Below are 54,743 nucleotides of genomic sequence, written 5' to 3' on the forward strand. Positions count from 1 at the left end.
TGAACTTTTTTGAGATGCCTCAGAATAGTCTGCCGACTGCATCCGTAAGTTTTGGCAAGCTGTGCGGCGGTCTGTTTGCCTTCGCTGTATGCCTGCCATATTTCCTGCGGATTAAGCCGTCTGCCGCAAGCATGGCATTTGTAGCGTTGTTTGCCGTTTCGGCAGCCGTTCCTTTTGACTTGTTTTGAGTCGCGAAAAGGGCATTTTTGTATTCAAAGCCTTTGACCTCTTTTAAAGCCTTATAGGATAAGGCTTGCGGGGATTTTTAGCCTCCATTTTGTTACTTACGTCTTAAAAGTTGGCAGAGGTCGTCTGAAAATTGCTTGATCCGTTTCAGACGACCTTTTTGTATCAATGATCTTCGCGCGCGTGGTTGATGGTGTATTTGGGGATTTCGACCACCAAATCTTCGTCGGCGACCACTGCCTGACAGCTCAGGCGCGAGTCGGCTTCCAAGCCCCATGCCTGGTCGAGCAGGTCTTCTTCCAGATCGCTCGGCTCTTCCAAACTGTCGAAGCCTTTGCGGATGATGACGTGGCAGGTGGTGCAGGCGCAGGATTTTTCACAGGCGTGATCGACTTCGATGTCGTGGTCGAGCAGTACGTCAAGGACGGTTTTGCCTTCGGGTGCGTCTTCAATGACTGCGCCTTCGGGACATAATACGGCGTGTGGGAGTACGGTGATTTTGGGCATTTTTATTGTCTCTTGTAATGGGTGGATAGGGTTTGTCAGTCGTTTTCAGACGACCTTTTGTAATGAAGGAGTCGTCTGAAACCGTTTATAACATGATACCTTTGCTTTTTAAATTTTCCAGACATTCGTCTAGATACGCATCATCGTGTTCGGGGTAAATCGGTGAATCGGCGGCTTCGATATCGTGTGCGGGATAAGGGGCAACCGCTTTGCCGCGGTACAGCGGGTCTTTCCACAACGGGTCGGGTTTGTAACCGCGTTTTTCCATTTCTTCCATAATCAGCGCGTGATACAGATAGAGCTTGTCAGGCGAATGGGTGAAGACGTAATTCACCGTCGCGTGCGGCCTGCCCCAGCCTGCTCCGCGCAGGGCGGCGCATTCGCGGTGTTGCCCCAAAAGCTGGGCGCGGGGGAGTAGCGGGATGAGGGTTTGGTGCCAGAGTCGCATAGAAGTAATCAGGTCGTTTGGGATATTAGATTTTCAGACGGCCTTTTTATCAAAGGCCGTCTGAAACCATTTGCCGTCAAATATTATCAACGCTTTGCCCTGTCAGCGCACGTTGGATGTTGCGGTTCATGCGTTTGGCGGCGAAGTTGTCGGTGCTGCGGCTGAGTTTGGCGACGGCGGCGCGGATGTCTTCGGCGTTGCCGTCTTTCAGACGGCCTTGCAAATCGGCGATGTCTTGCTGAATCTGTTGCAATTCTTCGGCATCCAGCAAATCGCTATCCAACTCAAGGGCGGCGTTGACTGCGTCGGTCAGGCTTTCGGCTTCGACCACGGCTTCGGCGCGGGCGCGTGCCGCCATGTCTTCGGCGGCGTTGCTCATGCTGTCTTTGAGCATTTGGGTGATGGTGTCGTCGTCCAAGCCGTAGGAAGGTTTGACTTCGATTTGCGCCTGTACGCCGGTGCTTTGTTCTTGGGCGGAAACGGACAGCAAGCCGTCGGCGTCAACTTGGAAGGTAACGCGGATGCGCGCCGCGCCTGCGGTCATGGGCGGAATGCCGCGCAGGGTGAATTTGGCAAGGCTGCGGCAGTCGGAAACGAGTTCGCGCTCGCCTTGTACGACGTGTATCGTCATGGCGGTTTGACCGTCTTTGAAGGTGGTGAAATCCTGCGCGCGCGCGGTGGGGATGGTGGAATTGCGCGGGATAATCTTTTCGGCGAGGCCGCCGTAGGTTTCCAAACCGAGCGACAAGGGGGTAACGTCCAGCAGCAGCCATTCGCCGTCGGTTTTGTTGCCGGCAAGGACGTTCGCCTGTATGGCGGCGCCGAGCGCGACGACTTCGTCGGGGTTGAGGTTGTTCAGCGGGGTTTGTCCGAAGAAGGTGGCGACTGCTTGTTGAACGTGCAGCATACGGGTAGAACCGCCAACCATAATCACGCCCTTGATGTCGGCTTTAGTCACGCCAGCGTCTTTCAGTGCCTGTTTAACCGGCTCTATGGTTTTTTGCACCAGATTTTGCGTCAGGTGGTGAAACTCTTGGCGGGTAATGACGGTATGGATTTTGCGGCCGTCTGAAAGCGTGGCTTCGACGACGGCTTCGGTTTGGCCGGTCAGTTGTTCTTTGGCGGCGCGGACAAGGGAAAGCAGAAGCTGGCTGTCGCGCTCGTTGAGTTTGGAAAGGTCGTTTTGTTCGAGCAGGTGGCAGAACAGGCGGTGGTCGAAATCGTCGCCGCCCAATGCGCTGTTGCCGCCGGTGGCTTTGACTTCAAACAGCCCTTTGGTCAGTTGCAATACGGATACGTCGAACGTACCGCCGCCCAAGTCGTAAACGACAAACGTACCTTCGGAGGCGTTGTCCAGTCCGTAGGCAATCGCGGCGGCGGTCGGCTCGTTGAGCAGGCGCAAGACGTTCAAGCCCGCTAAACGCGCGGCGTCTTTGGTGGCTTGGCGTTGGGCGTCGTCGAAATAGGCGGGAACGGTAATGACGGCGCCGACCAAATCGCCGCCTAAAGTTTCTTCGGCACGCGATTTGAGGGCTTTGAGGATTTCAGACGACACTTCGATAGGCGTTTTGGCACCTTGGCGGGTGTTCAGCTCGACCACGCGCTCGTTGGGCGTGAAACGGTAGGGCAGGTATTGCGCGTCCTGCGCGAGGTCGGCAAGCGTGCGGCCGATGAGGCGTTTGGCGGAGCTGATGGTGTTCAGCGGGTCGGTTTTTTGGGCGGCAAGGGCGGCTTTGCCGACTTCGACGGCATCGCCTTCGCCGTAGCGGACGACGGAGGGCAGGGTGGTACGCCCGTCCATATCGGTCAGACAAACCGGGCTGCCGCTGCGGACGGTGGCAACCAGGCTGTTGGTCGTACCCAAGTCGATGCCGACGGCGAGGCGGTGTTGATGCGGAGCGGCGGACATGCCGGGTTCGGAAATCTGCAAAAGAGCCATGATTGTGTGCCTTTTGATGCTGTATTTATTAGGATAGGTCGGTATTTTAACAGATTTCGGGCGGATAGTTGAGTGGTTTGGTAGGGAATTGCGATAATCGGATTCCGTTTATTTATAAAGGTCGTCTGAAATTTCCCTACTGCCCCAAATCCGATAAAATCCGATTTTACTATTATGATAATTTTTAGGACACGCCGTGCAAGGACTTGATTATTGCCGTCAGAAGGCAGAAGAAAGCCGCTCCAGTTTTTTGTCGGGCTTCCGTTTCCTGTCGCAGGAAAAGCGGGATGCGATAACGGTTTTGTATGCTTTTTGCCGCGAATTGGACGATGTGGTCGATGACTGTTCCGATCCGAATGTGGCGCAGGCAACGTTGAACTGGTGGCGCGGCGATTTGGACAAGGTATTCGGCGGCGTGATGCCGGAGCATCCGGTCAATCAGGCTTTGCGGCAGGTTAAGGAAACTTTCAAGCTGCCGAAATATGAATTGGAAGCCTTAATCGACGGGATGCAGATGGATTTGGTTCAGGCGCGTTACGGCAGTTTTGAAGAGTTGAAACTGTATTGCCACCGCGTCGCGGGCGTCGTCGGCTGCCTGATTGCGCGGATTTTGGGTTTTTCAGACGACCGAACGCTGGAATACGCCGATAAGATGGGCCTTGCGCTGCAACTGACAAACATTATCCGCGATGTCGGCGAGGATGCGCGCAACGGTCGGATTTACCTGCCGATGGAGGAAATGCAGCAGTTTAACGTACCTGCAAGCGTGATTATGCAGTGTAAGCCGACGGATAATTTTGCCGAACTGATGCGCTTTCAAGTTTCACGCGCCCGCGAAACTTATCGCGAGGCGATGTCGCTGTTGCCTGCTGCCGATAAAAAATCCCAAAAAGTCGGGTTGGTGATGGCGGCGATTTATTACGCGCTGCTGAACGAAATCGACCGCGACGGCGCGCAAAACGTCCTGACTTATAAAATTGCCATTCCTTCGCCGCGCAAAAAGCGTATTGCCCTGAAAACCTGGTTATTCGGATTTAAGCCATGAATACTCCGCATCTTCGCCCGAAAATTGCCGTCGTCGGCGCAGGCTGGGCAGGTTTGTCTGCTGCAGTGTCGTTGGCGCGCCGTGTTGATGTTACTGTGTTTGAAGCCGGTCGGCAGGCGGGCGGACGGGCGCGTACTTTGGCTGGAAACGCTGACGGATTCAGTTTTTTGGACAATGGGCAGCATATCTTGCTCGGCGCTTATCACGGCGTATTGACGCTGATGGAGCACATCGGCGCCGACCCTGAAGCCGCTTTTTGCCGTTTGCCGCTGCAATGGCATATGTATGAGGGTTTGCAGTTTCAAAGTACCAACTTTCCTTCGCCGCTTCATATTTTGACCGGCATATTGCGTGCTAAAAAAGTTTCGTTTTCTCTGAAAATCAGGCTGTTATCCGATATGGCTGCGTTGCAGCGTTACGCACGCGGCAAGCGCGCTGATTTGGTCGTTGCCCAATGGCTGCGGCAGCGCAATGTCCCGCGCAGGCTGGTTACAGAGTTTTGGCAGCCGCTGGTGTGGGGTGCGCTCAATACGCCGTTGGAACACGCGAGCCTGCGCATACTATGCAATGTGCTGTCCGATGGCGTGTGGGCAGACAAATCAGGCAGCGATTACCTTTTGCCCAAGCGCGATTTAGGCGCAATCATTGCCGAGCCTGCGTTGGCAAAACTCAAGCAGTTTGGTGCGGACATCCGTCTTGAAACCCGAGTAGGTCGTCTGAAAAACCTTCCTGACGGGCGAGTTGTTGTGAATGATGAGGCTTTTGATGCCGTTATTGTTGCGACTGCGCCGTATCATGCCGTCCATCTTTTCCCTGAAGATACTCCCGACTATATTCAGACGACCTATCAAAATCTCCAATACCACTCGATTACCACCGTCTATCTGCGCTATGCCGTTCCCGTCCATTTGCCTCAGCCGCTGACCGGACTTGCCGACGGTACGGCGCAATGGCTGGTGTATCGCGGCGCACTCGGTTTGCCGACAAACGAAGTCGCCGCCGTCATCAGCGTTTCCGATCACGTCGGAGCGTTCAAAAGCCAAGAATGGGCAGAGAAAGTCCATGCAGACGTGAAACGCATCTGCCCTTATTTAGACGAACCCGAAGCCGTCCGCGTTATCACCGAAAAACGGGCGACCACAGCCTGCACGCCTAATTCCGTCACTCCCGATTTTGCTTGGCTGCACCAGCGGAATATCTATCCCGCAGGCGACTACTTGCATCCGCGCTATCCGGCTACCTTGGAAGCGGCGGTACAGTCGGGTTTGACGGCGGCGGAAAGGTGTTTGGCTGATTTCGGATTAATATAAAGGTCGTCTGAAACTCGAATCCGAGTTTCAGACGACCTATTCCGATTGCCTTTACAAGACACTGCAAACCGTTAAAATACCGTAAATCCCTCAAACTTCACAATTAAGGAAGAATTATGCCGACATTGCAAAATAAAACGATTCTGGTAACAGGAGCATCGCAAGGCTTGGGCGAACAGGTGGCCAAAGCCTATGCCGAAGCGGGGGCGACCGTGATTTTGGTTGCACGCCATCAAAAAAAGCTGGAAAAAGTTTATGATGCGATTGTCGAAGCAGGCTGTCCCGAGCCGTTTGCCATTTGTTTCGATTTAATCGGCGCGGAAGAAAAAGAATTCGAACAATTTGCCGCAACCATCGGCGAAGCGATTCAGGGGAAACTCGACGGTATCGTCCATTGCGCCAGCTATTTTTACGCGCTCTCGCCTTTAGATTTCCAAACCGTCGCCGAATGGGTCAACCAATACCGTATCAACACCGTTGCACCGATGGGACTGACCCGTGCGCTGCTTCCGCTGCTGAAGCAGTCGCCCGATGCGTCCGTCATCTTCGTCGGCGAAAGCCACGGCGAAACCCCGAAAGCTTACTGGGGCGGTTTCGGTGCATCCAAAGCCGCATTGAATTATTTGTGTAAAGTGGCTGCCGACGAATGGGAACGCTTTGAAAACCTGCGTGCCAATGTTCTGGTTCCCGGTCCGATTAATTCGCCGCAACGCATCAAATCCCATCCCGGCGAATCGAAGAGCGAACGTAAAAACTACGAAGACGTATTGCCCCAGTTTGTTTGGTGGGCAAGTGAAGAGAGCAGAGGACGAAGCGGCGAAATCGTTTATCTTTGATTAGCTTCTATCGTAATTTGAAAGGTCGTCTGAAAAGGTTTCAGACGACCTTTTTATTGCTTCTTTATTCGCTCATGAAGCCTTTCATCAACCTGCCTTAAGGTTTTATGCGGACTACGGCCTGCTTGCTGCACAAACCAATACGGAGCAAAGATTGCAGTTGCAACGTGTGGTAGAGTAGGGAAAAAATCGAAATATTACAGTCAAAATTACGGAGATCGAATAAATGACTTTCAATCAAGAACAAGATTATTGGGCTGGCTATAAGGCAAATGAAAGAGCCTTGATTATTCAAACATGGTCAGGATTTGGGCGATATGCTCCAGACCACCCATATCCCCCCCATATCCTGCCATTGGATACCGACAATGAAACTTTAGGCACGACGGTCTTGCAAGCGTTGGCGAACAGCAGGACTTTCGTTTATGACAGTCCGGAAGACCAAGATTTTTTTGATGCCGAAAAATTTCGGCAACGCTATGAGGATTGGGTTGCCAACCTATGCGGGAACTTGGGCTATAAAACCAGACGCGCCCTATTTAAAAACATGATGAGCGGGGATATTTGGCTGCACAACGGCTGCCTGAAAATCAGCCCGAGCCGCCATGTCAAGCTGGAAGCGTGGGATGCCATTGATGAAGACGATGTAATTTTATCATTGGATAACAGCCCTGAAGAAATCGGAGCAGGTTTAAGGTTGGCATTGAGCCGCTGCCGATAATATTTGACAAAAGGTCGTCTGAAAACCGGAAAAATGTTCCAGACGACCCTTTTTATTAAATTCAAGCTCGCTGCGTGCGTATCGCGCACACTCTGCCTGCAGATTTCATGCGGGCTACGGCTTGCTTGAAGATAAAGTTATTAAGGAATTTGGCAAATATGGAAAAGATTGAGAAATTTAAATCTGAATTATTGGATAACATCTTTGAGTACATCCAGTGTATATCCATTTTTGTCTATAAGAGAAATATGTATTATTTGATTGATTATAAAGAAAATTTCATATTAAATATGAAGTTGGATTTAGATTTTGATTTTAAAAACGGGAATATTACGTTAGAACAATATCAGGATGAAATGAATAGTTGTTATTACCGAAATGGCATCTGGCAATTAACTAAGGACAATTTCGAAAACTATCTTCAATCAGATTCGGTCGTCGTACTGGAAAAAGACGAATTGAAGGCACTGATGTTACAGGGATTTACTTCTGATGAAACGGTAAGGTTATATTCCGTTGTCGAAAATAAGTTGTCGTACAATGAACCTATCTCGGATTCTGGTCAACAAAGTGATTTCTTAAAAATCAATCAGATTTCTTCGAGGCTGCCGTTGTTCTATATTAATTTTGATACGGAAGTTTACCTTCATATGGATTGGGACAGATGCCATGAAGATTATGTCTATGATGGTTGGTTTTCTAAGGCAATGGACTTTGGGTATTTGATACCGGACGAATTTTGTTATTGGAAAATTGAAGGACGGGATTATTGGAAATTTCGGCAATTATAAAAATAAACAAACGATACAAGTCATAGTCTGCACAAAACTGAAGGTGGGGGCTGAGGCACGCACGAGGTTAAACAAGTGGTATTTTGCATCATTTGATAAAAGGTCGTCTGAAAATTTTTCAGACGACCTCTTTTCACTAGCCTCTACTTTGCTACCACTCTTTCTTTCAAAGTCTTCAACACACTTTTCACCGTCTTAATCCGCGTTTCCACATCCTCCATCTGAGCCGTAAACTTCAACTTATCCGCCCCAGCCAGCCGGTATTTTTTATCTGTCTGAATCAGCAGGATGATTTCTGTCGGGTCGATTTGGTGGTGTTTGCCGAAGGTAATGGTTACGGCTTCGCTTGTGGCGTCGATGGCGTCTATACCCAATTCTTTGGCGGCGAGCCGCAGGTGGTGGCTTTCGATGAGGGTTTTGACGGGTTGTTCGGGTAGGCCGAAGCGGTCGACGAGTTCTTCGTGTATGGCGTTGATTTGCTGCACGGTTTCGCAGACGGCGAGGCGTTTGTAGAGGACGAGCCGTTCGTGGATGTCGGGGCAGTAGCTTTCGGGCAGCAGGGCGGGGCTGTGCAGTTTGATTTCGGTGGTGATGCCCAACGGTGCGTCGAGGTCGGGCTGGCGGCCTTTTTTGAGGTCGCGCACGGCTTGTTTGAGCATTTCGGTGTAGAGCGTGAAGCCGACCTGTATCATTTCTCCGGATTGTCCTTCGCCGAGAATTTCGCCTGCGCCGCGGATTTCCAAATCCTGCATGGCGAGGGTGAAACCTGCGCCGAGTTCGTCTGCCGCCGCGATGGCGTCGAGGCGTTTTTCTGCGTCTTTGGTGATGTATTCGGGCGTGAGCAGGTAGGCGTAGGCTTGGTGGTGGCTGCGGCCGACGCGACCGCGAAGCTGGTGCAGTTGCGCCAGCCCGAATTTGTCGGCGCGGTTGATGATGATGGTGTTGGCGTTGGGGATGTCGATGCCGGTTTCGATGATGGTGGAACAGAGCAACACGTTGAATCTTTGCTGCAAAAAGTCGCGCATGACTTGTTCCAGCTCGCGCTCGCGCAGTTGTCCGTGCGCCACGCCGATGCGGGCTTCGGGCAGCAGGGTTTCCAGCCGCTCGCGCATGTTTTCGATGGTATCCACTTCATTGTGCAGGAAAAACACTTGCCCGCCGCGTTTGAGTTCGCGCAACACGGCTTCGCGCACGCTGCCTTCACTGAACGGTTTGACAAAGGTTTTCACGGCGAGGCGGCGGCTGGGTGCGGTGGTAATCAGCGAGAAGTCGCGCAGGCCTTCGAGTGCCATGCTGAGGGTGCGCGGAATCGGCGTGGCGGTCATGGTAAGGATGTCGACATTGGCGCGCAGGCGTTTGAGCTGCTCTTTTTGGCGCACGCCGAAGCGGTGTTCTTCATCGATGATGACGAGCCCTAAGTTTTTGAATTTTATATCGTCTTGCACCAATTTGTGCGTTCCGATAACGATATCGACCGTGCCATCCGCCATGCCTTCCAGCGCGGCTTTGGTGGCTTTGCTGTTGTTGAAACGCGAAAGGCTGGCGACTTTCACGGGGAAATCGGCGAAACGGTCGGCGAAATTTTGCGCGTGCTGCTCCACCAGAAGCGTGGTCGGGGCGAGTACGGCGACCTGTTTTCCGCCCATCACCGCCACAAACGCGGCACGCAGGGCGACTTCGGTTTTGCCGAAGCCGACATCGCCGCACACAAGGCGGTCCATCGGCTTCGCCTGCGTCAAATCTTTAATCACGGCGGCGATGGCGGCGGCTTGGTCTTCGGTTTCTTCGTAGCCGAAGCCGTCGGCAAACGCCTGATAGTCCAACTCGTTGATTTCAAACTTGTGCCCCGATTGGGCGGCGCGTTGGGCGTAGAGGTTGAGCAACTCGGCGGCGGTGTCGCGCGCTTTTTCGGCAGCCTTGCGCTTCGCCTTGTTCCACGCGCCGCTGCCGAGCTTGTGCAGGGCGACGTTTTCGTGTGCTTGGCCAGAGTAGCGGCTGATTAAATGCAGTTGCGAAACAGGTACATAAAGCTGCGCTTCTCCCGCGTATTCGAGCAACATCATTTCGTTGGTTTCGCCGCCCAAATCCATCGTTACCAAGCCCATATACCGCCCGATGCCGTGTTCTTCGTGCACGACAGGGTCGCCGATATTGATTTCGGCAAGGTCGCGTAACAGGCCGTCTGAAACGGCGGCATGTTTCTTGCGGCGGTTGTGGGCGCGCGAACGGGCGACGTATTGGTAGAGTTCGGATTCGGTGATCACGGCGATGGAACTTTGAGCGGCAACCGCTTTGCCCTCTCCCCAACCCTCCCCCACGGGGGAGGGGGCAGGTTGCTGTCGGGTTTGCCCGTGCAGACTACTTTCGACGGAGTGAAGGCTGTTTTCGGTTTTCAGGTCGTCTGAAACGGCAGCTGTATTCCGTTTCCTCTCCTGTGGGAGAGAGCTAGGGAGAGGATTTGTTGCGACTGCGGAAAATTTGGTTTGGTCAGCAACCGCTTTGCCCTCTCCCCAACCCTCCCCCACGGGGGAGGGGGCAGGTTGCTGTCGGATTTGCCCGTGCAGACTGCTTTCGACGGGGTGCAGGCTGCTTTTGGTTTTCAGGTCGTCTGAAATGGCAGCGGCACTTTGTTCCCTCTCCTGCGGGAGAGGGCTAGGGAGAGGGTTTGTTGCGGCTGCGGAAAATTCGGTTTGGTCGGTAACCGTTTTGCCTTCTCCCTCGGAGGCGGGAGTAGGTTGCTGTTGGCTCGGAGAGTTCAGCCCGCCTAGTTTGAACCCGTATGCCAACGGAGCGACCGTTATCATCAGCGGCTCGTGCGCCGATAAAAAGCCCTGCCAGTCGGACACAGGTTTGGCCTTCAAGCCGTTTTGTTGCAAGAAGCCGAGCATGGTTTCGCGCCGTCCCAGACTTTCGGCGCACAGCAAAATCCGTCCTTCAAAGGTCGTCTGAAAATCCTTCAATGCCTGCAACGGCTCGTCGGATTGGCGGTTGACGGCAAGATCGGGCAGGGTGTGTTCTTTGCCGGAAACATCGGGCAGCACCTGTCCGTAGTTTTTCAGACGACCTGCGAATACATCGGCAGAGAGATACAAATGCTGTGGAAGCAAAGGCGGATAGGTTTCGTCGCCCTGCGCCATGGCGTAACGCGATTTAACGTCGCTCCAAAAGCGGTTTGCTTCGGCGTGAACATCGCCCAAAGAGACAAACAACGCATCTTCGCCGATATAGTCAAACAGCGTTTCCAGCTCGTTTTCAAAAAACAGCGGCAGGTAGTATTCCACGCCTGCGCCGAAGTGGCCGTTGCTGACGGCTTTGTATACGGCGGCATCGTTCGGATTGCCATCGACTTCCTCGCGGAAGCGGCTGCGGAAGATTTTTTGCGCCTCGCTGTCGGTGGGGAATTCGTGCGCCGGCAGCAGGCGGATTTCGGAAACAGGGGAGATGGTGCGCTGCGTCTCGGTATCAAAGGTTTTGATGCTGTCGATTTCATCGTCAAACAAATCGATGCGGTACGGCATTTCGCTGCCCATCGGAAACAAATCGACAATGCCGCCGCGCACGGCAAACTCGCCCGCCGCGACAACATGGGAAACATGGTTGTAACCCGCATCCACCAAATCGGTTTTCAGACGACCTATATCCAAAGTCTGCCTCGCTTTCAGCCAAAAAGTGCGCCCCGCCAGAAACGGCACAGGCGGCAGCTTCTGCATCGCCGTGGCAACCGGCACAAACAACACGTCCGCCGCGCCGCTCTTAATCTGCCACAACGCCGACAAGCGCTCCGACACCAAATCCTGATGCGGCGAAAAACGCTCGTAAGGCAGCGTTTCCCAGTCCGGCAGGAACACCGCCGTATCGTGCGGACGGAAAAACAGCCAGGCCGTCTGAAGGCGTAGCGCCTGTTCCGCATCTTGGGTCAAGACAACCTTGAGCTGCTTATGCGGCAGATAACGCGCCAAGGCCAAGGGCAGCGAGCCTTGAGACAGATTGAGCCAACGGGATTTTTCACGGGGTTTGGGGATAGGGTAGGTCATGGCGTAGGGACAATGGGTTGCGGCAGCCGGAAAATTTTTCGGGCCGCCGTGGTGGGTTGTAAAAGCGGGATTTTAGCAGATTAAAAGCGGGTGTAAGGGATAGGATGGTTTGGGTGATTTTCAGACGACCTTTTTGATTTTCTCAACCCTGTTTCCGCCTCGTCTGAAAAAACGCCTGTAAAACGGCTTTGCACTCGTCTTCCAAAATGCCGCCTTTGATTGCCGTGTGTTTGTTCAGCAGCGGGTTGGCAAACAGATTGACAACGCTGCCTGCCGCGCCGGTTTTGGGTTCTGCCGCGCCGTAGATGACGCGGCGGACGCGGGCTTGAATGATGGCGGAGGCGCACATGGCGCAGGGTTCGAGCGTGATGTAGAGATCGCACTCGTCGAGGCGGTAGTTTTGAAGGGCGGCACCCGCGGTGGCAAGGGCGCGGATTTCGGCGTGGCGGCTGATGTCGTGATCGCTGACGCAGGTGTTGTGTGCGGCGGCGATGATTTGATTGTTGGAGACGACGACCGCACCGACAGGGATTTCGCCGATGCGGGCGGATTGTTCTGCCTGCACTGAGGCAGCGCGCATGAAGGTTTCCATTTCAAACGACGTGGGGAAAACGGCGACGGGCGGATGGTTTTTGACGGCTTGCTCCAAAGCGGTTTTCTGCGTTTGCGGCAGCTCTTGCGGTTTGATACCGAGCAACAGGGCTTCGAGTTGCCAAAGCGTGCTGCGGGTAACGGTCAGTCCGGCAGCCTTGAGCAGCAGGAAGGCTTGGACGGAACCGGCGTCGCGCAGCTCCTCTACGCTGCGGATGCCGAGGGCTTGCAGGGCGGATAAGGTTTGCGGGGCGACGGGCGGCATGGTCAACAGGGTCGGCATGGCTTTTAGATTTGGAAATGGCGGCGGACGAGTGCTAAGGTCGTCTGAACGTGGTCGCCGTCGGTGTAAGGGTCGATGCTGTGCGCCAATGGGATTTTGCGCAGCCAAGTGAGTTGGCGTTTGGCAAGCTGGCGGGTGGCGGCGATGCCTTTTTCGACAAAGGTGTCGTAATCGGTCAAGCCTTCGAGGTAATCCCATGCTTGCCGATAGCCGACGCAGCGCATGGAGGGCATATCGGCGGTCAGCTCGGGATATTTTTGACGCAGGGCGCGCATTTCGTCGATGAAGCCTTGCTCCAGCATTTGCGTGAAACGGCGGGCGATGTTTTCGTGCAGCAAGGCGCGGTTTTCGGGAATCAGGGCGGTGGTGCAGAGGTCGAGCGGCGGGGTGTAGTCGGCTTTTTCGGCAAAATGCGCGCTCAGGGGCTTGCCGGTCAGGCGGTACACTTCCAAAGCGCGTTCGATACGTTGGCTGTCGTTCGGTTTCAGACGACCTGCGGTTTCAGGGTCTATGGTTTGAAGGCTTTGATACAGATGCGCCAAGCCGTATCGTTGTTTTTCTTCCTGCAACTGGGCGCGCACGGCGGCATCGGCTTCGGGCAGGTCGTTCAAGCCTTCGGTCAGCGCGTGGAAATACATCATCGTGCCGCCGACAATCAAAGGCAGCCTGCCGCGCGCGCGGATTTCCTCCGCCAGCCGCACGCAGTCGCCGACAAACTCCGCCGCGCTGTAAGACTCCGTCGGCGGGATAATGTCGATAAGGTGGTGCGGCACGGCATCACGCTCGGCAGCCGTCGGCTTTGCCGTGCCGATATCCATATCGCGGTACACCAGCGCGGAATCGAGGCTGATGATTTCGACCGGCAGGGCTTCGGCGATTTTCAAGGCAAGAGCGGTTTTCCCGCCGGCGGTCGGACCGAGGATGGCAAAGGCTTTTGGGGTGTTCATATCAAAAGGAGCGTGGGGAAACGGACGGATTATAGCAAAAGGTCGTCTGAAAACGGTTCGGCAGTTGGATTGCGGAACGATATTTTCAGACGACCTTATATATTGCCATCCCAAAGGGACGGCTAACAATATTTAACGCCCTTTTTGTTTGGGTAAACGTCTTCCCGCTTTAAACCGCGTTGGTCAGCGATGAGAACACTTCAAAATAAGTCGGGAAGGTTTTATGGGTGCATTTTGGGTCGTTGATGACGACGGGTACGCCCAACAGGGAAACCAGCGAGAAACACATCGCCATGCGGTGGTCGTCGTAAGTGTCGATGACGGCATCGGGCGTCAGAGTTTCAGGCGGGGTGATGTGAATCGCTTCGGCTTCTTCGACAACTTTTGCACCAAGTTTGCGCAACTCGTTTGCCATCGCGGCGATGCGGTCGGTTTCTTTGACGCGCCATGAGCCGATGTTGCGCAGCGTGCAGGTTTGTCCTGTGGCAAGCGCAACGATGGCGAGGGTCATGGCGGCATCGGGGATATGGTTTGCATCCAAATCAAAGGCTTGGACGGCGCGTTCTTTTGGGCGCGAGACTTCGACGAAGTTTTCGCCCCAAATCACGTCCGCACCGATTTTTTCCAGCTCGCGGGCAAAGGCAACATCGCCCTGTATGCTGTTTGCGCCGATACCGGTAACGCGGACGGGCGTGGCGGCAATCAAACCGGCTGCGAGGAAGTAGGATGCGCTGGAGGCATCGCCTTCGACGTGCAGATGTTCGGGCGCGTGGTAGCGGGCATCCGCGGGGATTTTGAAGACGCGGTAGTCTTCGTTGGCAACCTGTACGCCGAATTGCGCCATCAGTTTCAATGTGATGTCGATATAGGGCTTGGAAATCAACTCGCCGACCATACGGATTTCAAATGCCTGCCCGGTCAGCGGCAGCGCCATCAAGAGGGCAGTCAAAAACTGGCTGGACACATTGCCTTTAATCGGAATCACGCGCTCGACGCGGTCTTGGCGTTCGCCGATATGAAGCGGCGGATAGTGTTCGTTGCCGAGATATTCGACATCGGCGCCGGCAATCCGCAGCGCATCGACCAAATCGCCGATAGGGCGTTCGTGCATACGAGGCACGCCATGCAGATGATAATCACCGCCCAAAACGGCCAGCGCGGCAGTCAGCGGACGAAACGCCGTTCCTGCGTTGCCTAAAAACAAATCGGCAGTCCGATTGGGGAAACGCCCGCCTGTGCCGTGCACTTTCAGACGACCTTCGGCAAGATATTCGATTTCAACGCCGAGTTTATCAAGCGCTTCCAACATACGGTCGGTATCGTCGGATTTCAGCAGGGAATGGATTTCGCAAGTGTTGTCGGATAAAGCAGCGAGCAGCAGGGTGCGGTTGCTGATGCTTTTGGAGCCGGGTAGAGCGACGGTGGCGGGTTTGAGCGAGGCGGTGGGGAGGCGTATGGATTCGGTCATGATGGTCGTTTGGGAAGCGGAAACAGAAAACGGCATTATACGGCAGGGAGGGGGCGTCTGAAAAACCAAAACTGTCAACAATCCGCATAAAATGTTATACTTTTCCGCAATTTTGCGACGATGGCGAGGGCTTGTTTTTTCTGCCCGCCAAGCACGTCGTTCCAAGCTTTTTCAAAGACTTTTACACGTTCGCAAGGTCGTCTGAAAACACCCGCACAACGGAACCGAAATGATCAGTAAACAAGAATACCAAGCCCAAGCCGCCCAAGGCTACAACCGCATCCCGCTCGTGCAAGAACTCCTTGCCGACTTGGATACGCCGCTTTCCCTCTATCTCAAACTCGCCAACCGCCCCTATACCTATCTGCTCGAATCCGTTGTCGGCGGCGAACGTTTCGGCCGCTATTCCTTTATCGGACTGCCTTGCAGCCACTATCTCAAAGCCAGCGGCAAACATGTCGATGTTTATCAAAACGGCGAAATCGTCGAGCAACACGACGGCAATCCGCTGCCCTTTATCGAAGCCTTCCACAACCGCTTCAAAACGCCCGAAATCCCAAGCCTGCCGCGCTTTACCGGCGGATTGGTCGGCTACTTCGGTTACGAAACCATCTACAATTTCGAACACTTCGCCCACCGCCTGAAAAACACCGCCAAAGCCGACCCGCTCGGTACGCCCGACATCTTGCTGATGCTGTCGCAAGAGTTGGCGGTTATCGACAATTTGAGCGGCAAAATCCACCTCATCGTTTACGCTGATCCCTCACAGCCCGACGGTTACGAACGCGCCCGCGAACGCCTCGAAGACATCCGCACCCAGTTGCGCCAAAGCTGCGCCATCCCGCTTTCGCTCGGCAGCAAACACACTGAAGCCGTCAGCGAGTTCGGCGAAGAACCGTTCAAAGCCTGCGTCAACGAAATCAAAGACTACATCTTCGCAGGCGACTGCATGCAGGTCGTCCCCAGCCAGCGCATGAGTATGGAATTCACCGACAGCCCGCTCGCCCTCTACCGCGCCCTGCGCACGCTCAACCCTTCGCCTTACCTCTTTTACTACGATTTCGGCGATTTCCACATCGTCGGTTCCTCGCCCGAAATCCTCGTCCGCCGCGAACGCGACGACGTCATCGTCCGCCCCATCGCCGGCACGCGCCTGCGCGGCAAAACCCCCGCAGAAGACCTTGCCAACGAGCAGGACTTATTAAGTGACGCCAAAGAAATCGCCGAACACGTCATGCTTATCGATTTAGGGCGCAACGACGTCGGCCGCATCAGCAAAACAGGCGAAGTCAAAGTAACCGACAAAATGGTGATTGAAAAATACTCCCATGTGATGCACATCGTTTCCAACGTCGAAGGTCGTCTGAAAGAGGGAGTCACCAATATGGACATCCTCGCCGCCACGTTCCCCGCTGGCACACTTTCCGGCGCACCCAAAGTCCGCGCCATGGAAATCATCGAAGAAGTCGAACCGAGCAAACGCGGTATCTACGGCGGCGCCGTCGGCGTATGGGGCTTCAACAACGACATGGACTTGGCAATCGCCATCCGCACCGCCGTAGTGAAAAACAACACGCTATACGTCCAAAGTGGCGCAGGCATCGTCGCCGACTCCGATCCGACCTCCGAATGGCAGGAAACGCAGAACAAAGCCCGAGCAGTGGTTAGGGCGGCGCAGATGGTGCAGGAAGGGTTGGATAAATAAATTTCAGACGACCTTTGTAGAGAGAAGGTCGTCTGAAAATCACAAAGCAACATCAGAGAAACTTACGCAAAAGATCACAATGCAATTCACATCATTAGAAATTTGTGCAGGGGCAGGAGGACAAGCCTTGGGTTTAGAAAGAGCAGGCTTTTCCCATGCTGCACTGATCGAGATCGAATCTCCAGCTTGTCAGACACTACGTTTAAATCGCCCTAATTGGAATATTATTGAAGGAGATGTCCGTCTAGTTCGGGGAAATAAATATAAAGGTATTGATTTATTAGCCGGTGGAGTTCCTTGCCCACCTTTTTCCAAAGCAGGTAAACAATTAGGAAAAGATGATGAACGCGATTTATTCCCTGAGGCTATTCGTCTAGCTAAGGAAACTGACCCTAAAGCCATCATGTTAGAAAATGTGCGGGGGTTACTTGACCCAAAATTTGAAGATTATCGCAACCATATTACAGAACAATTTGCCAAGTTGGGTTACATAGGTCAATGGAAGTTGCTCTATGCCGCTGACTATGGGGTATCGCAACTTAGACCCAGAGTTTTGTTTGTTGCATTAAAAAACGAATATGCAGATTTTTTCAAGTGGCCTGAACCGACCGTAAAACAACCGCAAACTGTTGGTGAATTACTGTTTGACTTAATGTCAGAGAATAACTGGCAAGGTGTGCATGATTGGCGTTTGAAGGCAGACCAAATCGCTCCAACTTTAGTTGGAGGTTCAAAAAAACACGGCGGTGCTGACTTGGGGCCTACACGGTCCAAACGCGCATGGGCGGAGTTGGGTGTGGATGGTTCAGGTTTGTGGAATAGTGCGCCGCCTGAAGACTTTTCGGGGATGCCTAGATTGACTGCCCGAATGACAGCGCGTATCCAAGGATTTCCTGATGACTGGCAATTTTTTGGTAAAAAAACGCCTATGTACCGCCAAATCGGCAACGCTTTTCCCCCGCCGGTAGCCGAAGCGGTGGGCAGGCAGATTATCAAAGCCTTAAAAAAGGAAAATTAAATGAATCCGCTTTTTACCCAAGAACGCAGGATTTTCCATAAGAAATTATTGGATGGCAATGTTCTTGCAACCAACAATAGAGGCGTAGTCAGCAATGCGGATGGGAGCAATACCCGAAGTTGCAATATAGCCAAGGGGATTGCCGACTTACTGCATTCGGAAACGGTTTCGGAAAGATTACCCGGTCAGACATCGGGAAATGCTTTTGAAGCAATATGCAGTGAGTTTGTCCAATCTGCTTTTGAGAAATTGCAGCATATCAGACCCGGCGACTGGAATGTTAAGCAGGTCGGTTCTCGCAACCGTCTGGAAATCGCACGTTATCAGCAATACGCACATCTGACAGCCTTAGCCAAGGCTGCCGAAGAAAACCCCGAATTGGCTGCCGCCTTGGGCAGTGATTACACCATTACTCCCGATATTATCGTTACCAGAAATTTGATTTCAGATGCAGAAATCAACCGTAATGAATTTTTAGTTGATGAAAATATTGCCACATATGCCAGTTTGCGTGCGGGTAATGGCAATATGCCGCTGCTCCACGCCAGTATCTCTTGTAAATGGACGATTCGCAGCGACAGGGCTCAAAATGCCCGTTCTGAAGGATTGAATTTGGTTAGAAATAGAAAAGGCAGACTGCCGCACATTGTTGTCGTAACGGCAGAACCGACGCCAAGCCGCATTTCATCCATTGCCTTGGGTACAGGGGAAATAGATTGCGTTTGCCATTTTGCCTTATATGAGCTGGAACAAACTTTACAATCATTGAATTATGAAGACGCTTTGGATTTGTTTTACATCATGGTCAATGGTAAACGATTAAAAGATATTTCCGACCTTCCCTTAGATTTGGCAGTTTAAACAGAATTATTCCACTATGAACAAATCCCCCATCCTCCCGCCAGCCATGCTCGGCATCCTCGGTGGCGGCCAATTAGGCAAAATGTTTACCGTTGCCGCCAAAACCATGGGCTACAAAGTAACCGTTCTCGACCCCGATCCCAACGCGCCTGCGGCGGAATTTGCCGACCGCCATTTGTGCGCGCCGTTTGACGACCAAGCCGCTTTGGACGAGTTGGCAAAATGCGCGGCAGTTACCACTGAATTTGAAAACGTCAATGCCGACGCAATGCGCTTTTTGGCAAAACATACCAACGTTTCCCCCAGCGGCGACTGCGTCGCCATCGCGCAAAACCGTATTCAGGAAAAAGCGTGGATACGCAAAGCAGGATTGCAAACCGCGCCGTACCAAGTGGTTTGCCGTTCAGACGACATCAGCGAAGCAAGCGCACAATTCCTGCCCGGCATCCTGAAAACGGCCACTTTGGGCTACGACGGCAAAGGTCAAATCCGCGTCAAAACGGTGGACGAACTCAAGGCCGCGTTTGCCGAACACGGCGGCGTAGATTGTGTTTTAGAAAAAATGGTGGATTTGCGCGGCGAAATTTCCGTTATCGTATGCCGTCTGAACAATGAAAACGTGCAAACCTTCGATCCTGCCGAAAATATCCACGAAAACGGCATCCTCGCCTATTCCATCGTCCCCGCGCGGTTGAGTGCCGATGTGCAGCAACAGGCACGGCAGATGGCGCAACGCTTGGCGGACGAATTGGATTATGTCGGCGTGTTGGCGGTGGAAATGTTCGTCGTTGGCGACACGCATGAATTGGTCGTCAACGAAATCGCCCCGCGCCCGCACAATTCCGGCCACCATACGATAGATGCCTGCGCCGCAGACCAGTTCCAGCAGCAGGTACGCATTATGTGCAATCTGCCGCCCGCCGACACCAAGTTGCTTTCTTCATGCTGCATGGCGAATATTTTGGGCGACGTCTGGCAGGAAGACGGCGGCGAACCGAATTGGCTGCCGTTGCAAAGCCATCCGAATGCACACCTGCACCTATACGGCAAAAAAGTCGCGCGGAAAGGGCGCAAAATGGGGCATTTTACCGTTTTGTCCGCCGATGCCGACACTGCTTTTGAAGTGGCGGCGAAGCTGCATCAAAGTTTATAATTTGCTGATTTTTAGAATGTTCAGACGACCTCAGAATCAATCAAGGTCGTCTGAAAGCCAGATATAACGTACCGAATCATGAGCCTGTTGACCATACTCCGTCCCGCCACAGTACAAGATTGCCAAGCCATCCATAATGCCCATCTTCATGCCGCCCAATTTGCCTGCATTCGAAGCTACGACGAGAACGTGCTTCAGGCATGGGAAGCGCTGTTGGACACTGAAAGCTACCGCCATACCATCGACGATCCGGATAAGGCTTTGTGGGTGGTGGAATACAAAGGGGCCATCCGTGGATTTTTCCAAGTCGATTTTAAGGAAGCGCAATTAGACGCGCTTTATGTGCATCCGATTTTCCACAATCAAGGTTTGGGTACGGCATTGCTGAGGCGTGCCGAAGAGTTGGCGCATCATGCCGGATTGAGTTTTTTAAAACTTTATGCTTCGCTCAATTCCGTTCCGTTTTACCGCATCAACCGTTATGAATCTTTGGGTTCTGCGGTATTGCAGTTGAATCGGGAAGTTAAAGTCGAATGCGAATTAATGCGGAAATATCTTTAGTTAGATAGAACCGTAAATTATTTTCCCATTTTCAGACGACCTTGTTTGTAAAAGAGGTCGTCTGAAAATCGTTTAGCGTTTCAGGTATCCATTTATGAAAACAGATTTCCAATCTACCCTTCAGGCCTTAGGTAAACAGGCGAAAAAAGAAGCGGAAGAAAAGGCTGCAGCAGAAGCGGCAGCTAAAAAGCAGGAAGCCGAGAATGCCGATTTTGCAAGCATGGTCGGGACGGTAACCCCGTTGAAACAAACTTCGCAATATTATTCTGCTCCACGCGATAAATCACCGATAAAGCCGCGTCCGAAAGAAGCATCTTCATTAAATGAGGAAGATTATTTTTATATCGGCAACGGCGGTTGGGATGAGCCGCCTGCTTCGTTCAGTAAGAACGGGCAAGGTAAAAACGACCTGCAACGCCTGCGTAACGGCCATTATCCCGTCGTTGCCGATGTTGATTTGCACGGCTATACGCAAGAGGAAGCACAACAGGTATTAAATGAATTTATCGTGTTTATCCAAAAGCGCGGCGTTTGTGCCGAAATTGTCCACGGTAGCGGCTTGGGTTCGGCAGGTTATAAACCTGTTTTAAAAAATATGACGCGCCGTTGGCTGATGCAGCATCCAGATGTTCTTGCCTATATCGAACCTCGCGAGGGTAATGACGGCGCTGTCCGCATCCTTATCAAACGCCGGCATTCGGAGGAGCAGTAAAAAGGTCGTCTGAAATATAGTAGCAAAGCTATTTCAAAAACGGTTAAAAGGTTATTTCGGTTTTTTTCATTTTATTTTCGTTTTTGTGTTAAAAAAGAAAATTAAATGGGAAAAGTTTGATTGTTTTTGAATATATTAAATTGAAATTTGCTAGTTATACCGTTTGCTGATACGATTCGAAGCGAAGCAGATTCAAATAAATTCACCAGTGCGTCTTTTGTTTTTAATCCAGTTTTTAACTGATTGAAAAGATTTAGATTATCTAATTTTATTTGATTTGATTTTAGAAATTTTTCGTTTTTGTATATCAATTTTCGCAAACGAAAACATTAGGGGTATAACCCTCCGTCATTAAATAACACTCAACATAAGGATAGATACTATGTCCACCCAATTACACGATGTTGACCCGATTGAAACCCAAGAGTGGTTGGACGCGTTAAGCTCAGTTCTAGAATACGAAGGCAGCGAACGCGCACAATACTTGTTGGAGCATCTGGTTAAATACAGCCGCGACAAAGGCGTCCGTATGCCTCACGGCACAACCACCCCGTATTTGAATACCGTTTCGGTTGAAGACGAAAAAGGCATTCCGGGCGATCAAAACATCGAACACCGCATCCGTGCATTTGTGCGCTGGAACGCCGCCGCCATCGTATTGCGTGCCGGTAAAAAAGATTTGGAGCTGGGTGGTCATATCGCATCTTTCCAATCCGCAGCAACCATGTACGAAGTGGGTTTCAACCACTTCTGGAAAGCTAAAGGCGAAGGCGAAGAAGGTGATTTGGTATTCTTCCAAGGCCACGTTTCTCCAGGCATCTATGCCCGCGCTTTCGTTGAAGGCCGTCTGACTGAAGACCAACTGAACAATTTCCGTCAGGAAGTGGACGGACATGGTCTGCCTTCTTACCCGCATCCGCACTTGCTGCCTGATTTCTGGCAATTCCCAACCGTATCTATGGGTTTGGGTCCGATCATGGCGATTTACCAAGCCCGTTTCCTGAAATACTTGGAATCCCGCGGCCTGGCAAAAACCAAAGGCCGTAAAGTATGGTGCTTCTGTGGTGACGGCGAAATGGACGAACCTGAAAGCCAAGGCGCGATTGCCCTGGCAGCACGCGAAGGTTTGGACAACCTGATTTTCGTTATTAACTGTAACCTGCAACGCTTGGACGGTCCTGTTCGCGGTAACGGCAAAATCATCCAAGAATTAGAAGGCAACTTTGCCGGCGCAGGCTGGAATGTTGTTAAAGTCATCTGGGGTCGCCGTTGGGACCGCCTCTTGGCTAAAGATAAAGACGGTATCCTGCGCAAACGCATGGAAGAATGTTTGGACGGCGACTACCAAACTTACAAATCCAAAGACGGTGCGTACGTGCGCGAACATTTCTTCAATACCCCTGAATTAAAAGCATTGGTTGCCGATATGACCGATGAGCAAATCTGGGCATTGAATCGTGGCGGTCACGACCCTCAAAAAGTGTACAACGCTTATGATCTCGCAGCTAACCATGCAGACGGCAAACCTACCGTAATTTTGGCGAAAACCATTAAAGGTTATGGTATGGGTGCATCCGGCGAAGGTCAAAACGTTGCCCACCAAGCCAAAAAAATGGACAAAGCGTCTCTAAAACAATTCCGCGACCGCTTTGACATTCCTGTTACCGACGAACAAATCGACAGTGGCGATCTGCCTTACCTGACCTTCGCTCCTGACAGTGAAGAGTACAAATACCTGCACGCGCGCCGCGAAGCCTTGGGTGGTTACCTGCCTCAACGTCATCCGACAAAAGAGGTATTGGAAGTGCCTGAGTTGTCCGCATTTGATGCGCAACTGAAATCCAGCGGTGATCGTGAATTCTCGACCACTATGGCATTTGTCCGCATTCTGTCTACCCTGTTGAAAGACAAAAAAATCGGCAAACGCGTCGTACCTATCGTTCCCGACGAAAGCCGTACCTTCGGTATGGAAGGCATGTTCCGCCAATACGGTATTTGGAACCCGAAAGGTCAGCAATACACCCCGCAAGACAAAGACCAACTGATGTTCTACAAAGAATCCGTTGATGGTCAAATCTTGCAAGAAGGTATTAACGAACCAGGCGCGATGGCTGACTGGATTGCAGCTGCAACCAGCTACGCCAATAGTAACTTCGCGATGATTCCTTTCTACATTTACTACTCCATGTTTGGTTTCCAACGTATCGGTGACTTGGCATGGGCTGCCGGCGATATGCACGCACGCGGCTTCCTGTTGGGTGGTACTGCCGGCCGTACAACCTTGAACGGCGAAGGCCTGCAACACGAAGACGGTCACAGCCACATTCAAGCCGATTTGATCCCGAACTGCGTTTCTTACGATCCGACCTTCCAATACGAAGTAGCCGTTATCGTACAAGACGGTCTGCGCCGTATGTATGCCAATAACGAAGACGTGTTCTACTACATCACCCTGATGAACGAGAACTACGCTCATCCGGACATGCCTGAAGGTGCGGAACAAGACATCCTGAAAGGTATGTACCTGCTGAAAGCCGGCGGTAAAGGCGACAAGAAAGTTCAATTGATGGGTTCTGGTACCATCCTGCAAGAAGTGATTGCCGGTGCCGAATTGCTGAAAGCCGACTTCGGCGTAGAAGCAGACATTTGGTCTTGCCCGTCCTTCAACCTGCTGCACCGCGATGCCATCGAAGCAGAACGTTTCAACCGCCTGCATCCGCTGGAAGCTGAAAAAGTGCCTTTCGTTACTTCACAACTGCAAGGTCATGACGGTCCGGTTATCGCCGCTACTGACTATATCCGCAGCTATGCCGACCGTATCCGCGCGTACATTCCGAACGACTACCATGTCTTGGGTACCGATGGTTTCGGCCGCTCCGACAGCCGTGCCAACCTGCGCCGCTTCTTCGAAGTGGATCGCTATAACGTTGCCGTGGCAGCATTGAGCGCATTGGCAGAACAAGGCAAAGTCAGCAAAGAAACCGTTCAGCAAGCCATCGAAAAATACGGCATCAATGCCGACGTGGCTCCAAGCTGGAAACGTTAATTCTGTTTTCAGACGACCTCAAAGTAAATTTGCTTGCAGGGTCGTCTGGATCAAGAATACGTTGACGGTTTGCATAACGGATAGACCTTGAGTTACCAAGCAGTGGGCGCAATTTGTACAAAAGCTTCGAAGCGCAGAAAAGCTGCTCTGGAAATGGTTATCCGTGCCGGAAAACATAAGTGATGTCGTCTGAAACTGTTTTTCAGACGACCTCAAACCGAAATCATCAAAGGAACTCAAATGAGTATCGTAGAAATCAAAGTACCCGATATCGGCGGTCATGAAAACGTCGATATCATCGCAGTAGAAGTCAAAGCGGGCGACACCATCGCCATTGACGACACCCTGATTACACTGGAAACCGACAAAGCCACTATGGACGTGCCTGCCGATGCAGCAGGCGTTGTCAAAGAAGTGAAAGTCAAAGTTGGCGACAAAATCTCCGAAGGCGGCGTGATTCTGACCGTTGAAACCGGTGCTGCCGCTGCTGAAGCCGCTCCGGCTCCTGCCACTGAGGCACAACCTGCACCTGCCGCTGCACCCGCTGCCGCTCCTGCAGGCGGTGCAACCGTTCAAGTAGCCGTTCCTGATATTGGCGGTCATACTGATGTAGATGTAATCGCCGTTGAAATCAAAGTTGGCGACACTGTTGCCGAAGACGACACGCTGATTACTCTGGAAACCGACAAAGCGACCATGGACGTACCTTGTACGGCTGCCGGTGTCGTTAAAGCCGTATTCCTGAAAGTCGGCGACAAAGTATCTGAAGGTACTGCCATTATCGAAGTGGAAACCGCCGGTTCTGCCGCAGCTCCCGCTCCTGCTCAAGCCGCCACACCGGCAGCAGCACCTGCTCCGGCTGCCGCGCCTGCAGCAGCTCCGGCTCCTGTTGCCGCTCCTGCACCCGCCGCTGCTAAAATCGACGAAGCTGCTTTTGCCAAAGCACACGCTGGTCCTTCCGCACGCAAACTGGCGCGCGAATTGGGCGTAGATTTGGGTCAAGTCAAAGGTACAGGTTTGAAAGGCCGTATCATGGGCGACGACATCAAAGCCTTTGTGAAATCGGTAATGCAAGGCGGTGCGGCGAAACCTGCTGCTGCCGGCGCATCTTTGGGCGGCGGTCTGGACTTGTTGCCGTGGCCTAAAGTGGACTTCTCAAAATTCGGTAATGTCGAAGTTAAAGAATTGTCCCGCATTAAGAAAATTTCCGGTCAAAACCTGTCTCGCAACTGGGTAGTTATCCCGCACGTTACCGTACACGAAGAAGCGGATATGACCGATTTGGAAGAATTCCGCAAACAGCTGAACAAAGAATGGGAACGCGAAGGCGTGAAACTGTCTCCGTTGGCGTTCATCATCAAAGCCTCCGTTTCTGCGCTGAAAGCCTTCCCTGAATTCAACGCTTCTTTGGACGGTGACAATCTGGTGCTGAAAAACTACTTCAACATCGGTTTCGCAGCCGATACGCCGAACGGCTTGGTTGTTCCAGTCATCAAAGACGTGGATCAAAAAGGTCTGAAAGAAATCAGCCAAGAGCTGACCGAATTGTCTAAAAAAGCCCGCGAAGGCAAGCTCAAACCGCAAGAAATGCAAGGCGCCTGCTTTACCATTTCCAGCTTGGGCGGTATCGGCGGTACAGGTTTCACTCCGATTGTGAATGCACCTGAAGTCGCTATTTTGGGCGTGTGCAAATCCCAAATCAAACCGGTTTGGGACGGCAAAGAGTTCGCTCCTCGCCTAATGTGTCCGTTGAGCCTGTCCTTCGACCACCGCGTCATCGATGGTGCCGCCGGTATGCGCTTCACCGTATTCCTGGCGAACCTGTTGAAAGACTTCCGCCGCATTACCCTGTAATCCGAGCGTATTTCAGACGACCTTCGACAAACAACCCGACAGGTCGTCTGAAAACAGAAGTCCGGATATCATTCAGAAAGATTAGACATGAGCTTAGTTGAATTAAAAGTGCCCGACATTGGCGGACACGAAAATGTAGATATTATCGCGGTTGAAGTGAACGTAGGCGACACCATCGCCGTTGACGATACCCTGATTACCTTGGAAACCGACAAAGCGACGATGGACGTGCCTGCCGAAGTTGCTGGCGTCGTCAAAGAAGTTAAAGTCAAAGTCGGCGACAAAATCTCCGAAGGCGGCTTGATTGTAGTCGTTGAAGCCGAAGGCGCGGCTGCCGCTCCTAAAGCCGAAGCACCTGCTGCTCCTGCGCAAGAAGCCCCTAAAGCTGCCGCTCCTGCTCCGCAAGCTGCGCAATTCGGCGGTTCTGCCGATGCTGAGTACGACGTAGTCGTATTGGGTGGCGGTCCTGGCGGTTACTCTGCTGCATTCGCTGCAGCCGATGAAGGCCTGAAAGTTGCCATCGTTGAGCGTTACAAAACTTTGGGCGGCGTTTGCTTGAACGTCGGCTGTATCCCTTCAAAAGCCTTGTTGCACAACGCTGCCGTTATCGACGAAGTGCGCCACTTGGCTGCCAACGGCATCAAATACCCCGAGCCTGAACTCGACATCGATATGTTGCGCGGCTACAAAGAAGGCGTGGTTTCCCGCCTGACTACCGGTTTGGCAGGTATGGCTAAAGGCCGCAAAGTGGACGTTATCCAAGGCGACGGTCAATTTTTGGATCCGCACCACTTAGAAGTGTCGCTGACTACCGGCGACGTGTACGAACAAGCTACGCCTACCGGCGAGAAAAAAATCGTTGCGTTCAAAAACTGTATCATCGCAGCGGGCAGCCGCGTAACCAAGCTGCCGTTTATCCCCGAAGATCCGCGCATCATCGATTCCAGCGGCGCGTTGGCTCTGAAAGAAGTACCGGGCAAACTGCTGATTATCGGCGGCGGCATCATCGGTCTCGAAATGGGTACGGTTTACAGTACGCTGGGTTCGCGTCTTGACGTTGTTGAGATGATGGACGGCCTGATGCAAGGTGCAGACCGCGATTTGGTGAAAGTATGGCAAAAACAAAACGAATACCGTTTTGACAACATCATGATTAACACCAAAACCGTTGCAGTCGAGCCGAAAGAAGATGGTGTTTACGTTACTTTTGAAGGTGCGAACGCGCCGAAAGAGCCGCAACGCTACGATGCCGTATTGGTTGCCGCCGGTCGTGCGCCTAACGGCAAACTTATCAGCGCCGAAAAAGCAGGCGTTGCCGTAACCGACCGCGGCTTCATCGAAGTCGACAAACAAATGCGTACTAATGTGCCGCACATCTACGCTATCGGCGACATCGTCGGTCAACCTATGCTGGCACACAAAGCCGTTCACGAAGGTCACGTTGCCGCTGAAAACTGCGCCGGACACAAAGCTTACTTCGACGCACGCGTAATCCCGGGCGTGGCTTATACCGCTCCCGAAGTCGCATGGGTTGGCGAAACCGAATTGTCTGCCAAAGCATCCGGTCGCAAAATCACCAAAGCCAACTTCCCGTGGGCAGCTTCCGGCCGTGCGATTGCCAACGGTTGCGATAACGGCTTCACCAAGCTGATTTTTGATGCGGAAACCGGCCGTATCATCGGCGGCGGTATCGTCGGCCCGAACGGTGGCGATATGATTGGCGAAATCTGTTTGGCCATCGAAATGGGTTGCGACGCGGCAGACATCGGCAAAACCATCCACCCGCACCCGACCTTGGGCGAATCCATCGGTATGGCTGCCGAAGTGGCGCTGGGTACTTGTACCGACCTGCCTGCTCAAAAGAAAAAATAAGTGTATTCAGTCAGTTGAATTAAACTGCTGACATTGCATTTATTAATCAAAGGTCGTCTGAATCTTTCAGACGACCTTTTCGTCAAACAGAATATTGTCAGTAATAGTGATTTCATTAACGATATAATGGATGAACAAGAATGGGTGTCTAAGCTCCAAGTGAGCCATTTATAGTGGATTAACTATAAACCAGTACGGCGTTGCCTCGCCTTGCCGTACTATCTGTACTGTCTGCGGCTTCGTCGCCTTGTCCTGATTTAAATTTAATCCACTATAGTAATGCTTTAAAACAGCAAGCAAACAAGTTCGGTAGGATTTATACTCTCAACTGCTTGTCCCATTTTTATTCATCAGTTATAAGAACAAACCGTTCGAAGGTTGACCCCATATATTCAGAGGTCGTCTGAAACATATCGCAGATTTTCAGACGACCTTTCCCCAGTTTTATCAGATACAAGAAATAATTTATGAACGAAATAACTCCGGATTCTACCGTTCCTGAAGAGCACAAACGCTCCATCCGCAGCTTTGTATTGCGCCAAGGGCATATGACTGCGGCGCAGCAGCGTGCCATTGATACGATGTGGCCGCAGTTCGGCATCGATTACCAAGATTCCGTGTTGGACTTGAATCAGCGTTTCGGCAGCGACCGTCCTAAGGTGTTGGAAATTGGTTTCGGCATGGGCGTGGCGACTGTTGAAATCGCCAAGCGCCTGCCTGATACCGACTTTTTGGCGATTGATGTACACGGTCCCGGCGTCGGCAACATTTTGAAATTGATTGAAGAAGAACACATCGGCAATATCCGCGTGATGCGGCACGATGCGGTCGAAGTGGTGGAAAATATGCTTTCAGACGACGTGCTCGACGGCATTCACATTTTCTTTCCCGACCCTTGGCACAAAAAACGCCATAACAAACGCCGCTTGGTGCAAACACCGTTTGTGCAGAAACTGCTGCCCAAGCTGAAAGTCGGCGGCTATATCCATCTGGCGACCGACTGGGAAGAATACGCGCAACAGATGCTGGAAGTGTTGAGCGGTTTTGACAATTTGCAAAATACCGCCGCTGATTACGCGCCTACGCCCGACTACCGTCCCGAAACAAAATTTGAAGCCCGCGGTAAACGTTTGGGGCACGGCGTTTGGGATTTGGTTTTCAAACGCATCAAATAAACCGATTGGAGAATCTCCCATGTTTACAGGTATCGTCCAAGGTGTCGGCGAAATCATCGCCATCCGCGAACCGTCCGCCGATTTCCGTACCCATGTCGTCAAGCTGCCCGAAGGGATGACCGAGCATCTGCAAATCGGCGCTTCCATCGCCAACAACGGCTGCTGCCTGACTATCACTAAAATCGACAGCGATACGGTCAGCTTTGATTTGATGAAGGAAACCTTGGAAAAGACCAATTTAGGTCGTCTGAAAACGGGAGATGCCGTCAATCTCGAACGTGCCGCCCGTTTTGGCGATGAAATCGGCGGACACGTCATGAGCGGGCATATCATGACGACTACGCAGATTACGCGGATAGAGCGCAGCGAGTTTAACCGCACGGTTTGGTTTGCACTGCCGCCTGAACTCAAGCCCTATATTTTGAGCAAAGGCTTTGTCGGCTTGGACGGTTGCAGCCTGACCATAGGAGACGTTACCGATACGGAATTCAATGTCCACCTGATTCCGGAAACTTTAACGCGCACCTTGTTCGGCAGCCGAAAAGAGGGCGATGTCATCAATATCGAAATCGACCCGCAAACCCAAGCCGTTGTCGATACCGTGATGCGCGTGATGGCGCAGCAAAATCCTGTTACATCAGGACAATAAGGATATATATATGAAACTCGCCGCTTTTTTGCAAAAAGCCTATTCCGTTTTGAACCGTCTTGATTTGGTGTTGCCCGAAGAACCCGGCAAAACCGACTGGAACGCTTTGGCATACCGTTGGCACAGCGTTGGTAAAAAAGGGATTTTGGAGAGCCTGCCAAACCCGCATACATTCCCGCTTGACCGTCTGGCTGCCGTCGGGACGCAAACCGAAAAGCTCAAACGCAATACCGAGCAGTTTTTGGCAGGCCGATCCGCGAATAATGTTTTGATGAGCGGCTCGCGCGGAACGGGCAAATCCTCGCTGGTCAAAGCTCTGTTGCACGAATATGCCGACCAAGGGCTGCGCCTGATTGAAGTTGATAAGAGCGATTTGGTCAACCTACCCGCGCTGCTTTCCTTGTTGAAAGACCGTCCCGAAAAATTCATCGTATTCTGTGATGACCTATCGTTTGAAACCGGCGATGAAACGTATAAAGCTTTGAAAACCGTATTGGATGGCGGTTTGTCGCAAAGATGCAGCAACGTATTGGTGTACGCCACCTCCAACCGGCGCCACCTGATGCCTGAATATATGGATGAAAACGGCGGTACGACGGGCATACGCGGTGAAATCCATCAAAAAGAGGCCGTTGAGGAAAAAATTTCCCTGTCCGACCGTTTCGGCTTGTGGTTGAGTTTTTATCCGTTCGATCAAAACGACTACCTTCAAGCGGTTGAAAATTGGTTGGATGATTTCGATGTGAATTTTGATGAAACGGCACGCAAGGCAGCGTTGCAATGGGCGCAAATGCGTGGCAGCCGCTCGGGGCGTTCGGCTTGGCAGTTCGCGTGCGATTGGGCAGGGCGTTTGCCGGAACAACGGATTTTGGATTGAGGTTTTCAGAAATATGCCTGCCGTACTGAAATCTGCGAGAGGGTAAGGGTAGGCAAAGCTTTTTCCGGTTCAATTTCTTCCAACAGCATCGCTTTGAATCGCCATATCGTTCAAAAGGTCGTCTGAAACAGGATTTCAGACGACCTTTTTGTACGGATAAATCAGGAAAGCGATATGTCAGCGAAGGCAGGAAGAGAGCCAAAGCTGGCGTTGGCGCGGATTGAGCAGGTGGTAGAAGCGGTGTTGGATTTCCAATTCTTCCACAGCGAAATCCATGCTCGACAAGTAGCGGGTTTCGACGTAATCGCGCGCGTTGTTTTGATCGAAATTATCTGCCGCAAGGATTTTCATAATGACTTGGCGGCGGTTGCGGTCTGTGCGGACGAGTTTACGGTATGCCTTGTCCGATGCCTGTTTGTAATCATTGCGGATGCGGCGCAAGGCATTGTGTTGGTCTTGCGTCAGATTAAGGGAGCGGATGTCGCAATTGGCTTGAAAATCGTCCAGCTTGATATATTGGGGACCGGCGTGCGTGGGGTTGACAGCCATCAGTAGCGCGACCGATAGTGAACAGAGGGGTAAATAAGATTTGAATCTGGCAGACACAGCGTTTTCCTAGTTTCCGTAACCGCGCAAATATACCCGATTAGCGTGTGAAAGGCAGTATCCCTCCAGTTAACTTTTGTTAACTTCATATCTTTATTTTATTTCTGTTAAAACATATCGTTAACCAATAATTATCTATGCATATGCTTACTTTTGTTAAATATTAATAATGCATGGTTAGTGTTGACTGGGGCGTTGGTGGTAGAATACGAAAAATTATCCGTTTATCAAACCACACCAGCCGACTGGATTTCTATGAACCAAAAATTCCGTATTGCGCCCAGTATCTTATCCGCCGATTTTGCCCGTTTGGGCGAAGAGGTAACGAAAGTTATCGAAGCGGGAGCAGATCTGATTCATTTCGACGTGATGGACAATCATTATGTGCCGAACCTGACTTTCGGCCCTATGGTCTGCGCGGCGTTGAAGCCTTATGCGACTGTACCGATTGATGTGCATCTGATGGTCGAACCTGTTGATGATCTGATTCAGGCATTTGCCAAAGCAGGGGCTTCGATTATCACGTTTCATCCTGAAGCCAGCCGCCATATCGACCGCAGCCTGAGCCTGATTAAAGACGCAGGCTGTCAGGCAGGATTGGTGTTGAATCCGGCAACTCCCGCCTACGTTTTGGAAAACGTATTGGATAGGCTGGACATGGTATTGCTGATGTCGGTCAACCCCGGATTCGGCGGTCAGAGCTTCATCCCGCACACTCTTGAAAAAATCCGCCAAGTGCGGACAATGTTGGATCAGTACGAAGCGCAAAGCGGGCGGCACATCGCTATCGAAGTTGACGGCGGCATCAAAACCGACAATATCGCTGCCGTCGCGGCGGCGGGCGCCGATACTTTTGTGGCTGGTTCGGCAATTTTTGGCAAGCCGGACTATAAAGCTGTGATTACCGAGATGCGCGGACAACTGGCGCAACTTGGTTGAGTCGGCTTTGAAGTCGTCTGAAAACAAACGTAGCAGATTTTGCGAAAAGCAAAATCATCATGTAGATATAGATTTTGAGGTTTTATTATGAAAAATTATTGGTTTCAAAAAAGTTTGAAATTTGTTGCGGTAGCGGTTTTTGCAGTATCTCCGCTGACCGTGTCAGCGCATGGGATGCATAAGCACAAACCTTTATCATTGGAAGAATTGCCGGAAATCTGCCGCCAATATTTCGCGCGCGCAGATGTATGCTATAAAAAAGCAGGCAAGAAAGCCGATTTCCAACGCAACAATACGAAATTTTTATTCCAAGCATTGCCTGCGGCGGATTTGGGACAACGGCAACGTATGTGTCAAATTGCGATGGATTCGTTCAAAGAGAAAACAAGCAATCTTCATTGCGAATAGGATTGCCCGTCTTTTTTCAGACGGCGCTTGTATGAAAACAGGCTGCACAAAACTGTTTTGTATGGTAAAGTTTGCTTTTAATAACTCGGCGGTTTAAAGCCGTCATTCAGGGGCTGTTTGAATTTAAAATCAGATTGGTTGGAAACGCTGCATTGTTTGCGCGGCGTATTTCGAGAAACAGGCGGTTTGCCTGTCTGGTTTTAAATTCAAGCAGCCCTTTGCGTTTACAAAAACAGATAGAAGGTAGATTCCCATGCAATCTTGGCAGCTTCCCGAACATGTTGCCGATGTGTTGCCGACCAACGCCCGACAGTTGGAAAGCGCGCGAGAGCAGTTATTGACTTTGTTCCGAGTGCACGGTTACGAGCTGGTACAGCCTCCGCTGATGGAATACAGCCATTCCCTGCTGACGCACATTGACGCGGGTTTGTCTTTGAAAACCATTTTGGTGGTCGATCAGCTGAGCGGTCGGCAGCTAGGCATCCGCGCCGATATTACGCCGCAAGTTGCGCGTATCGATGCGCATCTTTTGTCCGCCAATCAAGGGATTAACCGATTGTGTTACGCAGGTCCTGTGTTGCACGCGCGGCCGGAAGGTTTGCTCAATATGCGCGAACCTTTGCAGGCGGGGGCGGAGATGTATGGTTTCGCCGACATCAGAGCGGATATCGAATTGATTGACTTGATGCTCAAAAGCATGAAGATTGCCGATATGGGCGAGGTTTTGCTGTCGTTGGGGCACATCGGCGTATTCCGCGCTTTGTCCGATGCGGCGCATTTGGATGCGGAGCAGTCCAAAACGCTGCTTGCTTTGATGCAGGATAAAGATACCGAGGCGGTTGAAGTGCAGGTTAAGGCTTGGAAGCTGGACGGTATGTGGGCAAAAGCATTCTCGCTGCTGCCGCGTCTGTATGGAGGACGGGAAGTGTTGTCCGCCGCACGCGAACGATTGCCGGATTTGTCTGCGGTCGGCAGCGCGTTGGACGAGTTGCAGGCAGTATGCGACGCCTTCCCGAATCAGAAAGTCCATATCGATTTGTCCGAACTGCGCGTCGATAATTACCACACGGGCTTACTGTATGCCGCATACGGTTCCAATTTCCATGACGCGGTTGCACGGGGCGGGCGTTATGATGGATTGGGCGAATATTTCGGTCGTGCGCGTCCGGCAACGGGATTCAGTTTCGACTTGCGCAGCTTTATCGGACGTTTGCCCGCCATTGAGCGACAGCCCGTCGTGTTGGTCGATGCGGATGATGCCGAAGTGGCACGCGAAGCAGTCGAAGCTTTGCGTGAACAAGGGCAGTGTGTCGTGATCGACTACGGTATCGGACACAACGCTTCGGAAGAGATTACAGGTCGTCTGAAAAAGTCGGACGGCGTTTGGCAGGTTGAGAAACTTTAAATACCCATTCATAGCGGATTAAATGCAAATCAGGGTAGGGCGCAAAGCCGTCTTGGTTTGAGGTTGATTCACGATAATTTTTTAATATTAATAGGTTATATGGCTATGGCTAAAAATGTTGTAGTAATCGGCGCCCAGTGGGGCGATGAAGGCAAAGGTAAAATCGTTGACTGGCTGGCGGAAGAAACCAGCGGTGTCGTGCGTTTCCAAGGCGGACACAATGCTGGGCACACTTTGGTCGTCGGCGGCAAGAAAACCATTTTGCGCCTGATTCCAAGCGGTATCCTGCATGAAAGTCTCGACTGCTTCATCGGCTCGGGCGTTGTCGTTTCCCCCGAAGCATTGTTGGGCGAAATTGACGAATTGAACGCAGCAGGCGTGAAAAACGTCGAAGGTCGTCTGAAAATTGCGCCGACCTGCCCGCTGATCCTGCCTTACCATATCGCGCTTGACCAAGCCCGCGAAGCTTCTCGCGGCAAAGGTAAAATCGGCACGACCGGCCGCGGTATCGGCCCTGCCTACGAAGACAAAGTGGCACGCCGCGCCATCCGTGTCGTCGATTTGCTGCATCCTGAAAAACTGCGTGAAAAACTGGATGCCATCCTTGCCTATTACAATGTCCAACTGCAACATCTGCACAATGCCGAGCCGGTTAAAGTGGAAGACGTGATGGCGGTTATCGAAAAAGTCGCGCCGCGCATTACGCCGATGATTACCGACGTATCCCGCGTGTTGAACGAGAAAAACCAAAACGGCGAAAAACTGCTGTTTGAAGGCGCTCAAGGTACGCTGTTGGACATCGACTACGGCACTTACCCCTTCGTTACCTCGTCCAACTGCTTGGCGGGAGCCGCTTCCGCAGGCGCGGGCGTAGGTCCGCAAATGCTGGATTATGTTTTGGGCATCGTCAAAGCCTATACCACGCGCGTCGGTTCAGGTCCGTTCCCGACTGAATTGTTTGACGAAGTCGGTGCAGGTTTGGCAGAACGCGGACACGAATTCGGTTCCGTAACCGGTCGCGCACGCCGCTGCGGTTGGTTTGATGCCGCCGCCCTGAAACGCTCCATCCAAGTTAACGGCATTTCCGGTATGTGCATCACCAAGCTGGATGTAATGGATGGTATCGAAACCATCAATATCTGCGTCGGCTACGAATTGCCCGACGGCAGCAAAACCGACATCCTGCCTTGCGGTTCCGATGCGGTAGAAACCTGCAAACCGATTTACGAAACCATGCCCGGCTGGAGCGAATCGACTTTCGGCGTAAAAAGCTACGACGCATTGCCTGCAAACGCCAAAGCATATTTGAAACGTATCGAAGAAGTCTGCGGTGCGCCGGTCGCCATCGTCTCTACCGGCCCCGACCGCGAAGAAACCATCGTTTTGCATCATCCGTTCGCATAATGGTTTGATTGTAAAAGGTCGTCTGAAAACTTGGGTTTTCAGACGACCTTTTTGTATTGATAACCGATTTACCGTCAATCCAAGCACTTTGATTGTGTTCAATCTTATCTTATGAACGTGGTCGTCTGAAAAATCGACTGCGGTTTTCAGACGATCTTATGCAATCCAATCACTTGCACACGGCGGATACTTTGATTTCGACCACCCATTCAGGTTTGGCGAGTTTGGCTTCGATGCAGGCGCGGGCTGGGGCGCGGCCGGGGGCTGTCCAGGCATCCCAGGCTTCGTTCATGGCGGCGTAGTCGTTCATATCGGTCAGGAAGATGGTGGCTTCGAGGATGTGTGCTTTGTCGGAACCGCATTCTTCAAGCCAATGGTCGATTTGCGCCAAGACGTTTTCGGTTTGGGCTTTGGCATCGGCTTCGGGATTTTCGGGAACCATGCCGGAGAGGAAGACAAATCCTCCCGCGCAGACGGCTTCGGAGTAGCGTTCGGTCGTACCGAGGTATCGGATATTCATTTGATATTCCTTGAAGTTGGGGCGCATGGGGTATTTTGCTCCGTCATCGGATTTCAGTTTGCCTGATGGGGTCAGAACGAGACGGCGGATATTGGGCAGGGGCTTATGGTAACATTCAGCTTGATTGTCTGCCACAGCAGGCGGGCTGTTTTTGAAAAGATGCGGAAACTATTTTTACGCGTCATTGTCATACTAAGTTTAGGTCGTCTGAATAATATTGGAACTGCATCATGAGCAAAAATACCGATTATCCGGTTACTTCTGCCGTCCGTTTCCTGCGTACACATAAAATTGATTTTGAGCCTTATATTTATGTTTATGAGGAACACGGCGGGACAGCGCAGTTTGCGGATTTGTTCGGCGTGGACGAGCATCAGGTGGTCAAAACCATCGTGCTGCAAAATGAAGCGAAGAAAGGGTTGGTTGTCGTGATGCACGGCGACAAGCAGATTTCCACCCGCAATCTGGCGCGCGATTTGGGTATGAAACACATCGAGCCTGCCGATCCGAAACAGGCAAACAAATGGACGGGCTATCTGGTGGGCGGGACGACGCCCTTCGGTATGAAAACCCAGTTGCCTGTTTATGTTGAAAAAAGTATTTGGGATTTGGACAAGGTTTATATCAACGGCGGCAAGCGCGGATTTATCATCGGTGTCAGTCCGCAGGCTCTGCGGGCTTTGAATCCGCAGGATGTACAGGTCGCCGTCTAAAGGGATGCAAAACGGTTTTTAAGTCGGGAAACGCAGATTCGGGCAGATTTGAAGGTTTTATAAAAAGAATGCAATGCCTGATTTTATATCTGTTTTTTTTTGCCAAACAGCCTGTTATCGTGACTTAACGGATCGGGCTTTGGCAAACACAAACCAAAGAGGCACACCCTAATATGGAAAACCGTAATTTTTATGAAATTCTCGGCATTTCGGCGGATGCGGATATTGCAGAAATCAGAAAAGCCTATCGCGATTCGGCAATGAAATACCATCCCGATCGTAATCCCGGTAATCCTGATGCGGAAGAGCGTTTCAAGGAAATCCGTCAGGCTTACGATACGCTGGTCGATCCCGAACGTCGTGCATGGTACGACGAGTCGCTCCGTGAATTCAGCGGCAGAAACGGGCAGACTGCAAGCCAACAGACCGGTAGCGGTAATGCATCAGAAGCACCGCGCCAAGACGGCGACCGTACTTACGTAATGGCGATGTATGCCCTGTTTGCGTTAGGTTTTGCCACCTTCGTCATGCCGGTTGCCGGCATCATTTTGGCGTATGTAAAACGAGGCGACATGGGCGACTCGGTTTATAATAACCACGCAGACTATCTGATTAAAACCTTCTGGGGCGGTCTGGTGGGATTTATATTGAGCAAAATCACCGCGTTTATCGGCATCGGCTACGTGCTGCTGTTTTTGGTATCGGTTTGGTTTGCTTACCGACTGGCGGCAGGTTTTATCAAGCTGACGAATAACAAGCGTATGCCTTTGGATACTTGGTTCTAAGCGCAATTGCCGCTTTGCTTTCAGACGACCTTGGCATTTAGGGGTCGTCTGAAATTTTTGTATGGCTCGTTTGCGGGAAACTAAATATCAAAACAGGACACAAAGAAAGTCGTCTGAAAATTTGTCCTCGCATCCGACACACTCAATCAAAGGAAAAACATGATTTATTTATTGGCAAGCATACTGTGCAGCGTGTCTGTGTCGGTATTGCTCAAATTGGCGCGTAAGAACAAAATTGACGTCGCGCAGGCGGTGGCGGTAAACTACATCGTCGCAGTAGCGCTGACGGCTTGGGTGTTGAAACCCGATTTGAGCAACCCGAAAGCCTTTTTGCCGACTTGGTGGCTGTTTGGCGCGTTGGGCGTGCTGCTGCCTTCGGTGTTTGTGATTATGGGCAAGGCGGTCGATGCGGCGGGTATCGTCAAGTCTGATGCGGCGCAGCGTTTGTCTTTGATATTACCGATTATTTCCGCGTTCGTGATTTTTGGCGAAGCGTTGACCGAAGGCAGGCTGATAGGCATCGTTTTGGCGTTTGTGGCTCTGTTCTGCCTGTTGTGGAAAGCCGACGGCGGCAAGAAATCGGGCGGATTGGGTACGCAAATCACGCTGCTTGCGGGTGTTTGGGCGGGCTACGGCATCATCGACATCCTCTTCAAACAGCTTGCCAAAAGTGGTACGGCGTTTTCAGGCAACCTCTTGGTCGCCTTCAGCCTCGCCGGTATTTTGATGTTCGGCTACCTTTTTTCCCAATCGACCAAATGGACGAAAGAAGGCATTATCGGAGGCATCGTCTTGGGCGGCTTGAATTTCGCCAACATCGTTACCTACATCACTGCCCACCAAATGATGAAAGACAACCCGACGCTGGTCTTTGCAGGTATGAACATCGGCGTCATCGTCTTGGGTACGCTGGTCGGTGCAATGGCGTTTAAAGAGAAAATCAGCAGCATCAACGCCGCAGGCATCAGCGTCGCCGTCTGCGCCATCGCCTGTTTATTTTACTGGCCGCAGATACGGGGACTTATCGGGATGTAAGCATGTAAAAGGTCGTCTGAAAAAGGTTTCAGACGACCTTTTGTCTTACAGAATGTTTTTTCTACTTTGATAACAACGGCGCGTTTGCAGCTAGACAACCCATGCAAAACGGTCTAATGTTCCGCCTGCATATGCACATTACTTTATAAACCAACGAATGAGAAGGTAAGAGAAATGACTGTCCGTATCGAACACGATTTGCTGGGCGAACGCGAAATCCCCGCCGAAGCGTATTGGGGTATCCATACTTTGCGTGCGGTGGAAAACTTTAAAATTTCAAATCAAAAAATTTCCGACGTGCCGCAGTTTGTCCGCAGCATGGTGATGGTGAAAAAAGCGACCGCGCAGGCAAACGGCGAACTGGGCGCGGTAAAACCCGAAATCGCTGCCGCCATTGAGAAGGCTTGCGACGAAGTGTTGCTCAAAGGCCGCTGCTTCGACCAATTCCCGTCCGACGTGTATCAGGGCGGCGCGGGGACTTCGGTCAACATGAATACTAATGAAGTCATCGCCAACCTTGCTTTGGAGGTGTTGGGCTACGAAAAAGGCCGCTACGACATCGTCAATCCGATGGATCATGTGAACGCCAGCCAATCCACCAACGACGCCTATCCGACCGGCTTTAGGCTGGCGGTGTATTACAGTGTCGGCGGATTGCTGGAAAAACTGGCGTTGCTGAAAGATGCATTTGCCGCCAAAGCCGATGAGTTTAAAGATGTTTTGAAAATGGGACGCACCCAGCTTCAAGATGCCGTGCCGATGACGGCGGGACAGGAGTTTCAGTCTTTCCAAGTGTTGCTGGAAGAAGAGATTGTGAATCTGAACCGCACGCGTGCCCTGCTTTTGGAAGTCAACTTAGGCGCAACCGCCATCGGCACGGGTGTGAACACGCCGAAAGGCTACGCGGCTTTGGCAGTAAAAAAATTGTCCGAAGTCAGCGGCTTGGAATGCAAACTGACCGAAAACCTGATTGAAGCGACTTCAGATTGCGGCGCGTATGTGATGGTACACGGCGCATTGAAGCGCACGGCAGTGAAATTATCAAAAATCTGTAACGACTTGCGCCTCTTGTCGTCCGGCCCGCGCGCCGGTTTGAAAGAGATTAACCTGCCGGAAATGCAGGCAGGCTCGTCGATCATGCCCGCCAAAGTCAATCCCGTGATTCCCGAAGTGGTGAACCAAGTCTGCTTCAAAGTCATCGGCAACGACACCACCATCACCTTCGCCGCCGAAGCGGGGCAGTTGCAATTAAACGTGATGGAACCGGTCATCGCACAATGTATGTTTGAAACCATCTCCCTCTTGGGCAATGCAGCGGTAAACCTTGCCGACAAATGTGTCAAAGGCATCACCGTCAACCGTGAAATATGCGAACGCTATGTGTTCAACTCCATCGGTCTGGTTACTTATCTGAACCCGTATATCGGACATGGCAACGGCGATTTGGTCGGCAAAATCTGCGCCCAAACCGGCAAAGGCGTGCGCGAAGTCGTACTCGAACGCGGCCTCTTGAGCGAAGCGGAACTCGACCGCATCCTGTCGCCCGAAAACCTGATGAACCCGCATTTGTAAGACAGGGCATAAAGAAAAGGTCGTCTGAAAACCTATGGATACGGTTTTCAGATGACCTTTGTTCGTTGTATCCTTTCATTATGTTTCACGGTATAGGGAAATTTTCGGGCATATTCAATTTCTTTGATCAGGCTGTTATCCACTTTTTCAGACGACCTTGAGGAGATAACTGATGAAGCGGATACACGCTTGTGGGTGAAGCGTTGGCATAGCTTTCAAGCCGTAAGCCCGATAGAAATCAGCCGTTACGAACAGGTCGTCTGAAATCCCGTTTTCTGCAAAAAAGGCTGCATCATGAACACCGTTTCCATCCAAAACCTTTCCCACCGTTACGGCAAGACCCTTGCGCTTGACGATGTGTCGCTGGACATTCCGAAAGGCGCGACGGTCGGTTTGATCGGGCCGGACGGTGTGGGCAAATCGACGCTGCTCTCGCTGATGGCGGGTGTGAAGGTGATTCAGGACGGGCGGGTGGAAGTGTTGGGCGGCGATATGGCGGACAAGGACGTGCGGCGGGATTTGTCGCACCGCATCGCTTTTATGCCGCAGGGTTTGGGGCGCAACCTGTATCCTACCTTGTCGGTGTATGAGAATATCGATTTCCACGCGCGGCTGTTTGGTTTGGACGGGCGGGAACGCACGCGGCAGATTACGCGGCTGATGGAGGCGACCCGCCTTGCGCCGTTTGCAGACCGAGCGGCGGGCAAGCTATCGGGCGGGATGAAGCAGAAGCTGAGTTTGTGCTGCGCGCTGGTGCACAGCCCGGATTTGCTGATTTTGGACGAGCCGACCACGGGCGTGGACCCTTTGTCGCGCCGCCAGTTTTGGGCGTTGGTGGACGATTTGCGGCGGGAACATGCGGGCATGACCGTGATTGTGGCGACCGCCTATATTGAAGAGGCACAGCGTTTCGAGCGGCTGCTGGCGATGGACGCGGGCAGGCTGCTGGAAAACAAGCCCACCGCCGACGTGCTGGCGGATTACGGCACCGACGTGTTGGAAGATGCCTACGTCAAAATGCTGCCACCGGAGAAACAGCAGGGTTCGGGCGGTTTGGACATTACGCCGTTTGTCCTCGATCCCGATGCGCCGCCCGCGATGGAAGCGCATGGGCTGACCAAGCGTTTCGGCGATTTCACCGCTGTGGACCATGTCAGCTTTACCATTCAAAAAGGCGAGATTTTCGGCTTTCTCGGCAGCAACGGCTGCGGCAAGTCCACCACCATGAAAATGCTGACTGGTTTATTGGAGGCGACCGAAGGCGACGCCACGCTGTTGGGCAAGCCGATAGACGCGGGCGGCTTGGACACGAAAATGCGCGTCGGCTATATGTCGCAGGCGTTTTCGCTGTATGAAGAACTGAGCGTGCGCCGCAATCTGGATTTGCACGCCAGACTCTACCAGATGGGTGCTAAAGGCGCGGCGGCGGTGGAAGAAGCCCTGCAACAGTTTGATTTGGCGGACGTTGCCGACACCGCGCCCGCATCGTTGCCGCTGGGCATCCGCCAACGCCTGCAACTTGCCGCCGCCTGTCTGCACCACCCCGAAGTATTGATTTTGGACGAACCGACTTCGGGGGTCGATCCTGCCGCCCGCGATATGTTTTGGTGGCATCTTCTGAAACTCTCCCGCGAAGACAAAATCACCATTTTCGTTTCCACCCACTTTATGAACGAAGCCGCCCGCTGCGACCGCATTTCCTTTATGCACAAAGGCCGCGTGCTGGCGGTGGGCACGCCCGCCGAACTGGCGGCAAGACAGAATGCGCCGGATTTGGAAGAAGCGTTTGTGCAGTATCTGATTGAGGCGGAATCGGATAACGGGTATTCCGAACAGGGTAGGTTGGATCAAGACCCAACAATGCTTTCGGATTCGACAGGTTGGGTCTCGACTCAACCTACGGCTACGGCGGCTGATTTTTCAGACGACCTGTATGAACAAAGCGCAAGGTCGTCTGAAAGTGAACAAAGCAAGTTTCGCCAAAACGCAGACGGCGTGCATTCCGAACAGGGTAGGTTGGGTCAAGGCCCAACGATTCCTTCAGATTCGGCAAGTTGGGTCTCGACCCAACCTACGGCGGTTGAGTTTTCAGACGACCCTGAAAAACACCATCCGAGGTCGTCTGAAAATCCGTCGGCAACGCCTGACACCCAAAGCTTCAAATACCGCTTCTCCATGATTTGGACTTTCGCCCGCCGCGAAGCCAAAGAGCTTTTGCGCGACAAAATCCGCCTGTTTTTCGCCGTGTTTGGCCCGCTGATTATCATGGCGTCGGTATCGTGGGGGATTTCGTTTGACGTGCGGAATCTGAAATTCGCCGTTTACGACCGCGACCAAACCGCCGCCAGCCGCGAGCTGGTCGAATATTTCGACGGTTCGCGCTACTTCCTCCAACAGCCGCCGATACAGTCCGAAGCCGAAATCGACACTGTGCTCAAAAGCTCCGGCGCCATATTGGTTATCGATATTCCGAGCGGTTTCGGGCGCGATTTGGCGCGCGGACTCAAACCCGAAGTCGGATTTTATGTGGACGGCTCCATGCCGTTTAACGCCACCAACATCCGCGGCTACATCGGCAGCCTGATCACCGCCTACACCAAAGACCGCATCGCCGAAAGCGGGCTGCCCGTTTCGCTCAAAGCCCCCTCCGGCATCGAACCGCGCTTTATGTACAATCAGGATTTCGACAGCATCAACGCCATCGCCCCGGGCGTGATGATGCTGGTGCTGATGATGATACCCGCCATGATGTCGGCGGTCGGCGTGGTGCGCGAACGCGAAATCGGTTCCATCGCCAATTTCTACGCATCGCCCGCCGCCGTGGCGCAATATCTGATCGGCAAACAGCTTCCCTATATCGCCGTCGGCATGGTCAATTTCGCCGCCATGATGCTGATGATTATTTACCTGTTCGGCGTGCCGCTCAAAGGCTCGTTTGCCGGACTTGCCGTCGGCACGCTCTTGATGGTGTCCGCCAGCACCGCGCTGGGGCTTTTGATTTCCTGCTTTGTGCGCTCCCAGCTCGCCGCCATCTTCGCCACCGCCATCATCACCATGATTCCCGCGCAAACCTATTCCGGCTTTCTCTACCCGTTGTCCACCATGGAAGGCGGCGCATTGGTTATCGGCAAAACCTTCCCGTCGTCGTGGTACTACACCGTCAGCGTCGGCAGCTTCACCAAAGGGCTGCACACCGCCGACCTGCTGCACGAATACGCCGCCATCGCCGCCTTTGCCGCTACCAGCCTGATTCTGGCGTGTTTGTTGTTGAAGAAGCAGGAGAAGTAAAAAAGGTCGTCTGAAAATGTTTTCAGACGACCTCTGCCTATGCCAGCCCTTTTTCAGACAATTCCACCCTTTGACCGATGTCTTTCAGGTTGGAATATTGTTCGACCAATCGCGGTACGTCGTCCAGACTCATAGCGAACATCCACAGATAAGTACTGACCGAATAAATATGTCCTGCATTGCCAAAGCCTTTGAGTGTCATGTGTACGAAGGCGAAACCAAACAAAATACTCATTGCCACACCGATGCAAAGATAGCCGGATGCTTCCCGGTTAGAAATCAGCACGCGCAGGCGGGCGACCAAACCATAATGCTGATACAGCTGCCGTTCATTGCCTTTTTTAATGAAATGGTTGTCGCGCTCCAAACAGTTATTCAGGCAGAAATACAGGTTTTCGCTGATGGCAGCAAAACGCGGCAATAGCCATAGAAACAGGGCGAGTATGCCCACCGCCAATACGCCGACCCAAAACTCCAAACCCAAAAGCATGATGCAGGCACCGAATATCGACACCAACGATGTGGCGGCAATCGGCAAATGTTCTTCAAAGAAACTGACAAATTCGTGCGATAGGGCGACACGCGCGGTAACTGCCGAATGGGGAACCTCCCTTTGCCGCTGTTTCAATACGACGGGTACGGCGATTTCGGTATAAATCCGCGTGAACGTGCGCGTATCAGCGACACGACGTGTCGCGCCGACAAGCCACATCAGCAAAACCACCAAGCCGTAGAGCATGGCTTGCCAGACATTGCCTTCAATGACTGCATTAATCGCCCAGCCGCCAAACACGGGATATATCAGCATGAGCAGGTTTTCCAGCCCAACCAGAGAAAAAGTGGCAATAAGCCTCTTGCGGAGACCTGTGCAAAAAAGCCCTTCCCCCGACAGCCGAAACCCAAACACAGGTTTTCGGCTCTTTCCCTCCCCCAATCACTCCTAATTCTACCCAAATACCCCTTAATCCTCCCCGGACGCCCCATAATCAGGCATCCGGGCCGCCTTTTAGGCGGTAACAGGCACACTTAGCCTGTTAGCCGCTTTCAACAGGTTCAAACACACCGCCTTCAGATGGCTTTGCGCACTCACTTTAATCAGCCCGAAATAGGCTGCCCGGGCATAGCGGAATTTACGGTGCAGCGTACCAAAGCTTTGTTCGACCACATAACGGGTTTTCGATAAATACCGGTTACGTTTGGTTTGTGCTTCCGTCAGCGGACGGTTGCGGTGGGCTTTGCGCATAATGCCATCCAGCAACCGATGCTCTTTCAGATGTTGCCGGTTTTCCGCACTGTCGTAGCCTTTATCGGCATAGACGGTCGTATAGTGTATTAACTTTAAACCAGTACGGCGTTGCTTCGCCTTGCCGTACTATCTCTACTGTCTGCGGCTTCGTCGCCTTGTCCTGATTTAAATTTAATCCACTATATCTTCGGTCAGACCTTCCAACAAAGGCGACAGGTGGTTGCACTCATGGGTATTGGCGGGAGTGATGTGCAGTTTCTCGATATAACCTTCCTCATCGGTACGGGTATGTTGTTTGTAACTGAGTTTGTAGAGGCCGTTTTTCTTTGTCCAACGGGCATCTTTATCTTTACTCGGTGTGGTTTGGCCGCTGACTTGTCCTTCTTCATCGACTTCTATGACCTGACGCTGTTTGCTGCCGGCGGTTTGAATAATGGTGGCGTCAATGACGGCGGCGGATGCTTTCTCTACTTTTAGGCCTTTTTCAGTCAGTTGGCGGTTAATCAGTTCCAGCAATTCGGACAGGGTGTCGTCTTGAGCCAGCCAGTTACGGTAGCGGCACAAGGTGCTGTAATCGGGGATGCTCAGTTCGTCAAAACGGCAAAACAGGTTGAAATCGATGCGGGTAATGAGGCTGTGTTCGAGTTCGGGATCGGAGAGGCTGTGCCATTGTCCGAGCAGGACGGCTTTGAACATGGACAGCAGGGGATAGGCGGGACGGCCGCGATGGTCTCTAAGGTAGCGGGTTCTTTGACGATTCAGGTACTGTTCGATCGGTTGCTAATCAATCACTTGATCCAACTTCAACAGTGGGAAGCGGTCGGAGATCTTTGCAAAAATAGTCTGTTAATGAAATTTGACGCATAAAAATGCGCAAAAAAATTTTCAATTGCCTAAAACCTTCCTAATATTGAGCAAAAAGTAGGAAAAATCAGAAAAGTTTTGCATTTTAAAAATGAGATTGAGCATAAAATTTTAGTAACCTATGTTATTGCAAAGGTCTCGGTCGATGTGTTTGGCAATCATGGCTTGTGCGGTTTGCTGAAAGAAGGTGCTCATGAGAAATCCCCTAAATGTCTTGGTGGGAATTTAGGGGAATTTTGCAAAGGTCTCAGACTATTTTTGCAAAGGTCTCTGGTTATAAAAAAACTGTACCTTGTGAGTTGGGGGGGCAACTTTTGGGGTGCAGTTCAAAGTTTTCAGACGGCCTGTTAGACTATGCAAAGGATGGTTGAACAAATTATACATTATACCCGTGCAGAAAACGTGCTGCTTCATTGTTCCATTTGACCAAATGATCGCCTTTGGCAGTCAGGTTTTCAGCACCGCGCTCACCCAAGATAATCTCGGAAGACTGGCGTTTGCCTGTTTTCAACGCAATTTTGGTCGGCAGGTTGTCACGTAGGCGGCCGCTGAGTGTTTTCGCATCGGGGCGTTGCGTTGCCAATAACAGATACATTCCTGCGGAGCGCGCTTTTTGTGCCAGCCGTACCAAATGCCCTTCTGCGTCACTGCTGACATCGATAAGGTCGGCCAGTTCGTCAATCACGATAACAACATATTTTGGACGGGCGTGCTGTGGGACTTCTGCCATATCCTTCGCAGCGTATTCGTCCATCAGGCGGTATCGTTTATCCATCTCGTCAGCAAAAGACGACAATATTTCAGCAGCTTCTTCCGCATCGCTGACTATGCGCCCCTGCCATAAATTCGGACGGTCTTTGAAGGCGGCGAAATCCGCAGAAACTTTGCAATAACACACGACGATTTCCGTTTCATTCTGAGGAGCGAGTTCGAACAGGGAAGCCAGCATTGAGCGCACCAGTACCGATTTCCCAGCCCCCGTTTCCCCGCCTACCATCACATGCGGTGCAGTGGCAAAATCTTGAAACACGGGTTCGCCGCGTTCGTCCAAGCCGATACACACGGGCAATCTGAACTGCCGTGCCGATGCGCGGTATTGCTGTAAGGCCGTCTGAAACTCACTTTGTCCATATTGTCGCCAAGTATCTTGCGGACGCAGGATATTGATGTGCCAAGTGTTGGCTTCACCGCGTATGCGCCCGCAGCGCATTTCGTTATCGCCGATGCCCAATTCGGAGCAAATTTGGCTGTGGTATTTTTCCAAATCCACATAGCGGTCGAACTGCACACGCAGACAGTCGTAGCGCACGCCGCCGTATTCGGGCTGTATCGTACCGCCTTTGCCGACTGTTTTGTCCAGTGCGGTTTTGAGTTTGGTGCAGGCTGCATCGAGTGTTCCGACATTTTCTGCGGGAAATTCGCTTGAACTAGAAATCTCTCCTGCATTTTGCCGTCCGCTGCTGTTTTTAACTGCCAATTCGGCCAATTCGTTCAAAAAGGCCTGCCGTTGCGCCAAATCGTCATCAGGTTTGAATTGTCTGCAACGTTCCCAAAACGCATGCAAACCAAGCGCACCAGTATGCCACAGGTCAGCAATCAGTTTGTACAAATCATCTTTTCCCGCCGGTTTACCCTGCCTGATGTGGAACAGGGTCTCGCTCAGTAGGGCAAGCCACAGCCGCGAATGGTCTTGAAAGCAGGTTTGGAAAGACGGTATATCGATGCCTTTGGTATCGGGAGCAGCAGTCAATTTTTCCGGCCGCTGCGCCCAGCCTTTGGCAAAGCAATAGCCGATACAGAGTGTCGCCCAGTCGTAGTTGTTGTCCAGATGCGGCAGCGCACCCGCGTGGGTGAGTTTTTCGCGTATGGCTTTGGCTTCATTGCTAGAAATAATATGTTTGTCGCTAATCAAGGTATGGAAATAGTCGGAGTCCCACCGGCGGTTGTCTGACAGCAGATACATGTATTGTTCCTTTCATTATTCGAAATAAACATCGGCAGTTACACGTGAACATGCCCCCGCGCTGTCCAACGATTCAGCTTCTACCAGATATGTGCGACCGATGTGCGGTGCGAGCCTGTGGTACACTTCTGCGGTAATTTCGGTATCCTGCGACAGCAAAATCACCTGCTGTTCTAGCCCACTCCAATGCTTAAACAAACCTTCTCGGTGGCCCTCATCCAAACGTGCCAGCGGGGTATCGATGACGAAGGGGGAGGGATAGCGGGTAACTTCCGCCAATGCCGATACCAGTGACATAATCAGGATCTGCATTTGTCCGGCCGACAAATCGACCTGTGCTTCCCTGCCGTCATGGCCGTAAAGCCCCATTCTACCGTCGGCTTCGATGCTGATTTTGTGAATGCGGTCATCGTGTGCAATGGCACGATTGATGCGGGTGGCGGTTTCACCGATTTCCCCCGCCTTCTGCCGCATTAGTGCATCGGTCAATGCGGCAATGACTTTTTCCACCTGCCCTGCACGGCGCGACTTCAACATCAGCGGGTTGCTGTCGCTGATTTTGTCTTGCAGTTTGCTGACTTCATCCTTCCTGCGCTGGCATTCTTTTTCTTTTGCCAATACGTTGCTTTTCAGGCTGCCCGAACGTTCTTTAAACCTATCGGCCTGCTCGTTCGCCTGTTTGAGCTGTTCCACCAATTCGTCTTTGTTGCTGCCTTTGAGCAGCTCCAATTCTTCCAAGATTTGTTTTTGTTCACGCCGCCGCTGTTCGATATCGGCCAGCAAGCTACCTATCCTTCCTTGTGGTATAGCCTGTAGGCGGTTGATTTCATTTTGGATTTCGGCGTGAGCGTTTTTCGAGAGATAGTTGTGCTCGATAGTTTCGGCGCAATTTTCAGGCAGCGGGTAAAATAATTCGTTCCAGCATTCGGCCACCGCTTCCTTCATCAGTGGGTCTTCCAAAATGGCGCAAGCCGAACGCCCTAATACTTCTTTGACCTTGCAGCTTCCGACAAACGCACTCCAAAAATCGTTTACCCGTCCCGCAATCTGCTCCCTACCGGCTTCGTGGTGCAGGCGGTTGGCTTCGCGTTCGAGTTTGATTTTTAGCTCGTTCAGGCCGTCTGAAGGCAGGAAGGCCAGCGGCATGGCTTTAACCGCCGCTTTGACCTTCGCATTGAAATCGTCCATTTCCTTTTCCAGCCGTTCACGCTGCATCAGCAAATCCTGCGAAGTCCGAATGTCGCTACCACCACCTAGCTGCTGTTGCAGCCTGCTTCTTTCCGCATCCCAATACGCCCATTCCTGTTGCATTTTTTCCCACTCCTCACGAAACACATCGTATTGGGCTTGGGCAGATGCCAAAGCGTTTTCGGCTCTTTCCAAATCTTCCTGCATTTTTTGACCTGCATTTTCGGAAATGCAGCGTCTGCGGTAATCGCCAAGGCTAGCCGCAAGCCGCGTCAGCAGGGTTACGCCCAGCAGGCCTTTCAGGGCCGTGTTGAGCCACATACCCGTGCCGCTGCGTTCGGCAGCCTGCACGATTTTTTCGCCGTCAAAAAAGAAAAACGGCGCATAATCGAACGGCAGGGCGTAAGTGCTGAGATATTTGTCTAATTCGGCTAAATTGACAGGCTGGTAGCGGTCGTTAACCAGCACATCTGCCCGCGTTTCGGTGCTTTCGCGTTCAAACTGCCTTTTCTCGTTGAAATGCCATTTCCGGCGGATTTTCAGGCCGCAAATCTTACCCTGCCGCCGTTGGCGGATTTCGATTTCCAACTCGATGCGGTATCGGCCGTATTGCGGCGCAGCTTTGTGGTGTAGCGCGGCCTGCAGGAAATTCGGGTAATTGACATCTTTGCTGTTCAAGCCTGCCCGCTGCAAATGGCTGACCGCATCCGCGTCATACAGGCATAGGTAAACCGCTTCCAACAAAGTGGTTTTACCGTGCCCGTTCATCGCACCGATTAAAACAATATTCTGCCCGTTTTTCGGTTCGGGAAAGGAAAAGGCCGCTTCTTGGTAGGATTTGAAATTAAGCAGCTTAATTGAATGTATCCACATATTCAGCCCCAATATTTCCTATTTTCAAAAACTTCATCGAATGCTTCGGTCATGCCGCGTTTGCGGATCCGTTCCTGTTGCTCGCGCTCCCATGCAGCCAAGTCGGCCAGTACATCTGGCGATACACCATGTTCGGCAGCAATTTTCTCCATCAGGTTTCTGGCGTTTTCATCGCTCCACAGCAGCAAATCAGCCACCTGTTCCCGTGTTTCCGTCTTCATTTTTATTCCTTGAGTAAGTGTTAATCAGGTCTTCCGTCCAAATCTGCTTGATTAGGTCGATTTCGTCCTGTGAAATCAGTTCTTCGCCGAAAGCGGCCTGCACTTCCAGCAGTTTTACCAGCATTTCCTGCCGTGCCGTTATGGTGAACGGGCCGGGGATGTGTTTGCCACCTTTAAACGTGAGTTTTCCGTTGCGTCGTTCGGCCTGGCGGTATTCGGGTTTGTTGCGGATATCCACTAACCAGTCGCGGTATTCAATTAACGGTACAAATTCGGTTTTCCCCGCGTCCACAAATCCTTGCAGGCTTCTATCTTTATTGACCACCGTACACGTCCAACAGCCGAAACGGCTGGAGTTGGTGCCGCAACCGGGGGCTTCTTCCTGCGACAGCACAATCGGGCATTCGCCGCCAGCGGCTTCGCGGTAGAGCTTGATTAAATCGCTGTGTGTGCCTCCCCAGGGCGGGTCGTTGGCAGCAAGGAATTCCCACACGTCGTCGGTACTCAAATCGGAAATCGGTCGGTACACCAACGCGTTTTTCAGATCACTGTGCGGGGTCAGATTGCTGTTTTCCAAGTTTTGGTGGCTTTCGATACTTGCTTTGCGGGTGGCAGATTCGTCTTTGCGCACGCCCAGTACAATGATGGCTTTGCCGTTTTCGTTTACTTTTTGCAGGATGTAGCCGCTAGTAGGCTGGATTTTCAGGCGGTCGGTGCACCAGCGCATTGAGCGGTTGGGCGTGGGGTAGCCTTTGCCGATGAGTAGCGTCCAAAAGGTGTCCTGCAATTTCGGCACGGTGATTTCGCCGCTGACGGGCAGCCTGAAAATTTCGGCGGCACGCAGAATTTCTGCCAAAGATTGGCGCATGTGTTTCACTACCAGCGGGCTTTCCACCAGCGTGTCGTTGGAAACGAAGAACACCTGCCGCGTCCGCAGCATCGGCGGCAGCGAAAGCAGCATGTCAAACACCAAATGGGCGACAAGGGTGCTGTCCTTGCCGCCTGAAAAGGTAACAATCCAAGGGTAGTGCTGCGTTTCGCTCAAATATTCTTCAGCGATGTTTTGGCGTATAGCGTCGAACGGGTTGGCAGGGTGTATGGGTATTACGGTCATTTTTATACATATTTCTCATTTGCACCTAAAACAGGTGCATGCGTGATTGTACCTAAAATTGGAGCGCATGAGAAATATTCGTTTGTCGGTACACTCTGCCGAACACACCTATTTGCGACAACTCCTTATCCGCAGAAGATTGGATTTGGGGTTGTCGCAGCGCGCATTGGCGGAACGGATGAATGTGGTGCATTCGTTCGTGGGAAAGGTGGAAACCGGGGACAGGCGGCTGGATATCTTTGAGTTTATTGATTATTGCCGTGCATTGAATTGGCAACCGGAGGAGGTATTGCAAAGTTTGCAGGAGGAAGCGGTATGAACGATTTGGCAGCATTATTAAAATATGCGGAACAATTCCGCAGCCTGCATACAAGTTTTACACAAGTAAACAACCGTGCCCCGCATAAATTCATCCTTCTATACAGTTTATGCCTGCTGTATGAATCAGGCAGCCTGCACACAGAAAAAATTGATTTTTCGGATACGCTTTTGGAAGAATGGCAGGCAATATTCAGGCAGCAATGGCGGCGGTGGGTGGCAAACGCATACCACCAAGAAAATTTCGGCATGCCGCTCTACCACATGAGGACCGAGCCATTTTGGTATTTTTGTGTCAAACCTGGTATGGAGGATGCATTCGAACAAAAAAACCGCATGAAGGCTTTATCCAGCCTGCGCCAAACCGTTTCAGGTGTGGAACTTGATTTATCGCTCGCACGGCTGCTGCTACAACCCGAAACGCGCCTGGTGCTGCAGGATGTTTTGCTGGCAAGGTTGTTTGAGATTTTGTAATGAAATAAAAAATTTTGAGGAAAAGAATCAGGCCGTCTGAAAACAAAATAAAAATTCGGTTTCAGACGGCCTGGCTATTTTATTTGCCTACAGGCGGCAATCCGGCCAACATTCGTTCCGCGTTGGCACGACTAAGGTTGTAGTTGTAATATTTTTTATAGAATGCCTGGGTTTTGGCCACCATATCGAGGTCTTTGAATTGTTCGGGATGGAACAGTTTCGCTGCCCACAAAATTTGCAGTGCTTCTTCGGTGCTGTATCTGTCCCATGGGAATGTACCTGACGGATTGGCATACAGACGGCCGTTTTTAACGGCGCGCATACTTTGCCATGCAGGATTTTTCTTAATCTTCTCTATGCCTTTGCTGCCGCTGGTGCGCCCGCTGCCGACAATGATGATTTCGGGATCGGCTTTGATGATTTCTTCCAAGCTGACAATGGCTTTGTTCCCTGTTCCTGCAAGAACGCTGCGTCCGCCTGCCAGGCGTATCCATTCGCCAATCATTGATTTCCCGCCGTCTATCTCAGTCAGGTTGGTGCTGCCGGTGATGTGCAAGACTGTTGGGCGGCGGTTTTCAGGTATGTTTTTAACCCGGCTGTTGACAAAATTAATATTACCGTCTAATTCACTAATATAGTTTTCGGCAATTTTAGGCGCGGTGCCGCCAATGACGGAGGCGGTAATACGGACGGTTTTCTTCAAACCGTTAAAATCTTGGAAGCTGACCAATACCGCTTTCATACCGGCTTTTTCCACCTGCTGTTGCATGGCTGGATTAGATACCAGCACGGCATCGGGACGTGTCGCCAAAAGGGCTTCCATTTGAACGCTTTGTCCGTTAGTCAGGGCGGGAACAGTTTTAATTTTGGGGAAAATTTCGGCAAACCAGGGATTGTTGCGGATAACGTCGGTGGTGGCGACCAATTTGTTACCGCCGCCCAAAAGCAGTACGACCTGATTGTTTGCATGCCATAAATCGGCAATGCGGTTTACCTGTTCAGCCAGTTCGACTTTTTTACCGTTAATGTCTTGAACCGGACGCGCGTATAGGGGGGCAGGAGTCAGGATAAAGGCGGAAAGCAGTGTGCCTGCCAGTATTTTTTTCAGATTCCGATACATTGTGATTTTCCTATAGGGTTGGGAAAGGGAAACAGCCGTTTTGAAAGCACGGATGTTGTGCTTTCAGACGACCTTTTTGACATCATTATTTAAAATGAGTAGCGTGCGCTCAGGTAATAAGAACGACCGCGTTCGTTATAGGTCCTGGCAGTGCCGGCAGTACGCAGGATTTTCTTATTAAACAGGTTGTTTACACCGGCGCGTACAGTGATTTTGTCTTGCCAGTTGTAGCCGGCATTCAGCCCGAATATACCATAGCTGCCTAATTCATATTGTTTTACAATATTTTCGCCGCTGTTGTAGATGACGTCCATAAAACGGTTGGGATATTTTCGGGTAACTTGACGGCCGTATCGTGTGTAGGAGGCATTTACATCCCATGAGTCATTGATCCTCCAGTTCAAAGTGTTGTTAATCGTGTATTTGGGTACGATGGAAACAGGGTTTTTCGTGGCACGGTCTTCATTTTTGTGCATATAAGTGAAATTGGTAGTCATTGTTAGACGTTTGCCGATCAAAGGAAGGGTTAAATTGCCTTCCAAGCCGGAAATGATGCCGCGCGCCCCGTTACCCCAACGGTAGACGTTGGTGCCTTTGTAATTCCGATAAATGGGCCGGCCGTCAGGTGTGTTGTCGATGCGGATTTCGCGGTCGTAATTGCCGTTGACGGTTTCGATAAATTGACCGTTGTCCACAATGCGGTTGTGGTAGTCATTGTGGAAATAAGCCAAGGAAGCCAGATACCCGTTTTGAGAGAATTCGAAGCCGATTTCTTTGTTCAAACTGGTTTCGGGCTTGATATTCTTGTTGCCGAGGAAATAGCAGGCACGCCCCCAATCAAAACCTTGTGTGCTGTTGTTGGTGTAAGGATTGGTACGGGAGCCGTTACCGCCGTCGTGGATTAAAGCATTGGGATTGTTCCAGTGGTTTTGAGCGTCTATCGGACAGCCGTTACTGGCGTTAATCAGCAGATAGTTGGGCTGGCTTTGATAGAGGTTGGGTGCTTTATAGGCGCGCGCAATGCCTCCTTTGATTTTCCATGCCTGATTAAAGGCGTGGGAGAAGTTGAGCGATGGTGTCCATGCAGAGCCGGACACGCTGTGTTTATCCCAGCGCAATGCAGGCGTCAGGAACGTTTTACCGCCGTTTAAAGCGATATTGTCTTCAACATACAAGGCATATTCGGTTTGCGCGCCTTTTCCGCTGCGGCCTGAATTGGCCAGCCATGGGATAACGCCGTAAGTACGCATATTTGCGGTCATGGAAGCCGTGTCATCCAATTTGGCACGGCTGGCTTCCGCACCGACGGTTACAGTATGGTTGTTTACGGAGAAGTCCGCACGGCTGCCGAAGCGGTGGTTTTTCAATATGCTGTCGGTAAAACCTTCGGTGGTGTTGTATGCGCCTTCTGTACTGCCTAAAAGTGCTTCGGGCAGGCGGCTGTTCACAGTTTTGTCATAACCGATATAGGTTTCGGTATGACCCCAACCCCATTTGCCTTTGTGGGTTAAAGTATAATTTTGGCGGTATAGTCTGGCGGTCTCCCTGCCTATCAGTTGTTGTGCAATTGGTTGTATGGCTGCAACCAACACGTTGCTGCTTTGTGTATCGCCGTTATAAATATTTCCCTGACGGCTGTATGAGGTATCTAAAATCAGTTTTTGATTCGGGGTGATATTCCATTGCAGACGGCCTGCAATGTCTTTGTTACGTACACCTTCCCGTCCCGCGCTCAATGCAGTACGCGAACTTTTCACGCTGTCATTAATATCGAATGCATCGGCTTGGGTTTTGTTTAGATTGCCATAAACGCGGAAACCCAAAGTGTCTTTAACCAAAGGTGCGGAAAGCACGAAATTTGCACGGCGGGTTGCCCCTTCTTTGTCGCTTTGCGGATGGTCTGCATAAATGCCCACGCTTCCGGCAATTTCGTCGCTGATGCCTTTGGTTACAATATTGACCACACCGCCCGAGACCTTTGCAAAATACCTCTCTTCACCTTTTCGCTGACAGCCGGAACCCAAACACAGGTTTTCGGCTATTTTTCCCCCCCAATACCTCCTGATTTTACCCAAATATCCCCTTAATCCTCCCCGGA

45 protein-coding genes and 1 pseudogene are annotated in these 54,743 nt (G+C 51.7%); 28 read left to right on the forward strand and 18 right to left on the reverse strand.

Annotated elements, in window-relative coordinates:
- The 4 genes from DBY90_RS13570 to hscA all read right to left on the reverse strand — a co-directional run.
- On the reverse strand, positions 1 to 212 hold a 212-nt coding region (locus DBY90_RS13570; protein ID WP_185952203.1), incomplete at its 3' end, for an IS1/IS1595 family N-terminal zinc-binding domain-containing protein.
- Positions 213 to 351: 139 nt separating this feature from the next.
- Complete coding sequence (gene fdx, locus DBY90_RS09580; RefSeq protein WP_070493811.1) at positions 352 to 693, reverse strand: ISC system 2Fe-2S type ferredoxin; 342 nt, start codon at positions 691 to 693, stop codon at positions 352 to 354.
- 85 nt (positions 694 to 778) lie between these two features.
- Positions 779 to 1,141, reverse strand: coding sequence for a TIGR02328 family protein (locus tag DBY90_RS09585; protein ID WP_070493808.1), 363 nt, complete (start codon positions 1,139 to 1,141; stop codon positions 779 to 781).
- Positions 1,142 to 1,217: 76 nt separating this feature from the next.
- Positions 1,218 to 3,080, reverse strand: coding sequence for a Fe-S protein assembly chaperone HscA (gene hscA, locus DBY90_RS09590; RefSeq protein WP_070493805.1), 1,863 nt, complete (start codon positions 3,078 to 3,080; stop codon positions 1,218 to 1,220).
- A gap of 196 nt (positions 3,081 to 3,276) precedes the next feature.
- Between hscA and hpnD the strand changes: the two genes are divergently transcribed.
- The 5 genes from hpnD to DBY90_RS09615 all read left to right on the forward strand — a co-directional run bounded on the left by hpnD (position 3,277) and on the right by DBY90_RS09615 (position 7,783).
- Positions 3,277 to 4,125 carry a presqualene diphosphate synthase HpnD gene (hpnD, locus tag DBY90_RS09595; protein ID WP_070493802.1) on the forward strand — a complete coding sequence of 283 codons (849 nt, stop codon included), beginning with the start codon at positions 3,277 to 3,279 and terminating at the stop codon, positions 4,123 to 4,125.
- The gene (gene hpnE, locus DBY90_RS09600) at positions 4,122 to 5,435 is read left to right on the forward strand and encodes a hydroxysqualene dehydroxylase HpnE (protein ID WP_070493799.1); all 1,314 of its coding nucleotides are present in this window, start codon (positions 4,122 to 4,124) and stop codon (positions 5,433 to 5,435) included. The genes hpnD and hpnE overlap by 4 nt, the downstream gene beginning before the upstream one ends.
- A 116-nt stretch (positions 5,436 to 5,551) precedes the next feature.
- Complete coding sequence (locus DBY90_RS09605; RefSeq protein ID WP_003742488.1) at positions 5,552 to 6,271, forward strand: SDR family oxidoreductase; 720 nt, start codon at positions 5,552 to 5,554, stop codon at positions 6,269 to 6,271.
- A 226-nt stretch (positions 6,272 to 6,497) separates the two neighbouring features.
- Positions 6,498 to 6,992, forward strand: coding sequence for a contact-dependent growth inhibition system immunity protein (locus DBY90_RS09610; protein ID WP_070493796.1), 495 nt, complete (start codon positions 6,498 to 6,500; stop codon positions 6,990 to 6,992).
- Positions 6,993 to 7,150: 158 nt separating this feature from the next.
- Positions 7,151 to 7,783, forward strand: a complete 633-nt coding sequence (locus DBY90_RS09615) for a hypothetical protein (RefSeq protein ID WP_070493793.1) — start codon at positions 7,151 to 7,153, stop codon at positions 7,781 to 7,783.
- A 143-nt stretch (positions 7,784 to 7,926) separates the two neighbouring features.
- Here the strand turns inward: DBY90_RS09615 and mfd are convergent, their stop codons facing one another.
- The 4 genes from mfd to aroA all read right to left on the reverse strand — a co-directional run bounded on the left by mfd (position 7,927) and on the right by aroA (position 15,106).
- Positions 7,927 to 11,817: a transcription-repair coupling factor gene (gene mfd / locus DBY90_RS09620; protein ID WP_107987092.1), complete on the reverse strand. Its 3,891-nt coding sequence runs from the start codon at positions 11,815 to 11,817 to the stop codon at positions 7,927 to 7,929.
- 142 nt (positions 11,818 to 11,959) lie between these two features.
- Positions 11,960 to 12,682 (reverse strand): tRNA adenosine(34) deaminase TadA, encoded by a 723-nt coding sequence (tadA, locus tag DBY90_RS09625; RefSeq protein WP_070494021.1) that lies wholly within the window; start codon positions 12,680 to 12,682, stop codon positions 11,960 to 11,962.
- A 14-nt stretch (positions 12,683 to 12,696) separates the two neighbouring features.
- Complete coding sequence (gene miaA / locus DBY90_RS09630; protein WP_070494003.1) at positions 12,697 to 13,638, reverse strand: tRNA (adenosine(37)-N6)-dimethylallyltransferase MiaA; 942 nt, start codon at positions 13,636 to 13,638, stop codon at positions 12,697 to 12,699.
- Positions 13,639 to 13,807: 169 nt separating this feature from the next.
- Complete coding sequence (gene aroA / locus DBY90_RS09635; RefSeq protein WP_070494000.1) at positions 13,808 to 15,106, reverse strand: 3-phosphoshikimate 1-carboxyvinyltransferase; 1,299 nt, start codon at positions 15,104 to 15,106, stop codon at positions 13,808 to 13,810.
- 229 nt (positions 15,107 to 15,335) lie between these two features.
- Between aroA and trpE the strand changes: the two genes are divergently transcribed.
- The 12 genes from trpE to DBY90_RS09700 all read left to right on the forward strand — a co-directional run bounded on the left by trpE (position 15,336) and on the right by DBY90_RS09700 (position 30,589).
- Positions 15,336 to 16,811: an anthranilate synthase component I gene (gene trpE, locus DBY90_RS09640; RefSeq protein WP_107987094.1), complete on the forward strand. Its 1,476-nt coding sequence runs from the start codon at positions 15,336 to 15,338 to the stop codon at positions 16,809 to 16,811.
- Positions 16,812 to 16,890: 79 nt separating this feature from the next.
- Positions 16,891 to 17,829 carry a DNA cytosine methyltransferase gene (locus DBY90_RS09645; RefSeq protein WP_070493994.1) on the forward strand — a complete coding sequence of 313 codons (939 nt, stop codon included), beginning with the start codon at positions 16,891 to 16,893 and terminating at the stop codon, positions 17,827 to 17,829.
- Positions 17,830 to 18,690 carry an NgoMIV family type II restriction endonuclease gene (locus tag DBY90_RS09650; RefSeq protein ID WP_070493991.1) on the forward strand — a complete coding sequence of 287 codons (861 nt, stop codon included), beginning with the start codon at positions 17,830 to 17,832 and terminating at the stop codon, positions 18,688 to 18,690. It begins immediately after the preceding gene.
- Between the two features lie 16 nt (positions 18,691 to 18,706).
- Complete coding sequence (locus tag DBY90_RS09655) at positions 18,707 to 19,843, forward strand: 5-(carboxyamino)imidazole ribonucleotide synthase (protein WP_070493988.1); 1,137 nt, start codon at positions 18,707 to 18,709, stop codon at positions 19,841 to 19,843.
- A gap of 78 nt (positions 19,844 to 19,921) precedes the next feature.
- A complete protein-coding gene (locus tag DBY90_RS09660; protein ID WP_016687430.1) occupies positions 19,922 to 20,404 on the forward strand; it encodes a GNAT family N-acetyltransferase in 483 nt (160 codons plus the stop codon).
- A gap of 94 nt (positions 20,405 to 20,498) precedes the next feature.
- Complete coding sequence (locus tag DBY90_RS09665; protein ID WP_070493984.1) at positions 20,499 to 21,116, forward strand: Smr/MutS family protein; 618 nt, start codon at positions 20,499 to 20,501, stop codon at positions 21,114 to 21,116.
- A 382-nt stretch (positions 21,117 to 21,498) separates the two neighbouring features.
- Complete coding sequence (aceE, locus tag DBY90_RS09670; protein ID WP_070493981.1) at positions 21,499 to 24,162, forward strand: pyruvate dehydrogenase (acetyl-transferring), homodimeric type; 2,664 nt, start codon at positions 21,499 to 21,501, stop codon at positions 24,160 to 24,162.
- Between the two features lie 240 nt (positions 24,163 to 24,402).
- Complete coding sequence (gene aceF, locus DBY90_RS09680) at positions 24,403 to 26,016, forward strand: dihydrolipoyllysine-residue acetyltransferase (protein ID WP_070493978.1); 1,614 nt, start codon at positions 24,403 to 24,405, stop codon at positions 26,014 to 26,016.
- 87 nt (positions 26,017 to 26,103) lie between these two features.
- On the forward strand, positions 26,104 to 27,888 hold the full coding sequence (gene lpdA, locus DBY90_RS09685) for a dihydrolipoyl dehydrogenase (RefSeq protein ID WP_049227682.1): 1,785 nt from the start codon (positions 26,104 to 26,106) through the stop codon (positions 27,886 to 27,888).
- A gap of 467 nt (positions 27,889 to 28,355) precedes the next feature.
- On the forward strand, positions 28,356 to 29,063 hold the full coding sequence (trmB, locus tag DBY90_RS09690; RefSeq protein ID WP_070492506.1) for a tRNA (guanosine(46)-N7)-methyltransferase TrmB: 708 nt from the start codon (positions 28,356 to 28,358) through the stop codon (positions 29,061 to 29,063).
- Positions 29,064 to 29,082: 19 nt separating this feature from the next.
- Positions 29,083 to 29,712 (forward strand): riboflavin synthase, encoded by a 630-nt coding sequence (locus tag DBY90_RS09695; protein WP_070492505.1) that lies wholly within the window; start codon positions 29,083 to 29,085, stop codon positions 29,710 to 29,712.
- A gap of 10 nt (positions 29,713 to 29,722) precedes the next feature.
- A complete protein-coding gene (locus DBY90_RS09700; RefSeq protein ID WP_070492504.1) occupies positions 29,723 to 30,589 on the forward strand; it encodes an ATP-binding protein in 867 nt (288 codons plus the stop codon).
- 177 nt (positions 30,590 to 30,766) lie between these two features.
- Here the strand turns inward: DBY90_RS09700 and DBY90_RS09705 are convergent, their stop codons facing one another.
- Positions 30,767 to 31,138: a Spy/CpxP family protein refolding chaperone gene (locus DBY90_RS09705; RefSeq protein WP_003742526.1), complete on the reverse strand. Its 372-nt coding sequence runs from the start codon at positions 31,136 to 31,138 to the stop codon at positions 30,767 to 30,769.
- A gap of 312 nt (positions 31,139 to 31,450) precedes the next feature.
- On the opposite strand from DBY90_RS09705, the gene rpe reads away from it, so the two are divergent.
- From rpe to DBY90_RS09725, 4 genes are all read left to right on the forward strand, one after another.
- Positions 31,451 to 32,134, forward strand: coding sequence for a ribulose-phosphate 3-epimerase (gene rpe / locus DBY90_RS09710; protein WP_070492503.1), 684 nt, complete (start codon positions 31,451 to 31,453; stop codon positions 32,132 to 32,134).
- An 87-nt stretch (positions 32,135 to 32,221) separates the two neighbouring features.
- On the forward strand, positions 32,222 to 32,542 hold the full coding sequence (locus DBY90_RS09715; protein WP_003742528.1) for a hypothetical protein: 321 nt from the start codon (positions 32,222 to 32,224) through the stop codon (positions 32,540 to 32,542).
- Between the two features lie 253 nt (positions 32,543 to 32,795).
- Entirely contained in the window at positions 32,796 to 33,947 is a 1,152-nt protein-coding gene (locus DBY90_RS09720; protein ID WP_070492502.1) for an ATP phosphoribosyltransferase regulatory subunit, read from the forward strand.
- Positions 33,948 to 34,052: 105 nt separating this feature from the next.
- Positions 34,053 to 35,351, forward strand: a complete 1,299-nt coding sequence (locus DBY90_RS09725) for an adenylosuccinate synthase (protein ID WP_070492501.1) — start codon at positions 34,053 to 34,055, stop codon at positions 35,349 to 35,351.
- A gap of 169 nt (positions 35,352 to 35,520) precedes the next feature.
- On the opposite strand, the gene DBY90_RS09730 is transcribed toward DBY90_RS09725, so the two are convergent.
- Positions 35,521 to 35,871 carry a RidA family protein gene (locus tag DBY90_RS09730; RefSeq protein WP_070492500.1) on the reverse strand — a complete coding sequence of 117 codons (351 nt, stop codon included), beginning with the start codon at positions 35,869 to 35,871 and terminating at the stop codon, positions 35,521 to 35,523.
- A gap of 230 nt (positions 35,872 to 36,101) precedes the next feature.
- Here DBY90_RS09730 and ybaK point away from each other — a divergent pair, with 230 nt between their 5' ends.
- From ybaK to DBY90_RS09760, 5 genes are all read left to right on the forward strand, one after another.
- Positions 36,102 to 36,584, forward strand: coding sequence for a Cys-tRNA(Pro) deacylase (ybaK, locus tag DBY90_RS09740; RefSeq protein WP_019271343.1), 483 nt, complete (start codon positions 36,102 to 36,104; stop codon positions 36,582 to 36,584).
- Positions 36,585 to 36,757: 173 nt separating this feature from the next.
- Positions 36,758 to 37,369 carry a DnaJ domain-containing protein gene (locus DBY90_RS09745; protein WP_019271344.1) on the forward strand — a complete coding sequence of 204 codons (612 nt, stop codon included), beginning with the start codon at positions 36,758 to 36,760 and terminating at the stop codon, positions 37,367 to 37,369.
- A gap of 159 nt (positions 37,370 to 37,528) precedes the next feature.
- Positions 37,529 to 38,404 (forward strand): DMT family transporter, encoded by an 876-nt coding sequence (locus DBY90_RS09750; protein WP_070492499.1) that lies wholly within the window; start codon positions 37,529 to 37,531, stop codon positions 38,402 to 38,404.
- A 174-nt stretch (positions 38,405 to 38,578) separates the two neighbouring features.
- Positions 38,579 to 39,976 (forward strand): aspartate ammonia-lyase, encoded by a 1,398-nt coding sequence (gene aspA / locus DBY90_RS09755; protein WP_070492498.1) that lies wholly within the window; start codon positions 38,579 to 38,581, stop codon positions 39,974 to 39,976.
- Positions 39,977 to 40,270: 294 nt separating this feature from the next.
- Entirely contained in the window at positions 40,271 to 43,264 is a 2,994-nt protein-coding gene (locus DBY90_RS09760) for an ABC transporter ATP-binding protein/permease (protein WP_070492497.1), read from the forward strand.
- A 37-nt stretch (positions 43,265 to 43,301) separates the two neighbouring features.
- Here the strand turns inward: DBY90_RS09760 and DBY90_RS09765 are convergent, their stop codons facing one another.
- The 6 genes and pseudogenes from DBY90_RS09765 to dndC all read right to left on the reverse strand — a co-directional run bounded on the left by DBY90_RS09765 (position 43,302) and on the right by dndC (position 50,733).
- Complete coding sequence (locus tag DBY90_RS09765) at positions 43,302 to 44,156, reverse strand: ABC transporter six-transmembrane domain-containing protein (protein ID WP_070492511.1); 855 nt, start codon at positions 44,154 to 44,156, stop codon at positions 43,302 to 43,304.
- A 114-nt stretch (positions 44,157 to 44,270) separates the two neighbouring features.
- A pseudogene (locus tag DBY90_RS09770) lies at positions 44,271 to 45,350 on the reverse strand (IS5 family transposase).
- A gap of 400 nt (positions 45,351 to 45,750) precedes the next feature.
- A complete protein-coding gene (locus DBY90_RS09780; protein WP_070490855.1) occupies positions 45,751 to 47,337 on the reverse strand; it encodes an FtsK/SpoIIIE domain-containing protein in 1,587 nt (528 codons plus the stop codon).
- Positions 47,338 to 47,352: 15 nt separating this feature from the next.
- Positions 47,353 to 49,398: a DNA sulfur modification protein DndD gene (gene dndD, locus DBY90_RS09785; RefSeq protein ID WP_070490858.1), complete on the reverse strand. Its 2,046-nt coding sequence runs from the start codon at positions 49,396 to 49,398 to the stop codon at positions 47,353 to 47,355.
- Positions 49,399 to 49,400: 2 nt separating this feature from the next.
- Positions 49,401 to 49,619 (reverse strand): DNA modification system-associated small protein, encoded by a 219-nt coding sequence (locus DBY90_RS09790; RefSeq protein ID WP_070490860.1) that lies wholly within the window; start codon positions 49,617 to 49,619, stop codon positions 49,401 to 49,403.
- Positions 49,588 to 50,733 (reverse strand): DNA phosphorothioation system sulfurtransferase DndC, encoded by a 1,146-nt coding sequence (gene dndC, locus DBY90_RS09795; RefSeq protein ID WP_070490862.1) that lies wholly within the window; start codon positions 50,731 to 50,733, stop codon positions 49,588 to 49,590. The genes DBY90_RS09790 and dndC overlap by 32 nt, the downstream gene beginning before the upstream one ends.
- Before the next feature lie 67 nt (positions 50,734 to 50,800).
- Here dndC and DBY90_RS09800 point away from each other — a divergent pair, with 67 nt between their 5' ends.
- Both DBY90_RS09800 and DBY90_RS09805 read left to right on the forward strand, forming a co-directional pair.
- Entirely contained in the window at positions 50,801 to 51,052 is a 252-nt protein-coding gene (locus DBY90_RS09800) for a helix-turn-helix domain-containing protein (protein ID WP_049331660.1), read from the forward strand.
- Positions 51,049 to 51,525: a hypothetical protein gene (locus tag DBY90_RS09805; RefSeq protein ID WP_070490864.1), complete on the forward strand. Its 477-nt coding sequence runs from the start codon at positions 51,049 to 51,051 to the stop codon at positions 51,523 to 51,525. The genes DBY90_RS09800 and DBY90_RS09805 overlap by 4 nt, the downstream gene beginning before the upstream one ends.
- Positions 51,526 to 51,604: 79 nt before the next feature.
- On the opposite strand, the gene DBY90_RS09810 is transcribed toward DBY90_RS09805, so the two are convergent.
- Together DBY90_RS09810 and DBY90_RS09815 are read right to left on the reverse strand one after the other, a co-directional pair.
- Positions 51,605 to 52,645, reverse strand: a complete 1,041-nt coding sequence (locus DBY90_RS09810) for an ABC transporter substrate-binding protein (protein WP_070490866.1) — start codon at positions 52,643 to 52,645, stop codon at positions 51,605 to 51,607.
- 89 nt (positions 52,646 to 52,734) lie between these two features.
- Positions 52,735 to 54,609 (reverse strand): TonB-dependent receptor domain-containing protein, encoded by a 1,875-nt coding sequence (locus DBY90_RS09815; protein ID WP_199904709.1) that lies wholly within the window; start codon positions 54,607 to 54,609, stop codon positions 52,735 to 52,737.
- Between the last annotated feature and the right edge of the window lie 134 nt (positions 54,610 to 54,743).

Origin of the sequence: Neisseria mucosa (genome assembly GCF_003044445.1) — a bacterium.
In the GTDB taxonomy this organism is placed as follows: Bacteria; Pseudomonadota; Gammaproteobacteria; order Burkholderiales; family Neisseriaceae; genus Neisseria; species Neisseria mucosa_A.

What these genes read in the sequence shown, in the direction of transcription:
- DBY90_RS09780 (WP_070490855.1), bottom strand. Translation starts at nt 47,337, where the DNA reads ATGTATCTGCTGTCAGACAACCGCCGGTGGGACTCCGACTATTTCCAT.
- DBY90_RS09805 (WP_070490864.1), top strand. Translation starts at nt 51,049, where the DNA reads ATGAACGATTTGGCAGCATTATTAAAATATGCGGAACAATTCCGCAGC.
- DBY90_RS09655 (WP_070493988.1), top strand. Translation starts at nt 18,707, where the DNA reads ATGAACAAATCCCCCATCCTCCCGCCAGCCATGCTCGGCATCCTCGGT.
- DBY90_RS09800 (WP_049331660.1), top strand. Translation starts at nt 50,801, where the DNA reads ATGAGAAATATTCGTTTGTCGGTACACTCTGCCGAACACACCTATTTG.
- DBY90_RS09810 (WP_070490866.1), bottom strand. Translation starts at nt 52,645, where the DNA reads ATGTATCGGAATCTGAAAAAAATACTGGCAGGCACACTGCTTTCCGCC.
- hpnE (WP_070493799.1), top strand. Translation starts at nt 4,122, where the DNA reads ATGAATACTCCGCATCTTCGCCCGAAAATTGCCGTCGTCGGCGCAGGC.
- DBY90_RS09650 (WP_070493991.1), top strand. Translation starts at nt 17,830, where the DNA reads ATGAATCCGCTTTTTACCCAAGAACGCAGGATTTTCCATAAGAAATTA.
- DBY90_RS09760 (WP_070492497.1), top strand. Translation starts at nt 40,271, where the DNA reads ATGAACACCGTTTCCATCCAAAACCTTTCCCACCGTTACGGCAAGACC.
- DBY90_RS09660 (WP_016687430.1), top strand. Translation starts at nt 19,922, where the DNA reads ATGAGCCTGTTGACCATACTCCGTCCCGCCACAGTACAAGATTGCCAA.
- aspA (WP_070492498.1), top strand. Translation starts at nt 38,579, where the DNA reads ATGACTGTCCGTATCGAACACGATTTGCTGGGCGAACGCGAAATCCCC.
- ybaK (WP_019271343.1), top strand. Translation starts at nt 36,102, where the DNA reads ATGAGCAAAAATACCGATTATCCGGTTACTTCTGCCGTCCGTTTCCTG.
- aceE (WP_070493981.1), top strand. Translation starts at nt 21,499, where the DNA reads ATGTCCACCCAATTACACGATGTTGACCCGATTGAAACCCAAGAGTGG.
- rpe (WP_070492503.1), top strand. Translation starts at nt 31,451, where the DNA reads ATGAACCAAAAATTCCGTATTGCGCCCAGTATCTTATCCGCCGATTTT.
- DBY90_RS09725 (WP_070492501.1), top strand. Translation starts at nt 34,053, where the DNA reads ATGGCTAAAAATGTTGTAGTAATCGGCGCCCAGTGGGGCGATGAAGGC.
- DBY90_RS09615 (WP_070493793.1), top strand. Translation starts at nt 7,151, where the DNA reads ATGGAAAAGATTGAGAAATTTAAATCTGAATTATTGGATAACATCTTT.
- hscA (WP_070493805.1), bottom strand. Translation starts at nt 3,080, where the DNA reads ATGGCTCTTTTGCAGATTTCCGAACCCGGCATGTCCGCCGCTCCGCAT.
- DBY90_RS09790 (WP_070490860.1), bottom strand. Translation starts at nt 49,619, where the DNA reads ATGAAGACGGAAACACGGGAACAGGTGGCTGATTTGCTGCTGTGGAGC.
- DBY90_RS09715 (WP_003742528.1), top strand. Translation starts at nt 32,222, where the DNA reads ATGAAAAATTATTGGTTTCAAAAAAGTTTGAAATTTGTTGCGGTAGCG.
- aceF (WP_070493978.1), top strand. Translation starts at nt 24,403, where the DNA reads ATGAGTATCGTAGAAATCAAAGTACCCGATATCGGCGGTCATGAAAAC.
- DBY90_RS09705 (WP_003742526.1), bottom strand. Translation starts at nt 31,138, where the DNA reads ATGGCTGTCAACCCCACGCACGCCGGTCCCCAATATATCAAGCTGGAC.
- DBY90_RS09645 (WP_070493994.1), top strand. Translation starts at nt 16,891, where the DNA reads ATGCAATTCACATCATTAGAAATTTGTGCAGGGGCAGGAGGACAAGCC.
- DBY90_RS09610 (WP_070493796.1), top strand. Translation starts at nt 6,498, where the DNA reads ATGACTTTCAATCAAGAACAAGATTATTGGGCTGGCTATAAGGCAAAT.
- dndD (WP_070490858.1), bottom strand. Translation starts at nt 49,398, where the DNA reads ATGTGGATACATTCAATTAAGCTGCTTAATTTCAAATCCTACCAAGAA.
- lpdA (WP_049227682.1), top strand. Translation starts at nt 26,104, where the DNA reads ATGAGCTTAGTTGAATTAAAAGTGCCCGACATTGGCGGACACGAAAAT.
- DBY90_RS09700 (WP_070492504.1), top strand. Translation starts at nt 29,723, where the DNA reads ATGAAACTCGCCGCTTTTTTGCAAAAAGCCTATTCCGTTTTGAACCGT.
- DBY90_RS09720 (WP_070492502.1), top strand. Translation starts at nt 32,796, where the DNA reads ATGCAATCTTGGCAGCTTCCCGAACATGTTGCCGATGTGTTGCCGACC.
- DBY90_RS09665 (WP_070493984.1), top strand. Translation starts at nt 20,499, where the DNA reads ATGAAAACAGATTTCCAATCTACCCTTCAGGCCTTAGGTAAACAGGCG.
- DBY90_RS09605 (WP_003742488.1), top strand. Translation starts at nt 5,552, where the DNA reads ATGCCGACATTGCAAAATAAAACGATTCTGGTAACAGGAGCATCGCAA.
- aroA (WP_070494000.1), bottom strand. Translation starts at nt 15,106, where the DNA reads ATGACCGAATCCATACGCCTCCCCACCGCCTCGCTCAAACCCGCCACC.
- DBY90_RS09585 (WP_070493808.1), bottom strand. Translation starts at nt 1,141, where the DNA reads ATGCGACTCTGGCACCAAACCCTCATCCCGCTACTCCCCCGCGCCCAG.
- mfd (WP_107987092.1), bottom strand. Translation starts at nt 11,817, where the DNA reads ATGACCTACCCTATCCCCAAACCCCGTGAAAAATCCCGTTGGCTCAAT.
- trmB (WP_070492506.1), top strand. Translation starts at nt 28,356, where the DNA reads ATGAACGAAATAACTCCGGATTCTACCGTTCCTGAAGAGCACAAACGC.
- DBY90_RS09750 (WP_070492499.1), top strand. Translation starts at nt 37,529, where the DNA reads ATGATTTATTTATTGGCAAGCATACTGTGCAGCGTGTCTGTGTCGGTA.
- dndC (WP_070490862.1), bottom strand. Translation starts at nt 50,733, where the DNA reads ATGACCGTAATACCCATACACCCTGCCAACCCGTTCGACGCTATACGC.
- DBY90_RS09730 (WP_070492500.1), bottom strand. Translation starts at nt 35,871, where the DNA reads ATGAATATCCGATACCTCGGTACGACCGAACGCTACTCCGAAGCCGTC.
- DBY90_RS09695 (WP_070492505.1), top strand. Translation starts at nt 29,083, where the DNA reads ATGTTTACAGGTATCGTCCAAGGTGTCGGCGAAATCATCGCCATCCGC.
- DBY90_RS09745 (WP_019271344.1), top strand. Translation starts at nt 36,758, where the DNA reads ATGGAAAACCGTAATTTTTATGAAATTCTCGGCATTTCGGCGGATGCG.
- fdx (WP_070493811.1), bottom strand. Translation starts at nt 693, where the DNA reads ATGCCCAAAATCACCGTACTCCCACACGCCGTATTATGTCCCGAAGGC.
- trpE (WP_107987094.1), top strand. Translation starts at nt 15,336, where the DNA reads ATGATCAGTAAACAAGAATACCAAGCCCAAGCCGCCCAAGGCTACAAC.
- miaA (WP_070494003.1), bottom strand. Translation starts at nt 13,638, where the DNA reads ATGAACACCCCAAAAGCCTTTGCCATCCTCGGTCCGACCGCCGGCGGG.